The sequence below is a fragment of the Sphingobacterium sp. GW821-FHT03E03 genome (genome assembly GCF_059420745.1).
Window position 1 is genome coordinate 230,687 of record NZ_JBWKUH010000004.1, and the last position, 57,671, is coordinate 288,357.

General features: G+C 39.2%; 54 protein-coding genes and 1 tRNA gene (2 of these 55 running past the window's edge). 23 read left to right on the top strand and 32 right to left on the bottom strand.

What is annotated here, in order from left to right; genetic code table 11:
- On the top strand, positions 1 to 471 hold the 3' portion of the coding sequence (locus AC07UV_RS07420; RefSeq protein WP_495183206.1) for an SGNH/GDSL hydrolase family protein. The gene continues 624 nt to the left of window position 1, outside the view; the window shows 471 of its 1,095 coding nt (coding positions 625-1,095); the start codon falls outside the window, past its left edge; it ends in the stop codon at positions 469 to 471.
- 156 nt (positions 472 to 627) lie between these two features.
- Here the strand turns inward: AC07UV_RS07420 and AC07UV_RS07425 are convergent, their stop codons facing one another.
- Both AC07UV_RS07425 and AC07UV_RS07430 read right to left on the bottom strand, forming a co-directional pair.
- Positions 628 to 1,923, bottom strand: a complete 1,296-nt coding sequence (locus AC07UV_RS07425; protein WP_495183207.1) for a DEAD/DEAH box helicase — start codon at positions 1,921 to 1,923, stop codon at positions 628 to 630.
- Positions 1,924 to 1,976: 53 nt separating this feature from the next.
- Positions 1,977 to 2,309 carry a DMT family transporter gene (locus AC07UV_RS07430; protein WP_495183208.1) on the bottom strand — a complete coding sequence of 111 codons (333 nt, stop codon included), beginning with the start codon at positions 2,307 to 2,309 and terminating at the stop codon, positions 1,977 to 1,979.
- Positions 2,310 to 2,531: 222 nt separating this feature from the next.
- Between AC07UV_RS07430 and AC07UV_RS07435 the strand changes: the two genes are divergently transcribed.
- From AC07UV_RS07435 to AC07UV_RS07455, 5 genes are all read left to right on the top strand, one after another.
- The gene (locus tag AC07UV_RS07435) at positions 2,532 to 4,778 is read left to right on the top strand and encodes a tetratricopeptide repeat-containing sensor histidine kinase (RefSeq protein WP_495183209.1); all 2,247 of its coding nucleotides are present in this window, start codon (positions 2,532 to 2,534) and stop codon (positions 4,776 to 4,778) included.
- Positions 4,779 to 4,791: 13 nt separating this feature from the next.
- Positions 4,792 to 5,424 (top strand): response regulator, encoded by a 633-nt coding sequence (locus AC07UV_RS07440; protein WP_282254942.1) that lies wholly within the window; start codon positions 4,792 to 4,794, stop codon positions 5,422 to 5,424.
- Between the two features lie 98 nt (positions 5,425 to 5,522).
- Positions 5,523 to 7,577 (top strand): hypothetical protein, encoded by a 2,055-nt coding sequence (locus AC07UV_RS07445; protein WP_495183210.1) that lies wholly within the window; start codon positions 5,523 to 5,525, stop codon positions 7,575 to 7,577.
- On the top strand, positions 7,570 to 8,853 hold the full coding sequence (locus AC07UV_RS07450; RefSeq protein WP_495183211.1) for a hypothetical protein: 1,284 nt from the start codon (positions 7,570 to 7,572) through the stop codon (positions 8,851 to 8,853). Before AC07UV_RS07445 ends, AC07UV_RS07450 begins: the two co-directional genes overlap by 8 nt.
- Before the next feature lie 97 nt (positions 8,854 to 8,950).
- Positions 8,951 to 9,952, top strand: a complete 1,002-nt coding sequence (locus tag AC07UV_RS07455; protein ID WP_495183212.1) for a YihY/virulence factor BrkB family protein — start codon at positions 8,951 to 8,953, stop codon at positions 9,950 to 9,952.
- Here the strand turns inward: AC07UV_RS07455 and AC07UV_RS07460 are convergent.
- The 4 genes from AC07UV_RS07460 to AC07UV_RS07475 all read right to left on the bottom strand — a co-directional run bounded on the left by AC07UV_RS07460 (position 9,949) and on the right by AC07UV_RS07475 (position 14,726).
- Positions 9,949 to 10,662, bottom strand: coding sequence for a hypothetical protein (locus AC07UV_RS07460; RefSeq protein ID WP_495183213.1), 714 nt, complete (start codon positions 10,660 to 10,662; stop codon positions 9,949 to 9,951). The genes AC07UV_RS07455 and AC07UV_RS07460 overlap by 4 nt on opposite strands.
- A 125-nt stretch (positions 10,663 to 10,787) precedes the next feature.
- The gene (locus AC07UV_RS07465) at positions 10,788 to 11,726 is read right to left on the bottom strand and encodes a 1-phosphofructokinase family hexose kinase (protein ID WP_495183214.1); all 939 of its coding nucleotides are present in this window, start codon (positions 11,724 to 11,726) and stop codon (positions 10,788 to 10,790) included.
- Positions 11,727 to 12,148: 422 nt separating this feature from the next.
- Positions 12,149 to 12,781 (bottom strand): response regulator, encoded by a 633-nt coding sequence (locus AC07UV_RS07470; protein ID WP_282254935.1) that lies wholly within the window; start codon positions 12,779 to 12,781, stop codon positions 12,149 to 12,151.
- Complete coding sequence (locus tag AC07UV_RS07475) at positions 12,771 to 14,726, bottom strand: ATP-binding protein (protein ID WP_495183215.1); 1,956 nt, start codon at positions 14,724 to 14,726, stop codon at positions 12,771 to 12,773. Before AC07UV_RS07475 ends, AC07UV_RS07470 begins: the two co-directional genes overlap by 11 nt.
- 700 nt (positions 14,727 to 15,426) lie before the next feature.
- Between AC07UV_RS07475 and AC07UV_RS07480 the strand changes: the two genes are divergently transcribed.
- Complete coding sequence (locus AC07UV_RS07480) at positions 15,427 to 15,867, top strand: hypothetical protein (protein WP_495183216.1); 441 nt, start codon at positions 15,427 to 15,429, stop codon at positions 15,865 to 15,867.
- A 283-nt stretch (positions 15,868 to 16,150) separates the two neighbouring features.
- Positions 16,151 to 16,234 (top strand): DUF4287 domain-containing protein, encoded by an 84-nt coding sequence (locus AC07UV_RS07485; RefSeq protein WP_495183259.1) that lies wholly within the window; start codon positions 16,151 to 16,153, stop codon positions 16,232 to 16,234.
- A 322-nt stretch (positions 16,235 to 16,556) separates the two neighbouring features.
- Here AC07UV_RS07485 and AC07UV_RS07490 read toward each other — a convergent pair whose 3' ends face one another.
- The 6 genes from AC07UV_RS07490 to AC07UV_RS07515 form a co-directional block, all read right to left on the bottom strand.
- Positions 16,557 to 17,957 carry a TolC family protein gene (locus AC07UV_RS07490; RefSeq protein ID WP_495183217.1) on the bottom strand — a complete coding sequence of 467 codons (1,401 nt, stop codon included), beginning with the start codon at positions 17,955 to 17,957 and terminating at the stop codon, positions 16,557 to 16,559.
- A gap of 1 nt (position 17,958) precedes the next feature.
- Entirely contained in the window at positions 17,959 to 19,116 is a 1,158-nt protein-coding gene (locus AC07UV_RS07495; RefSeq protein WP_495183218.1) for an HlyD family secretion protein, read from the bottom strand.
- 39 nt (positions 19,117 to 19,155) lie between these two features.
- The gene (locus AC07UV_RS07500; protein WP_282254926.1) at positions 19,156 to 19,530 is read right to left on the bottom strand and encodes a DUF3302 domain-containing protein; all 375 of its coding nucleotides are present in this window, start codon (positions 19,528 to 19,530) and stop codon (positions 19,156 to 19,158) included.
- A gap of 73 nt (positions 19,531 to 19,603) precedes the next feature.
- Positions 19,604 to 20,254, bottom strand: coding sequence for a hypothetical protein (locus AC07UV_RS07505; RefSeq protein WP_495183219.1), 651 nt, complete (start codon positions 20,252 to 20,254; stop codon positions 19,604 to 19,606).
- 103 nt (positions 20,255 to 20,357) lie between these two features.
- Entirely contained in the window at positions 20,358 to 20,966 is a 609-nt protein-coding gene (locus AC07UV_RS07510) for a Crp/Fnr family transcriptional regulator (RefSeq protein ID WP_495183220.1), read from the bottom strand.
- A 144-nt stretch (positions 20,967 to 21,110) separates the two neighbouring features.
- Complete coding sequence (locus tag AC07UV_RS07515) at positions 21,111 to 21,473, bottom strand: VOC family protein (RefSeq protein WP_495183221.1); 363 nt, start codon at positions 21,471 to 21,473, stop codon at positions 21,111 to 21,113.
- A gap of 437 nt (positions 21,474 to 21,910) precedes the next feature.
- Between AC07UV_RS07515 and AC07UV_RS07520 the strand changes: the two genes are divergently transcribed.
- Positions 21,911 to 22,417 carry a hypothetical protein gene (locus AC07UV_RS07520; protein ID WP_495183222.1) on the top strand — a complete coding sequence of 169 codons (507 nt, stop codon included), beginning with the start codon at positions 21,911 to 21,913 and terminating at the stop codon, positions 22,415 to 22,417.
- Positions 22,418 to 22,579: 162 nt separating this feature from the next.
- Here AC07UV_RS07520 and AC07UV_RS07525 read toward each other — a convergent pair whose 3' ends face one another.
- A complete protein-coding gene (locus AC07UV_RS07525; protein ID WP_495183223.1) occupies positions 22,580 to 23,254 on the bottom strand; it encodes an NADPH-dependent F420 reductase in 675 nt (224 codons plus the stop codon).
- Positions 23,255 to 23,370: 116 nt separating this feature from the next.
- Positions 23,371 to 23,946, bottom strand: coding sequence for a Crp/Fnr family transcriptional regulator (locus AC07UV_RS07530; protein WP_495183224.1), 576 nt, complete (start codon positions 23,944 to 23,946; stop codon positions 23,371 to 23,373).
- 290 nt (positions 23,947 to 24,236) lie between these two features.
- Between AC07UV_RS07530 and AC07UV_RS07535 the strand changes: the two genes are divergently transcribed.
- The gene (locus AC07UV_RS07535; protein ID WP_495183225.1) at positions 24,237 to 25,265 is read left to right on the top strand and encodes an LLM class flavin-dependent oxidoreductase; all 1,029 of its coding nucleotides are present in this window, start codon (positions 24,237 to 24,239) and stop codon (positions 25,263 to 25,265) included.
- On the opposite strand, the gene AC07UV_RS07540 is transcribed toward AC07UV_RS07535, so the two are convergent.
- The 3 genes from AC07UV_RS07540 to AC07UV_RS07550 form a co-directional block, all read right to left on the bottom strand.
- Positions 25,266 to 25,847 carry a Crp/Fnr family transcriptional regulator gene (locus tag AC07UV_RS07540; RefSeq protein WP_495183226.1) on the bottom strand — a complete coding sequence of 194 codons (582 nt, stop codon included), beginning with the start codon at positions 25,845 to 25,847 and terminating at the stop codon, positions 25,266 to 25,268.
- A gap of 155 nt (positions 25,848 to 26,002) precedes the next feature.
- Positions 26,003 to 26,075 (bottom strand) — tRNA-Lys (locus AC07UV_RS07545).
- A 131-nt stretch (positions 26,076 to 26,206) separates the two neighbouring features.
- Positions 26,207 to 28,126 (bottom strand): ABC-F family ATP-binding cassette domain-containing protein, encoded by a 1,920-nt coding sequence (locus tag AC07UV_RS07550; protein ID WP_495183227.1) that lies wholly within the window; start codon positions 28,124 to 28,126, stop codon positions 26,207 to 26,209.
- A gap of 60 nt (positions 28,127 to 28,186) precedes the next feature.
- Here AC07UV_RS07550 and AC07UV_RS07555 point away from each other — a divergent pair, with 60 nt between their 5' ends.
- A complete protein-coding gene (locus AC07UV_RS07555; RefSeq protein WP_495183228.1) occupies positions 28,187 to 29,221 on the top strand; it encodes a quinone-dependent dihydroorotate dehydrogenase in 1,035 nt (344 codons plus the stop codon).
- Between the two features lie 6 nt (positions 29,222 to 29,227).
- A complete protein-coding gene (locus AC07UV_RS07560) occupies positions 29,228 to 30,010 on the top strand; it encodes a TIGR02757 family protein (RefSeq protein WP_495183229.1) in 783 nt (260 codons plus the stop codon).
- Between the two features lie 291 nt (positions 30,011 to 30,301).
- Here AC07UV_RS07560 and gap read toward each other — a convergent pair whose 3' ends face one another.
- The 6 genes from gap to AC07UV_RS07590 all read right to left on the bottom strand — a co-directional run bounded on the left by gap (position 30,302) and on the right by AC07UV_RS07590 (position 38,149).
- Positions 30,302 to 31,309, bottom strand: a complete 1,008-nt coding sequence (gap, locus tag AC07UV_RS07565) for a type I glyceraldehyde-3-phosphate dehydrogenase (RefSeq protein WP_282254914.1) — start codon at positions 31,307 to 31,309, stop codon at positions 30,302 to 30,304.
- A 6-nt stretch (positions 31,310 to 31,315) separates the two neighbouring features.
- Positions 31,316 to 31,936: a TlpA family protein disulfide reductase gene (locus AC07UV_RS07570; RefSeq protein WP_495183230.1), complete on the bottom strand. Its 621-nt coding sequence runs from the start codon at positions 31,934 to 31,936 to the stop codon at positions 31,316 to 31,318.
- Between the two features lie 237 nt (positions 31,937 to 32,173).
- On the bottom strand, positions 32,174 to 33,268 hold the full coding sequence (locus AC07UV_RS07575; RefSeq protein ID WP_282254911.1) for an AI-2E family transporter: 1,095 nt from the start codon (positions 33,266 to 33,268) through the stop codon (positions 32,174 to 32,176).
- Positions 33,269 to 33,616: 348 nt separating this feature from the next.
- Positions 33,617 to 33,817 (bottom strand): hypothetical protein, encoded by a 201-nt coding sequence (locus AC07UV_RS07580; protein ID WP_495183231.1) that lies wholly within the window; start codon positions 33,815 to 33,817, stop codon positions 33,617 to 33,619.
- A gap of 83 nt (positions 33,818 to 33,900) precedes the next feature.
- Positions 33,901 to 36,939: an AAA family ATPase gene (locus AC07UV_RS07585; RefSeq protein ID WP_495183232.1), complete on the bottom strand. Its 3,039-nt coding sequence runs from the start codon at positions 36,937 to 36,939 to the stop codon at positions 33,901 to 33,903.
- Positions 36,940 to 36,943: 4 nt separating this feature from the next.
- A complete protein-coding gene (locus AC07UV_RS07590; protein WP_495183233.1) occupies positions 36,944 to 38,149 on the bottom strand; it encodes a metallophosphoesterase family protein in 1,206 nt (401 codons plus the stop codon).
- 224 nt (positions 38,150 to 38,373) lie between these two features.
- Here AC07UV_RS07590 and AC07UV_RS07595 point away from each other — a divergent pair, with 224 nt between their 5' ends.
- Complete coding sequence (locus AC07UV_RS07595) at positions 38,374 to 39,072, top strand: carboxylesterase family protein (RefSeq protein WP_495183234.1); 699 nt, start codon at positions 38,374 to 38,376, stop codon at positions 39,070 to 39,072.
- 186 nt (positions 39,073 to 39,258) lie between these two features.
- On the opposite strand, the gene AC07UV_RS07600 is transcribed toward AC07UV_RS07595, so the two are convergent.
- A complete protein-coding gene (locus tag AC07UV_RS07600) occupies positions 39,259 to 40,020 on the bottom strand; it encodes a murein L,D-transpeptidase catalytic domain family protein (protein ID WP_346086367.1) in 762 nt (253 codons plus the stop codon).
- Between the two features lie 82 nt (positions 40,021 to 40,102).
- Positions 40,103 to 41,122, bottom strand: a complete 1,020-nt coding sequence (locus tag AC07UV_RS07605) for a L,D-transpeptidase (protein ID WP_495183235.1) — start codon at positions 41,120 to 41,122, stop codon at positions 40,103 to 40,105.
- A gap of 103 nt (positions 41,123 to 41,225) precedes the next feature.
- Between AC07UV_RS07605 and AC07UV_RS07610 the strand changes: the two genes are divergently transcribed.
- Entirely contained in the window at positions 41,226 to 41,633 is a 408-nt protein-coding gene (locus AC07UV_RS07610) for an NUDIX hydrolase (protein WP_282254905.1), read from the top strand.
- A gap of 78 nt (positions 41,634 to 41,711) precedes the next feature.
- Positions 41,712 to 43,094 (top strand): OmpA family protein, encoded by a 1,383-nt coding sequence (locus AC07UV_RS07615; protein WP_495183236.1) that lies wholly within the window; start codon positions 41,712 to 41,714, stop codon positions 43,092 to 43,094.
- Between the two features lie 173 nt (positions 43,095 to 43,267).
- On the opposite strand, the gene AC07UV_RS07620 is transcribed toward AC07UV_RS07615, so the two are convergent.
- Positions 43,268 to 44,320, bottom strand: a complete 1,053-nt coding sequence (locus AC07UV_RS07620; RefSeq protein WP_282254903.1) for an outer membrane beta-barrel protein — start codon at positions 44,318 to 44,320, stop codon at positions 43,268 to 43,270.
- Between the two features lie 260 nt (positions 44,321 to 44,580).
- Here AC07UV_RS07620 and AC07UV_RS07625 point away from each other — a divergent pair, with 260 nt between their 5' ends.
- Positions 44,581 to 45,885: an ammonium transporter gene (locus tag AC07UV_RS07625; RefSeq protein WP_495183237.1), complete on the top strand. Its 1,305-nt coding sequence runs from the start codon at positions 44,581 to 44,583 to the stop codon at positions 45,883 to 45,885.
- A 117-nt stretch (positions 45,886 to 46,002) separates the two neighbouring features.
- Complete coding sequence (locus tag AC07UV_RS07630) at positions 46,003 to 46,308, top strand: hypothetical protein (protein ID WP_282254900.1); 306 nt, start codon at positions 46,003 to 46,005, stop codon at positions 46,306 to 46,308.
- Here the strand turns inward: AC07UV_RS07630 and AC07UV_RS07635 are convergent.
- Positions 46,305 to 46,841 carry a lipocalin family protein gene (locus AC07UV_RS07635; RefSeq protein ID WP_495183238.1) on the bottom strand — a complete coding sequence of 179 codons (537 nt, stop codon included), beginning with the start codon at positions 46,839 to 46,841 and terminating at the stop codon, positions 46,305 to 46,307. The genes AC07UV_RS07630 and AC07UV_RS07635 overlap by 4 nt on opposite strands.
- A 99-nt stretch (positions 46,842 to 46,940) precedes the next feature.
- Between AC07UV_RS07635 and AC07UV_RS07640 the strand changes: the two genes are divergently transcribed.
- The 3 genes from AC07UV_RS07640 (at position 46,941) to AC07UV_RS07650 (ending at position 50,173) form a co-directional block, all read left to right on the top strand.
- Positions 46,941 to 47,402 (top strand): DUF4268 domain-containing protein, encoded by a 462-nt coding sequence (locus tag AC07UV_RS07640; RefSeq protein WP_282254898.1) that lies wholly within the window; start codon positions 46,941 to 46,943, stop codon positions 47,400 to 47,402.
- Positions 47,403 to 47,424: 22 nt separating this feature from the next.
- Positions 47,425 to 48,219 (top strand): S1/P1 nuclease, encoded by a 795-nt coding sequence (locus AC07UV_RS07645; RefSeq protein ID WP_208642440.1) that lies wholly within the window; start codon positions 47,425 to 47,427, stop codon positions 48,217 to 48,219.
- Between the two features lie 163 nt (positions 48,220 to 48,382).
- The gene (locus AC07UV_RS07650) at positions 48,383 to 50,173 is read left to right on the top strand and encodes an ABC transporter ATP-binding protein (protein ID WP_495183239.1); all 1,791 of its coding nucleotides are present in this window, start codon (positions 48,383 to 48,385) and stop codon (positions 50,171 to 50,173) included.
- 19 nt (positions 50,174 to 50,192) lie between these two features.
- Here the strand turns inward: AC07UV_RS07650 and AC07UV_RS07655 are convergent, their stop codons facing one another.
- Positions 50,193 to 51,131 carry a DMT family transporter gene (locus AC07UV_RS07655; RefSeq protein ID WP_495183240.1) on the bottom strand — a complete coding sequence of 313 codons (939 nt, stop codon included), beginning with the start codon at positions 51,129 to 51,131 and terminating at the stop codon, positions 50,193 to 50,195.
- A gap of 161 nt (positions 51,132 to 51,292) precedes the next feature.
- Between AC07UV_RS07655 and fabV the strand changes: the two genes are divergently transcribed.
- On the top strand, positions 51,293 to 52,495 hold the full coding sequence (gene fabV, locus AC07UV_RS07660) for an enoyl-ACP reductase FabV (RefSeq protein ID WP_223580007.1): 1,203 nt from the start codon (positions 51,293 to 51,295) through the stop codon (positions 52,493 to 52,495).
- 119 nt (positions 52,496 to 52,614) lie between these two features.
- Here the strand turns inward: fabV and AC07UV_RS07665 are convergent, their stop codons facing one another.
- Together AC07UV_RS07665 and AC07UV_RS07670 are read right to left on the bottom strand one after the other, a co-directional pair.
- Positions 52,615 to 53,799 (bottom strand): MFS transporter, encoded by a 1,185-nt coding sequence (locus AC07UV_RS07665; RefSeq protein WP_495183241.1) that lies wholly within the window; start codon positions 53,797 to 53,799, stop codon positions 52,615 to 52,617.
- A 53-nt stretch (positions 53,800 to 53,852) separates the two neighbouring features.
- Positions 53,853 to 54,101: a hypothetical protein gene (locus AC07UV_RS07670; RefSeq protein ID WP_495183242.1), complete on the bottom strand. Its 249-nt coding sequence runs from the start codon at positions 54,099 to 54,101 to the stop codon at positions 53,853 to 53,855.
- Positions 54,102 to 54,303: 202 nt separating this feature from the next.
- Here AC07UV_RS07670 and AC07UV_RS07675 point away from each other — a divergent pair, with 202 nt between their 5' ends.
- A complete protein-coding gene (locus AC07UV_RS07675) occupies positions 54,304 to 54,714 on the top strand; it encodes an OsmC family protein (RefSeq protein WP_495183243.1) in 411 nt (136 codons plus the stop codon).
- A gap of 228 nt (positions 54,715 to 54,942) precedes the next feature.
- Positions 54,943 to 55,377 (top strand): FKBP-type peptidyl-prolyl cis-trans isomerase, encoded by a 435-nt coding sequence (locus AC07UV_RS07680; protein ID WP_282254890.1) that lies wholly within the window; start codon positions 54,943 to 54,945, stop codon positions 55,375 to 55,377.
- Positions 55,378 to 55,503: 126 nt separating this feature from the next.
- Here AC07UV_RS07680 and AC07UV_RS07685 read toward each other — a convergent pair whose 3' ends face one another.
- Positions 55,504 to 56,676: a tetratricopeptide repeat protein gene (locus tag AC07UV_RS07685; RefSeq protein ID WP_282254889.1), complete on the bottom strand. Its 1,173-nt coding sequence runs from the start codon at positions 56,674 to 56,676 to the stop codon at positions 55,504 to 55,506.
- Positions 56,677 to 56,678: 2 nt separating this feature from the next.
- Positions 56,679 to 57,671: the 3' portion of a tetratricopeptide repeat protein gene (locus AC07UV_RS07690; protein ID WP_282254888.1), read on the bottom strand. The gene runs 108 nt beyond the window's last position; 993 of the gene's 1,101 nt are visible here — the last part of the coding sequence; the start codon falls outside the window, past its right edge — the gene reads right to left on this strand; the stop codon is at positions 56,679 to 56,681.

A 57,671-nucleotide genomic window follows, 5' to 3' on the forward strand; every position in this document is an offset into this window, starting at 1 on the left:
AATAACGAGATTCTGAATTTATGTTTTTCAGGTAACGGTCGTCTTGAACAGCCTATCCTAAATGTAATGAATCAGGTGGACGCAGCATGCTATATTTTGGATTGTATTCCGAATCTTGCGATTACTAAATCACTCAGCGAAAAACAATTGGATTCGCTATTGGTCAATGCGGTTACATTTTTAAGAAAAGAACACCCGACAACACCGATCATATTGACACAGCATAGTTCTGGAAATATCAATACCGTATTTAACGACGACAAAAATAAAGAATATCAGCAAAGTAGCCGGGTATTGAAAACAACCTACGAGAAATTACAGTCAAATGGGGTTCGGCAGATTTTTATGCTATCGAGTGGGGAACTGGGGCTGGACTTAAACTCAACAGTAGATTATGCACACCCAAATGATCAGGGGATGGAACATATCGCAAATGCGTATATCAAGTTGTTAAAAAAGGTGCTGAAATAGAGCTATTATACTTTCTCACAAGCGCCTAGCTTTGAAAATTGGCTGGAGTTTTTTTGCCAATAAACTGAGCGTAGTGAGATCACTGATATGTTACGGAATCAATACAAAGCAGATATTTTAATAAAAAAAGGGAAGTTTAAACTTCCCTTTTTTTATTTATTTCTTTTTCAATTTCATCGTCATTTTTGCTTTTTCACCACCTCCATAATTGAAAGTTTTGGCGTTACTTTCCTTCTTTTGGTGAAAAGCTCCACCACGGGAACTATCTTCTTGTTCCTCCTTGGTTGATTTTTTCTTTTTATCACCTGTAGGATTGTAAATCTGCAGATCCTCCGGAAGATCCAGTACATCCATTCGCTTACCCACAGCCTGTTCTATTTTTCTGACCATAGGGAGTTCCAGATCGGTCGTAAATGTCAATACCACGGAGTCCTCATTTTCGTCATTTTTGACTAAATGGTTTAAAAATTCCTCTTTTTCATTTGGCAATTCAAATTGAAAAATAAAAGGAATATTTGCGAGATCAACTGCATTGGTATTTTCGCGGGCAATAATCAAAACACGAGTTTGCTCACTTTCTATAAAGTCTGCTGTTGTTTCAAAGCCAAAATCATCATAAAATAGTGGATTTAGAATAGCGATTTCCTCTTTCCCTTGTTGAAATAGGCTAGTAGCAAGCTTTTGTGCTGTAAGCTTTGAATTTACAAAAACAATCACTTTTTGAAAAACCTCTTTATCTTGTAGAAGGTAATTCAGTAGATTGATTTTTGTGGTGAAATTGGGAAGATGGTACAATAAAAGATCTAAAGTGTCAATGGTTTTATTCTCCAATTCATCCACTTCGATCAAAGCATAATCCTCATTTAAATGCTTGTCAATCATGTCATACAGCTTCTGATGTTCAACAGTGCTGAAGACCAGGTGTTGTACTTTACCACAACTTTCTGCTAATTCTCTTACAGGATTTTGCATGCCCTGTTTGATGATTTCTTCTGCATCATCAATAATTAATGTTTGGATACGGTTTAGATTGAGGGCTAATTTGAGATAGATTGCCCGTGCACGGTTCGGTGTTGCAACTACAATGTCCTTTCCAGCAACTAATTCTTCTATTTCTTCTTCCATACTTCCCCCTGCACGTAATCCAATAATACGAAGATCTCTATTTTTGCTTAGTTGGTAAAATTTTTCAACGATCTCGTCGATGCGTTCTTCATTGGGAGCCAAGATTAAAAACTTAGGTGCCTCATCATCCGTGAATTTTAATTTCATCAAGGTAGATAATACATAAGTTGTGGTCTTGCCCGCTCCTTCAGGAGCAATCGCAATAACATCCTGTCCGCCAAGAATTCTGGAAATACACCTACTCTGAACTTCCTTTGGAGCCAAATAACCGAGCTCGGTCATCGTAGCAGTCAATCTTTTGCTTAGTTTTAGTTTCTCTAACGACACGTATCCTTTAGTTTATGTAAGTTGCAAAAATACACATTTAGTTTTTAGATCAGCTAATGTGCGCCCATTTTTGAAAAGACATTGATAATAATTACCCCAGCGACGATCAATATCATTCCGATCACTGTTGGAGTGTCAGGAATCTGTTTAAACAAAATCATGCCTATCAATGTAATGGCAACAATACCAACCCCCGACCAGATTGCATAGGATATTCCGACAGGAAGGTATTTCAATGTGATGCTCAGGAAATAAAAAGCGATGATGTAACCAATGATACAGATGGCGGTAGGTTTCCATAAGGTAAACCCCTCAGATTTCTTTAGGAAAGTCGTAGCGAAAATTTCTGCCGCAATAGCAAGAAACAAGTATAAATATTTTATCATTATCGAGTCTTTTCTGATCTAGTGAAGTACTGTATGCAAAGCTACACTTTTTGCTATTCACTTTGCCTCAATGGTATTGTATTTAGGAGATTGCAGCTATTGAGTTGGTACAAATACAGCGCTTGTACAGCGATCAGGGTAATTTTGACGGTAATTATAATTGTTTATAATGGTAAATTTATCTAAGTTTGACCAATCCACTAATGGGAATTAATAGACTTTATGAGGTATATTCGTTTTTTTTTAAAAACCTTTATTATATGCTTAGTTTTTCTATTCTCTTGCTGTCAGCTGTATGCCCAAGAACAGTTGCAGGAGCTACAGAAATCATACTACAATCTTCCATTGGGGAGTAAGGAGCGGTTTCTGTTGACCGGAAAATATGCGCAGGCGCTATATTTCGCCAATGAGAAAGCATTGGCAAGTCAGTTGCTCAATGATAATATTCAATTGGCCAAAAATTACCCCGACAAACAATACTATGCCTATTTAAATTGCATCGCGGCAATGAATAGTTATAACGATCGCCTCTTTGAGAAATCGCGTTTTTACCTGGAACATGCAAAGTCTGTTCTTCCCATAATCAATGATAACGGTATCAAGGGATATATTCATTATTGTGATGGCTGGATTATGACAAGACAGAATAAGGAGGATCAGGCTGTTTCCCAGTTTCATAAAGCAATTTCTTTTTTGGAAAAAGCCCCTCAGACAGATGCGAATATAGCCCGTAAATTGGCGATATATAAAGAATTGACGGCTATTTACGCCAATCAGCGGAATTACGAATTTCAGGAGAAGTACACGAACCTTTTATTGGAGACAGCGAAAGCAGGTCAGAATACGAATAGTTTATTTGATGCCTATATGCAAGCTGGTTACCTATTTGAGGAGGAATATCGGTCAAACCGAACAGATCAGCAACTTTTGAAGAAAGCCGAAGAACATTATCTGGAAGCTTACCGAATAGCAAAAACTAATCAGAAAAATCTTATTAATCCGACAGATATGGCCTATGTCTCGGTGAATCTAGCTAATCTGTATCATGAATTTTATCCGGAGAATGGTAGTAAAAAGGCGATTTCATTTGCCCAACAGGCCTTGGAAATTGCACAGGAAACAGGACAATATGCCATCTCTGTTCCAGCCTATGGTGTATTGGCTGACGAGGCATTTAAAAGCGGCTATCGGGATCAGGGCAAAAAGTATCTGCAACAAGCGCTTTACAACCTGCAGCGAGAGCCACATTATGATTATCAGATGGGATTAAGTCTTTTTAGTAGACTGGCTGAAGTGAGTGTCGAAGAGGGAAAATACGAAGAGGCATTTCAATATCAAAAAAGTTATATTAATGTTTTCGAGGAGGCATTCAACTCGGATAAATTGGATAAAACCAAACAACTTGAAATAAAATATGAACGGGAACTGCAAAACCAAAAATTAATGCGTCTTCGTTTAGAGGGGGAGAAAAAGGGACAGCAGATCAAATTGATGAAAGCGCTTAATGACCGACAGAATCAATTGGTTGAAAATTTAAAATTAAACGAACTAAACCGTACCCAACAGTTGAAAGTACTTCAGCTTGAGCGTGACAAAAAGGAACAGGACTTGCAATTAAGCCGCTTGGAGAATGAACAACGATTACAGGAACTTGATGTTTCCAAGCAGGAGATTGCCTTTAAATCACGCATGAATTCAATTTATATCTGGTTATTTATTAGCTGTTTAATCGCTGTCATCTTATTGTGTTATGCCTACTGGCAACGTTCCAAGACACTAAAGCAAAAGGAACACATGCATGGACTTGAAATCGAAAAAAATAATCAGCAACATGCCATCAAAAATCTGACGGCGATGTTGGCAGGGGAAGAGAAGGAGCGGACACGTCTGGCTAGAGACCTGCACGATGGCTTAGGAGGATTGCTGTCAAGTACGAAATTGGGTTTATCCTCAATTAGCGATGGGGACACCGAACAGCCTTCAGTTAAGAATAGTATTACGCGGAGTATCGAACTGCTGGATGATGCTGTGGATGAATTGCGTCGACTTGCACATAACCTGATGCCGGACCTAATTGTCAAATATGGTCTAGAGGAAGCCTTAAAGGATTATGCCGCACGGATGAGTCAACCAAATTGTCAGGTAGAAAGTGAATTTATCCAATTTGAATCAAAATTAAGTGTAGAACATCAGATTTCCTTATATAGAATAATCCAAGAACTGGTAAACAATGCATTGAAGCATGCCGCAGCAAGCAATATCTTCATACAACTTTCTGTATATAATGAACGTTTACATATTACTATTGAAGATGATGGCAAGGGATTTGATACCGAAAAGATAGATTTACAACATTCTGCAGGCATGCACAATATACAGTCAAGACTTTCTTTTCTACATGGCGACATGAAGGTTATATCCGCCATCGGCGAAGGAACTACCATAGAAATTGAAATGCCTGTTGTTTAATTAATAACTTAAGATGATAAAGATAGCGATTACAGACGATCACCCGCTGTTGTTGGAGGGATTAAAAAATATTATCAATTCCCACGAAGATTTTGAAGTTGTGGGTATGTATGCAAGTGCAGCAGAACTATTTAAAAACATTGTAGCAGATGCACCGCTTGTATTGTTATTGGATATCAATCTTCCCGATGCAAATGGAATAGATCTAGTCAAGGGGCTGAAAGAAGCCCATAAAGAGCTGAAAATAGTAGCCTTTAGTGTGCATAATGAATTGGCGGTTATCAATAGTATTTTGAATGAGGGGGCAGATGCTTATCTTCAAAAAAATGCCACCGGCAATGAAATCATTACCGCCATATCCGATGTTTTGGTGGGCAAGCGGTACATCTGTGAGAAAACCCAAGTTATACTCAATAAGAAAACAGATGCCGGACTGAAACAAGTTCCCAAGCTTACACGTCGTGAAAAGGAGATATTGACCTTTGTGGCCAAAGGACTGACGACCAATCAGATTGCCGAATCCCTGTTTATTAGTTCCCATACTGTGGAGAGCCATCGTAAAAACTTAATGGAAAAATTTCAGACGAAAAGTGTAACTGCGGCGGTCAAATCCGCTATAGAATATGGTTTGATACGTGAAGCTTAGTAGAAATCTGTGAATTACCTGAATTCAGGGATGAGAATAGCCTATTGCATTTGATACATTTGATGCTATAGATAAATAAGAGAAAGTATCAAATGTATATGGTTATATCAGCTAGTTTATTAGGTCGTCCGGGAAGAAAATTGCTTCCCTATTGTTTTGGCGTTATGTTGTCTTTGGGTTTTGGTTCGGTGCAAGCGCAGGGATTTGACACCAAAATACCTGATGGATCGAATACAGTAGTGGCTATTAATCTGGCTAAAGTCGTTGAATACGCAGAAGCTTCCACATTGAATAAGTTGCTGGATCGGATTGGTTTTTTTAAATATTTTGAAAAGAAGGGTATTGACCTGCAAAAGGATTTCCAGCAGACAGGAGTTGATTCGAAGGGAATGGCTATATACTACAGGAATGATAGGGATAGCTTGCTATACGGAGAGTTGATTGTCCCGATCAATGCTGTCAGCCGCTTTGAAAAGTTGTTGAATATGCAGGGGACTTCGCTTCCCGCCTTGAACGGCTATAGCCGATTTAGAACCGCGGATGGTCAATTGCTCGCTTGGAATGCAAAGGAGTTTAGAATTTTAAAAGGTGAGGTTGGTACGACCTATCTTGCCAACGATTCTACTGCCGCAATATATGGGATCGAAAATATAGATTATGCCGCCGCTGCAGTATCTGCCGCCACTGCGGCAGCAGATGAGGCCGAGGCAGCAGCTAATTGTGCTGATTCTGTACCAATGGATTCTACAACGATGGAATGGGATGCATTTGATTTTGATACATTAAAAGCTGAGGTAAAGCAAGAGGAGGGAGAACCTTTGGACGTCTATGCCAGTGTAACCGAGGCTGATACTAGTGCCTATGAAAATCATATCAACTATGATTCACTTGATACCGCTTTCGAGGAGGTGAATAGACGAAATGATTCTATTAAGAATATATTATTGGAAAAATGGTTACTGCGTGAGCAGGAGCAGTTATTGAACGGTAACTATCCAAATATAACTGCACAAGAGCAGGCGCATTTTCTGAAGAATGTGGATATTGCACGTGTATGGCTACCCAAAGTTGAAGGTCTCTATGACGGACTTCGTTCTGTACGTTCCATGGTAGATGCGTATTATCATACAAGCAGTTTCTCTTTGGAAAATGACTATAAGGACATGTTTTTTGACCTGACGCAACAGGGAAATAAAATTACGCTTAAAACCGGTGTAACCCTGGGCAAAGATTTAGTGAAACTGACTAAACAATTGTATGCAAGGAAGCCCAATCCGAAGTTTGCAAAGTATTTAACAGAGGAAACTTTAGGTTATTTTAATGTCAATGTGAATACCGAAGCTTACCTAAAGGAAATACCGGCATTTTTTACTAAAAACCTGAAAAAATATTTTGGAAAAGAGAATGAGGTACTTGAGCTGATGGCTCTTGGACTTGAAATTGCACTGGATGAAAAAGCTGTTGCCAAAATAATGCCCGGGGACAATTTGGTCGTTGTCAATGGAATTACTAATCTGAAGGTCGACTATGTTGATTACGACTATGATGATAATTATGACTTAAAGGAAGTTAATAAGACAAAGGAGGAGAAGGTAGTATCTTTTATCTGGATGTTTACATCCGAAGATCAAAGGATTATCAAAAAGGCATTGGATGTCGCGGTATCAAAGTCTGATGCAAGCTTTGCGGGAGGGATCTATAAAATCAAACAAGGCAATGGCAAAGATTTTCCTTTATACCTGCTGTTCAATGAAGATCTAGTGATGATCAGTAACGATAGCCTACAGTTAAATAAAATTTTGCACAAGGATAACTATCCGACCAAGCCCAATAAATCTTTTGCTAAACTTATGAAAGTAAGTAAATTTTCTGCGGCTTTCCAAACAAAGAAAATACCAGCGCTGACAAAAGATCTAAATCTCGTATTGGGCAATAGCTGGCGATCTACATTAGCAGAATTGAATAATTATGGTAATTTTACCTTGAGTTCTAAAGGAATTGTGGGCGATAAACTGGAAACTGATTTGCAACTTGAACTGCCAGCAAACGCAAACAATGGCTTACAGTTTATGATCAACCAACTGCTTGATGGCATTGTGCCGGATGAACAACCTGAACTGGACAACCCAATTGATATAACTGACAATGATTAAAAAAGGAATAATTTGGACTTTAGGTATTATCGTAGGATTAGTGATAATAGGCTGTGGCATTTACATCATTCGACAACAGCAGTCGTATAAGTCTGTAGTCCATAAAAAGAGTAAGGCTTTATTGACGATTTCTCTGGATGATATCCTATTGAATCAATTTTTCGATAAATGGCAAACTGCACCGAAGGGAGGGCAGGACTTTGCTAAAAAATTGACTAAGCTAAAAGACAATGGAATAGATATCAAGGCCAATGTATTCCTTTTTTCTCTGGAAGACACGACAAAGAACTTTTATGCTTTTTTTGATTTGAAAGATGAGAAGCAATTTCTGACATTCTTAAAAGAGGGGCTGGAAGTTGATTCCATTGAAAATAATGTCGCTCCGGGAGTAAATTATGCTTATCAGGATACAAATAAAATTGCATTTGTTTGGAAGGGTAACACCGTGTTGGTGGGACTGGGTTTTAATCTCGATAAAAAGAAGGATGAGATGATCCAGTTGATCCAGTCGGATACAGAGCGGGTATCTATTGAGAGTTTCATCAATCACCCGAGCGAACTAACCCGTAAATCATTGCGTTATAGTGCTATTTCTTCCAAAAATTTTATTGAATTTGACCTGAAAGGTAGCCGTATTGAGATCGCAGGTGAACTCCAATCTGATACTTGGAATTTTCCACAGGAATATCTCGTCCGGGAATTGGTAAACGAAAATTACATCAGCAAAGGCTGGATCAATTTTCCAAACGAACGATTAAAGACAGCTTTAAAAGACATGCTTGTTGATCTTCCGATTTCGGCAGACTCGATTATGGCCCATGCGAATGGGAATTACGTTGATATCGAAGTTTTAAAAAATCAGGTCGTACAGACAGATACCATTATTAATTATGCGGTGAATGACAATTTTGAAACAGTAGAGGAAAAAACAGCCTATGAAAGTAAAGTGCCAAATGTTCGGTTTGGAATTCGGGGGGATGAGAACTTACCTAAATTTCTCCCCAATAAGTTGTTTTACCAGTGGTTTCAGAAAAATGATGGTCAATTTAGTATATTATCGACGGCTTCAACGATAGACAAGATGCAGGCAAAATATACGAAAACCAATAGTCTTTCACATGTCGCAATTCATCTTGTGGATTGGCCGAATGCTTTAAAAGTCACTCCGATTTTAATGTTGAAGGCGATCGCTTCGGATATGGATCTTACCTTAAAAGTCGCGGGCGCCAATCAGCTTGTTTTTCAGGGGACTATTTGGGATTATTCGCATGAATAATAGGGTTGCGTCACACTAGTATTCCGCTGTTTCTTTGTAAATCCAAAAACATTCTTTACCGGAAGGTGGTTTATTCTTATTGACAAAGATGATCAATATGGATATAAGGACTAAAAGTAGAAGTAAGATAAAGACCTACTGGCGAATTTTGAAGAGTTCAGTTGCCGGATTTTTGAATGAAGATTCAATGAAATATAGTGCTTCTTTATCTTACTATACTGTTTTTTCGATCGGCCCAATACTGGTTTTAATAATTGCGCTGGCAGGTATATTTTATGGTGAAGATGCCATCGAGGGGAAGGTCTTTATGGAACTGCGTGGCTTAGTAGGTAACAGTGCCGCCAAACAGATTCAGGAAGTTATTCAAAATCTCGAACTCTCGGGCAAATCCAACATGGCACTGCTAATTAGCAGCATAACTTTGATATTAGGAGCAACCAGTGTATTTGGAGATATCCAAAATTCAATCAATAAAATCTGGCATGTACGGGCCAAGCCGAAGAAGGGCTGGTTGAAATTGATTCAGGATCGCTTGTTGTCTTCTTCCTTAGTCATTGGTCTGGGATTTTTATTGGTTGTCACCTTGATTATCAATGGTGTAATCTTGGCCCTTACAGGACAATTGCAATGTTATTTTCCCGACATGACAGTGGTGCTGCTTGACGGAATCAACTTTGCGTTATCATTTGGTATTATATTCTTACTCTTTAGTATTATTTTTAAAGTACTTCCCGACGTCAATATTCAATGGCGGACAGTTCGTGCAGGGGCCCTATTTACAGCAGTTTTGTTTATTTTGGGTCGTTATCTGATCGGAATATATCTGGAACATTCAGCGACCCAGGACACCTATGGTGCTGCGGGATCATTTGTCTTGATTTTGCTTTGGGTGTATTATACTGCTGCTATCTTATATTTTGGAGCCATCTATACAAGAGAATACGCAACGGTGATGGGGATTCCGATCGAACCAGCTCAATTTGCCGTACATGTGGAGACTCAGGAAATCGAACGTGCTGGTGGTGAGATTCCTCCAGCTCCGTTGACACAGGAGGAGAAGCGGGTAGAGGCCGACCCAGTAGATGATCCCAAGACCTAGAACGCCCCCGCCTTTTCGGTATCTGTGGTATTATGTTCACGGTATAATTTTTCACCTATAGCACCTTTGTCACCCAAAGCACGTCCCTTAATAAGCCATGAACTGCCAAATAAAAAAAGTGCAATGGCCTCAAATACAAGTGTTGCATACCCAAAGAGCTTAAACGGAATCAAAGCGATACAAACGATTATACCATAGCCACAAAAACGGTAAATATTATTTTCATTCATGACACTAATCGGAATCTCTTTGTTTGGTTCTTGGCCAATAGTAAATACATTGATGGAAAGGAATGCAAACGTCAGAAAAAGTACAGCTGCAAACCCATAATGTAGTTCCTTTAAACCAACTGCAACCAGTGTGCATTGCGTGCAGCTGCTACCAATTGGATCTGTGGGTATAAAGGCAACTCCAATCGCCATAAATCCAGCAAGATTTGTGAGGATATTATCATTTTTCCAAATGACTTTATTTCCATTTCCTTTATAGCAGATTAGAAATAATCCAACGGCAGACAAAGTTCCGGTAAAAATTTCTCTCAGATTTGAAAAATAGTAATGACTGATGGATGGTTGAATGCTGGTGCAGAAAAACTTAAATAAGGACAGCAAAACCAAGATAATAGGTAGAAAGATGCCCAGATAACCGATCGCCCGCCGTAATCTTCGATATGCAAAAAGATTGTGATTCTGAATGTTTTTGATATGCATAAATACAATAAAGATTAGGTTAAAAAGTTTCTTATAGCGTTGCTCGTCCCGAATGGCCGAAAACAGGTTTATTACAACTGAACAGCTATTCTAAAAATTAAACCGCGCGTATTTTATCTACGGGCTTATAACTTTCTGAGTTCGTCATATAGTCTGTCCACATCTTTCTTTTGAAAGAGGGCGGTTCCTTCGGCCATAGTGGTTACCGATCCGCAAGCTATTCCCATACGAAGCAGTTCTTCGGTTGTGCCTTCTCTGGTCAGAACGGATACCATACCTGCAACCATACTATCTCCAGCACCAACAGTACTACGTATTTTTACAAGTGGTGGAACCATCTGAATTTTTTCTGCTGCGGTATACAGCACGGCTCCCTGAGCTCCCAGAGATACGACAACAAGGACAGCTTGGCCCTGTGCAATTATTTGCTTGGCGGCATGATCCAGATCTGTGCTAGCCAGTTCTTCTTTTCCAACAAGAGCGGCCAATTCACCCGCATTTGGTTTCAGCAAATATACGCCTTCCTCCAAAGCAACTTTAAGCGCATCTCCGGAAGTATCTACGATCACTTTGCTTCCTTTTGCTTTATATTTATTGATAAGTAATCCAATAAAGTCCGCGGGAACATCATTTGGGAGGCTACCACTGATGACGACAAAATCAGGTATTGGATTTAATTGGTCAACAATAGCCAAAATGTTTTCCTTCTCTTCCGCTGTAAAGGCTTCACCCGGAAATCCAAATCGATATTGTTGATTGGTGGTCGTATCTATCACAATAAAGTTTTCCCTTGTTTCACTGCTGATATGGATTGGTGTAATATCGAGTTCTTCTTGTTTTAACAATCCCTCCAACATATTGCCCGTTTTTCCTCCAGAGGTAAAAAGTGCGTTTGAAGATATACCAAGTCGTTTGAGCGCACGGCTTACATTAATACCACCACCACCAGCTTCATACTTTGGGGGATTGCAGCGCAGTTTCTTTTCGGGAACAATGTTTTGAACACTTGTACTTTTGTCTACCGAAGGGTTTAATGTAATGGTTAATACAGTTTTTTTCATCATATTGCTTTCATTAAACTTAGGATTTTCCCTATGCTGAATATATGTTAACATGTAAAAGATAACTCCTAGTAATGTAGTGGAATATCTTTCAAACAAATACAGTCCAATTCCTTTCGTTAATGCCATGACTTCTGAAATGGATTAAAGTAAGGTATGCTATATGAAGATAACCGTTATTTGTTAATTTACATTCAATTTTTTATAAAATTATTAGGCTGCTTTCAGGAAGCTCTTTGTTTCCCTTTTGGTATTTTATGATTGATATATTCATCTTCGATCACGTGGATAATGGTTAGGCTGTATTTAATATGCAATAGCTTTGTCAATCTAGATTGAGCTAAAAAGATCACTATAATTTTTTATTTAAATGATAAGACAACGAATAGATAGGGAAGTAAAGTAATAATAATCAGTAAGACTTTTTACAATATATTTTCTCTGGAAACGAGGGTTAGCAAATCAGTCGTATTACTCACATTAAATTTTTGCAGAAGGTACTTGCAATAAGTGTCTATCGTTGAGTTGCTTAAAAGCAATAGGTCTGCAATTTCAGCTATTTTTTTCCCTTGAACTAGGTAGCGCAATAGTTCTCGTTCACGTCTGGTTAGGGTAGGTAGGGGACTTGGATTGTCTAAAGATCTATTTAATAGATTATCTGCTTCAGGACTTAAGACAATCTCGCCACGCATCACTTTTTCAATCGCTTCCAAGATCTCGGTAGCCTCGGTATTTTTGAGAATAAAACCGGATCCTCCTTGTTGCAGGAGTTCAACAATTGTACTTCTTTCAAGTGCGCTGCTCATTCCCAATACACGAACCACAGGGAACTTTTCTTTAACCTCCTTACAGACATCAATTCCACGTCCATCACTGAGAAACATATCCACCAAAAGCAGATCCACAGGCTTGGCCCTGATAAAATCGTTAAATAGCATAATACTCGGAAAACCGATGACTGTTGCATTGGTGATATTTCTCCTGATAATTTCTTGGATACCATCCAATACCATTGGATGATCATCTAATATGGCTATAACGAATTCTCTATCGTACATAAATCTCAATATTTACGGAGGTTCCATTTCCTGGGTCACTATCAATTGACAATGTCCCTTTAAGAAAGTCAACCCGATTCTGAATATTTTTGAGACCTATACCTGTTACGTTTGACATTTGTCCTGTGTCAAATCCCTTACCATTGTCATCTACGGTGATCAAGATAGCATCTTGTTCTTGGATAAGTTGCACCAGAATATTTTTTGCCTTACCGTGTTTGATTGCATTGGTCAATAATTCTTGTACAATGCGGTAGATATGAACAGTATTATTCATGGAATGATCTGACAACAAACCACTGGATTGAAATTCAATCTGTACCTCGGAGCTTATCAGATCTGTACATAGGTCATGTAGTGCTGTCTCAAGCCCATTTTTCAGTAGACTTTCTGGCATCATTCCTCTTGCGGTTCTTCTGAGCTCCCCAATGGCGGAGCGAAGTTGCTCATTTGCCTTTTGGACCATCAATTCTTTATCTGCAGTTGGATCTGAAAGCTTTAGTTTTATTCCGCTTAATGTTCCACCGATACCATCGTGTAAATCACGCGCGATCCGTATACGTTCGCGATCTTCGCCTACAAGTAGCGCCTGCGATATTTTAAGTTCTTGATCCCGGCCGATTTCCTCCAAACGTTTTCTATTATTCTTTTTATTTGTCCTTAGCACATAAAAAAGAAACAACATGACCAATAAGAAAGTAAGAGCGCCAATACCCAAAACTAAATTCAGCAAAACTTGATTTTTGCTTTTTAATACGACTTCACGTTGTTCATTTTCCAATAGGGCAATACGTTTTTCTTTTTCTGCGGTTTGATAGTTGATTTCTAGATTCTGTATCTCTACTTCCATGTTTTCGTATTTCGTGCTATCAGAAATAACTGAATATCGCTTTTGAAAGGTGTAAGCAGTTTTATAATCACCATTTCTGCTGGCCATAAGCGCGACATCCTGTGCATGACTGGCGGCGACCGATTTACGGTCATCCTCTTTTGCCATGTTATATAAAGTAAATGCAGCCTGCTGAGCTGTTTTATTGTCTCCAGCTAAATAGGCAACCTCATATTGTGAATTGTAGAAATCATAGTAATTGGTTCGGCTCTTCAAATTTTTCAGCGCTTTTTCCGCTTGTGCTAGCGCCGCCCTGGATTTTTTTAAATCCTTCTTTCTGACGTAATACCAGGTCAAATAAGCGTAATAACGACAGGAATATAGGGTGGAAGTCCCCACTTGATCTAAATACAACTTGACTTTATCAAGATAGGTTTTCATAAGCACCAGATCATTCTGCCCGTATGTAATTAAAGTGCCTATGAGATAAGTACCAATTTTATGCTCTGGATCAAAATTATTTTTATTTAGAAAATCGATCCCTTTTAGAATATAGAATGTGGCTTTTTCATAATCTTCCAATTCGTTAAAGGTGGCTGCAATGTTTTCCAAGGTTACATGATAAAGCCTATTATCCTTTATCTTTTCAAATATTGGTAGATTTTCAATTAAAAGTTCAACTGCTTTTTTGAGCTGACCAATCACATGGTAATTGGCTGCCAAATTATTTTTTGCATAGGCCACAACGCGCATTTCTTCAGCAGATGTTGCACTTTTTAGGATTTGGACAACCTGATTATTGTAATACTTTGCACTATCCATATGGATCAATATGGTGTGTAGATAACCCATGATCTGGTTGCCCTTTGCCCGATACAGTGGCACCTTTGTTTTTCGGGCAAGTGCAAGCGATATATACCCATACTTGAAGGCAGAAATGCTGTCGCCACGGATAAAATATTCTCGAGCGAGCTTGTTTGATAATGATAGCTTAGCGGTGTCAGATTTTGCTGCCGTAAATTCATTTCTTAAACTATCTATAGCACTGGTATCCTGACCATATGTTGGGGATAGCAGCAGTATAGTTAAGATAAATTGGAAAAGCAGTTTCTTCATCTGAAGTGTTTTAATAGTATGCTTTTCAGTGATTTAAAAAGACTTATTTAGCACATCAACAAACTTATTAAGTATTCTCAATTATTCCAATACATATAAATCGTGAAATTTATCCTCCTATTTATAGGAGGGTAAAGTAAACAGGCCATAAACGTATTCCCAGTTTTGATATTGTATTGTTTATTAAATTTAATATTAAAATTTCAACTAAAATATTTCTAAAAAATATCCTCCGTTTTATACCAGAAGTTATGTTTGGAATCTTGATTCCTGAGCCCTCGAAGATCTACGATTTTTTAACCATTTGTGAATGGGTTCATCATGCCATTTTAAACTTATATAGGCTAATAATATACTGGAAATTAAGATGATCAGTGCATACGGCCAGGCCTGAGCGAAGGTCATCCCTTGATGAATACTGATCCAGGCGACGTAAAAATAAACGATCGGGTAATGTAGGAGGTAAAGCGGGTAGGATATATAGGACAATGGCAAGCAAGAGACTGCAGCACAAAAAGGCATGCATCACTGACATCACCATTATTGCTTGTAATGGCCAGATGGACGAGGGCAAAGAGAGCGAAATGGGGAATTGTAACTGAATGCTGTCAGATATAAGATTGTGACTAGACAGGAAATAAAATGTCCTATCTTTATTTATAAACAATTTGACCTTGTATAAAAGTTTAAATTTTAAGGAATGTATAAATTAGTTATTTTATCCTTGTTTTTGATCAGCTGCACTGAAACAAAGAACAAGACCTCAAATGAGCCAAGAGTTATGAAAGATGTCGCAATAAAATCTATTGAAGTCATCAATACAGGAGGGCAACTAGGATTTCACTCCAGTATGTTTATCGATAAAGACTCCACGCATTATCGTCAAACAGTAGCGGCTAATCTGGCTAATAATTCAGAATATCATAAGAGGACAGTACCTCAGGATTGGGAAAACCTGACAGCTAAAATCAATTTAGCAGAATTTCGGTCTTCGAAGGAAGGTAGAAGCGTTCAGCCTGTAGATGGAATTGATACGAAAATTATTATCGTAAGCAATACCGATACCATCTCAAAAATGAACGCTTATAACAATAGGGTGTGGAATAGCATTGTTGAATATGTATATCACGACAAGAAATAGGATATTGTACTAAAACTGATGCGAATAAAGACAGCTTATTTTTTATATTTAACTGTTATACTATAAAAGTCTCTTTGAAGGTGAGATTGATAATCAACTCTGTAATAAATAGACCTAAAAAATAGTAGTAAACCAAAAAACAAAATATTATGTCATTTGAAACCTATCTTAAAAATATTGAAGAAAAAACTGGAAATTCCCGTTCTGATTTTGAAAGACTTGCCACTGAAAAAGGGTTTACTGAAGGAGGGATATTAAAAAAGGTGTAAAAGCGACTGAGATAATAAACTGGCTCAAAGAAGATTTTCAATTAGGACATGGCCATGCAACAGCAATGTATGCATATATCAATGGTAAACGTGAATAAGTGACGTTAGTACTGAACTATTCTCGTTTTTCTTTCCAAAGAATATCAAAAACAGCAGATAAATGCTGACTATAACAACTGTACATACCAGAATCTCGAATAGGGGCAGATCCAATAATAGTAAATTTTTCATGTGATCAATCTTTTTACCATAAAGTGTAGAAACTTGAGCTGCCAAATAAGGAGCAATATCTCGAAGATAACATGAAATAACAGATTTAAATGATGCAGATCATTAGATAAGTTATTAAATTCTTAAATCGGTGATTTATAAAAAAAGCTAATCAAAAGATTAGCTTTTTTTGCTCATGCCCTGTTGTATCTAAAAATTAGCAAGTCCATTTGCTCCTAGTGCCATGTAGAGGTTGATCCTTTCAATGCGCTGTTGGAGATGGAGATCGATATTATTCATTTCCCTTTTTACCAGATCTCTTTGCTTTTGAAGCAGGATGAAACTGTTGCTGCTGCCGACATTGATCTGTTTTCTTGTTAAATCTATATTTTTCTCCAACGAAGAAATTGCCTGTTGCTGGAAAACCTCTTGTTTTTCGATTGAACCTAAATTTGCTAAGGCAGATTCTACCTCGCTGAAAGCTAGTAGGACTGATTTTGCATACTCCTCAACAGCTTGTTTTTGTTGTGAGGTTTTTATTTCTACGTTCTTTTTTAATTTTCCGCCGTTAAAAATAGGGGTTGTTAAGCCACCACCGACTTTTATCAATGGATTGGAAAACAGATTGCTGATCCCCTCAACATTTGTTTCCGCAGCTCCAAATGCAGCACTGATGTTAATGGCAGGTAACCGCGCTGCTTTTGCTTCCTGAATTTCATAGAAACTGGATTCTATTTGAAATTGCTGGGCCATAATATCGGCTCTCTTTTCCAAAACATTTAGTGGAAAATTTGTTGGGATATCCTGTTGTAAAGCCGAAAATTTCGTATTTACTTTTATCAAACCCTCTGGATATTTTCCACACAACATTTCTAAACTTCTTCTTGATTGCGAATTGGCATTTTTAATTTTCTCAAGGTAAGAGCTCAGGAGAATAGACTCGCTTTCTATATTGGACAAATCGAGCGCGTTTGCCGTTCCAACTTTATTCTGAACAGTTAAAATCCTTTTTAAGTCTTCGGTTTTTGTAATATACTCCCTGATTTTTTGTTCTTGGTACTGACCTGCAATATTCAGGTAATATGCCTTAGCAATTATCCCGGCAACGGACTGTTCCAGCATTTTTTGCTGAAACGTTGCCGAAAAGTATTGGCTTACACTCGCCATTTCCGCAGATTTGTTTTTTCCCCAGAGATCAAGTTCCCAGTTGGCTTTTAATTGCAACTTTCCGATGTGGCTTCCACTGACAAGGTTGTTACCTGTATTTGCTAATGCATTAACACTTGGATAAAGGCTGCTTCCGGCGATATCCATAGCTAATTCAACTTGATTCAGTTTTTCTTTGGAGATGATAATATCCGCATTATGGGCAAGCCCTTCTTTGATTAACGCTTCCAACTCCGGTGTGAGGAGTTCGTTCATCCACCCATAAGAAAAAGCGGCTTGGTTCTTACCTTGTTCCTGAATCCATTTATCAGATATTTCAACATTCGCCTTTATCGCGCTCGTGTTTTTTAATTCATCAATTTTCTCAGTTGTTGCATTTTTGTAACCGATACAAGAAGTCAAGTTGAATAGTAGGAGAGCCCCTATACTGATTTTCTTTATCATGTTAATGTAGTTTTGGAATTAAGTAATTGATTTTGCTGCTCACACGCACCATTACTTTCCGGATAAGATGCAACGGTTTGATATGGTCGGAATAAATGACAGCCGTTCCTCTTGCACCGACAGTTAGCGGTTGCTCGTTTTCGTCCAATACAAATTTCGCAATGAGCTTTCCATCCGTTTCGGGCACTTGTCGCGCTGTTTCAGGAATTCCTGAAGTTGTGGCATTACCACCAAGCATTCCACCGGCATTGTTCATGATACCCTGACTGGTTGCATCAACCACGTATTCCAATTTTGCTTTGACTACTTTCCCTGGAGCTGTCTTTAAAGCAAGCTCGACTTCATTACCATTTTTCACCGTTTCCAACTCATTTTGGGAGAAGAAGGCGATAATAGATTGTTGTTTTTGAATCAGCACAAAAGCTGATTTAAAAGGTGCCATCATCGCCCCTTCATTCAGCTGTACATTTGGAATTAGACCATCGGTAGGCGCTAAAACTACTGTTTGGGAAAGATTCCATTTTGCCTGATCCAATTTAGCCCTTAGTTCCGCAATAGACGCATTTTCGCCGTTATGAGTCGAATGATATTTGGCTTCCAACGACAATTTTTGTGCCTGAGCAGCACTAATTCGCGATTGCAGATCCTGCGAAGTAGCGACAGCTTGTTCCAGGTCAAATCTATTGGCTGCACCGGCCGCTACGAGTTCCTGGTATTGCTTTATTCTTTTATTGCTCAAATCAAGCTGAGATTGTAAACTCAGTATATTTTTGCGGGAAGCATCAATATCCGAAGTGTAGGAGGAAACGGTAGACTTCATATTGCTGAGCTGGGCTTCCAACGATTTTATCTCTTGCTCGTATGGTACTGGATCTATCGTAAATAGTGTATCTCCTTTTTTCACCTCCTGATTTGTTTTGACATATACTTTTTTGACTTTCCCTAAGGTTTGGGTTGTAATATCCACACTGCGGTTACCGACTTTTACATCCGATGTAATGGGGCAAAAATAGTTGAGACTCAATATCAGGGCAATAGACCCAAAAATAGGTAATGAGTATACAACAACTTGCGTATTGAAATTCCAAGGGATTAGTTTTAGTTTTTTGATGATAAGCCAGCAAATACCGGCATATATTCCTATTAGTAATTCTAACATAATTTTTTGTTCTAGATGATTCTGTATTTCTTATAGAATTTATTTCTTTTCCTCAATATGTAAGCTTTCTTTACCTGAAGAAGAGTCCGATTCTCCTAAATTTGGAACAGGCACTTTATCTTTTTTATAGTCATAATTTGCCCATATCAAGGCAACTGGCCAGAGAAGACCGCCGAATATCAATGAAAGTAAACACATACTTTTTATGGCACTTAGCTGTGGATGATTTTTCTTCTCCGCTATTTTTTCAGGATAAATATGTACTTTCCAAAAAAGAAAAATTCCAGCGATAGGTAAGATAAATATGATAAGCCATGATGCTACATCCGCGATCGTGTCTTCGGCACCGCCAGTAGCGGCATGTGAAACGCTGCACAATAGCAATAAGCAAATTGTTGCTAATAATTTTTGCATGATAAAATAAATTTGGTGATAAAAATCTCGGCAATATCAATTAAGATAAAGCCGAGCATCATGAAAACATGATTTAAAACGAGTCTTTAGTTCCATATTCTTCGCGAAGTACATTTCGCAAAAGATAAACATTTTCATGGTAAATCGTAGTTTGCTGCGGGCTTAGGACTTTGTCAAATGCTTTGTCCGTTTTCTTTAGCGCTCTATTCAGTTTACGTTGTGCATTTTTTTTACCCCAGTTATTATCCGCAGAAAAGTATGTGTCTAGGTCTTTTCTTACATTTTTTACTACTGCTTGATTGATCTCAAAAATTGGATCGAGCTGATCTTGGGTTAAATCCAACATTTTGGCCATGACAATAGTCCTGAAAGTAGCTGCTCTTATTATTTTGTTTTCTTTAAAGAGTTGGAATTGTACCGGTGATAGAATTTCCTGTACAGCTAGGTTCCTTTGTTTTAGGATCTCTGTAAAACCTTCGATGTTCTCCGCAGTGCCTATTTGTTGAGCATTGCTATTTTGGCTTAAGTTTTCTACAGCATTGGCTGCCTGAAGGTTTATTTGATAAACCTGTTCGGCTTGCGTTGTTGTCATATTTAAAAATGACATTTCTTGGGTGATGTACAGGCCAACCTTTTCCGCTTCATGAGATTGGGCATGTACCACATTAATTTCCAAAAGTGCGAATAGGCTTAAGACACCTATTCTTACAATAAACTTGTTCATTTTGTTTTCGTTTTAAATCATACTATCTGTACAAATGGCTGTTTTACAGCTTTTTTGACGAAGCAAAATTAGAACGAATACAGGCTAAAAAAGTATTCTTAAGTTAGTTTTTTGGTGGCCGTTTTTTTTGTATACGGGCTGTTAATCTTGACAAAGAGTTTGGTGTAATGCCCAAGAAATTAGCGATATGCTTGCGGTTTGTATTTCTGGTGATGTACGAACGGTTTTCTAGGAAAACCTCATAGCGGGCACTTGGAGAATCACTGCATAGCTGCTCGGTACGGATGCGTAAGGTATCAATAATAATTTTTAAGGATTTGACATAGAACTGGAAAATCCCTTTATGTTGAAAGGCCAAATCTTCAAAGATTTCTTTCGGAAATAGCAGTAACTGTGTATCCACAACAGCTTCGATGGTGTATTTTGTTTCCCGTTGGTCAGCATAATACTCAGGGATACTGGCGATAAAGGCATGATCTGCTTCCGAGGAGAAGAAAACATTATTTTCGGTACCATCATCCGAATAGAAATACCAACGTAACAAGCCCGTTGTCAGTACAAAGACAGAATCAAATCGATCATCCGTTTCCACAAGTTTGGTCTTTTTGGACAAAAATAGTGGTTTGCATATTTTGGACAATTCAAGGCGTTCTTCATCATTCAGCTGTTGAAGGGATTCCAAATGTTTTAATATTTCCGACTGGCTTAACATGATGGTTAACGTATAAGTTCAAATGTAACAAAAATCGTTTTCATTTTATTAAAAAAATGGCTTATGCAATGCAAGGAAATTGTAACTCATATCTGTTTTATGCCCGATCCTTTTTACTTTTCCAGTCGATCTTTCTTCCTTATTTTAAATTTGCTCTTCAATAAAATGCCAACAAACTCCAGCAATGTCAATAATGTTGACCTCTATACCATATGGTTGTTTTATTGGTTGTCCAATTTCCGGGATGCCAAACTTGTCTGAAAGTTTTTTTGGGGTTACCTCGCTCCAAAAGGTATTCATATTTTCAATCTTAACCGCTAGCATTAAATTTTGAGCGAATGTTTCATTATCATATTGTTGTAATATGAATTTACAATTTCCATTTTGGAAACCGATAAGATTGTCCTCTTCCCATGTTATTGAAAAACCAAGCTCTTGGAACAATAGCTTTGATTTTTGAAAATCCTTGCCAGAAGGGATAAAGGGTTCAAGTGATAAAAAATCCATATGAAAATATTTATTCTGTTAAAAATGAGCCGTTTGGTGGTTTTTCTCAACTATTTCCGTGGTACTCTTATTGCTGGCTTCAAATAGATATAAACAGTGCAAATAAATATTCCATTAAAGCGAATCGTAAACTGGGACATTCGAATATTAAATTTTAATTATCTGTAATAAGAAATAACATACATTTAAGCTGAATTTGATTGTAGATGGGGGAGAAGGGAAGCCCCTATGGATATTTTTGGTTTAGAAACTCAGTTAAAAAAACAATGAATATTCAAATAGAGACTACTCTTAGGGCATAATGAAAACGTTGAAATACAAACAAAAAGGCAATGAATAATTTTTTCATAAACGAGCTACAACGTCGAAGTTTGATAATTATCGGCATAATGTTGTCGGTAAGTGTAATACTTCCTATCATTTTTTTTATTATAACTATGATGGAAACAGAATCTTACGGCAGAGCAGTTTTGGGTGAAGATCGTTATAATGCAAGGGTAATTGACAGTTATCTTTACGCCCTGGGATTTTTTTGCTGTTTGCTCTTGATGGTAATTCCAGCTATTCTTTTCATTAGAAGATATACCGATAATTATCGACAGTTTATCGAGACACTTTCTGAAAAAGACATGGAAAAGCTAATAAAGAACAACAACAAAGCTCCTTTTTACGAAAAATTTATGCCACCTTATGTTGTAAAACAAGGTATGGTTCGTTTTTTTACAAACCTGCAGCAAACGACCATTGCTTTTAAGGACATAACAAGTATTCATGTATCACAAACGCATTACAGAGGGTACAGTGCAACAGTAAAAATTCAAACAGCACAGGAAACATATCGTTTTCGTTTGAGCGGAAATGTTCTTAAAGTACTAAATTTAGTAGATGAAGCCCTGCAAAGCAATCCCCAGATAACAGTAAATAAAAATTGGAATGTAGTTTAAAATAATCCTGTATATAGATCTGTTGCAGTATCGCTCTACTACACAGTGTATTGCCTATTGACTAGATCGCGCAAAGAAAAGCTAATCGTAAGATTAGCTTTTCTTATTTTGCGGCTATTGATACCGGGAACGAAACGTTTTTAGGCGGATAAAGGAGCTGTTTTACCTATTTTGTGCGTTAAGGGCCTTCTTAGCTTCTTCAAGCGTTACGGTTTTGCCCAATGCACCAAATTCATGTAGATCGCCGAATACCTCGATACGGATAGATTGATTGATACCACCGATGTGTAGTGGTTCAAAACCACTATCGGTAATAAGTTCCTCTATTTGTTTATTGCTGTTTGTGCTGTCCGAGGCATAGAAAAGGACCTTTCTATTAGGTTCAGTAAACGCTACTTCTGACAAAGAATTAGCTCCCAATGTACCGAATGCTTTTACAAAATGTGTTTCTTTTGGGATCAGATCCAACAAAACTTGACCAGCAGAAACATCTTTGTCAATAATTTTTTTGAAGCCTCCATTACCGTCAGGAGCAATGGGATTGGAAACATCAATAATTATTTTTCCTTTTAATTCTGATGCATATTGGCTTAAAAAATCCTTGATTTTGTCAAAGTAGATGGCCGGAATGATTACATTGGCATCTTCTATTGCTTTAGCTATTTCTTCGGCTGTCGCTAAAATTCCCAATTCAGAAGCAAAACTTTGCGCTTTACTGATCTCGCGGGATGAAATAATAACTGGATGGTTACCTTTTACAAGATTGGATGCAATTGCTCTACCAATATTTCCTAAACCGATAATGGCGACTTTTGTTTTTTGACTTGTTGTGTTCATTACTGTATGTTTTAAATGTTGTTTGCCTTTATTGACAGTACAAAGTTGTGATAAACAATTTAGCCAAGCTTATAAGATAAGTTAAGAAATATCCTTAATATAGGTTAAGGGTAAAGCTATTTTTTAAATCTATCATTCTTTATTTTACTCAGAAATTCGGGGGTTACGCCTAGATAAGAGGCAATTTGGGTATTTGGTAATCTATTGGCTAAATGCGGATATTGGGTAATGAAACGATCATACCTATCGAGCGCGGTGGAGCTAAATGCCTGCAATAAGCGATTTTGAAGTTCGATATATTTATCTTCGATGATTACACGGAAGTTCCGGTCAAACTTTGGATGGTTGCTGTATAAGTACCACAGATCTCCTTTAGATATTTGTAATACCATAGACGGTTCAATTGCTTCTATGAACAATTTAGAAGGAAGTTCTTTGTGTAAGCTACCAATATCCGAGATCCAGTCATTTTCCGCTGCAAAAACAAGATTGTGTTCAATACCCTTATCATCAACACCATACATTTTAAAACAGCCACTTTGCACATAAGTAAAGTACTTACATACATCTCCTTCTTGCAACAAAAATTGCCTGCGTTTGATTTTCCTTTCCGTAACACGACTCATCAAAGCCTGTTTTTCCTCATCATTAAGAGGTAGATACTTGTCAAAATGGTTTATTATATTTTCCAAATGATGGTTGCTTCTTAAATTACTTCTAAATATACAAAAATGAAAATAATTGGATCGAGTTCCGTCAAACCTACTTTGCCTCCTGATACCCAATTTGACGACCATTCATGTACATTGAGGCAGCAAGGCTATATGGATTATGAGTCTGCGTCTCTTTGCCTGAGATAGAAGATGTTTTTTATGATTTGTCGGCATTCTTTTTGACATAGATCATCGTTATGAACCATCAAAAAATAGAAATTTGGTTAGCTTTTCAATAATGGAAAGTCTACAAAACTAAATTAATGATTATGGAAATAGGAATAGATAGTTTTATTGCCACTGGTGCATATGATGACGGGTTGCGTCCTGAGGAAAATATGGCGGCTATGGAAGCTTTGTTGTCAAAGATAGCGTTTGCGGATCAGGCCGGATTACATGTTTTTGGGCTGGGAGAGCATCATCGAAAAGAATTTTTGGATGAGTCTCCAGCAGTAATATTGGCGGCAGCGGCAGCAAGAACTCAGCATATTCGTCTAACGAGTGCGGTTACCGTACTAAGTGCGGCAGATCCTGTTAGGGTATTTCAGGAATATGCCACGTTGGATATTATTTCAAAAGGCCGGGCTGAGATTGTAGCTGGAAGAGGATCATTTATTGATTCATTTCCTTTATTTGGGTTCAATATCCAAGATTATGATGCACTTTTCGAAGAGAAGATTAAATTGCTTCTTGAAATCCGTGATAATGAAACTATAACCTGGAAGGGGAAATTCCGCCCAGAACTAAAACAACAGGCCATATATCCAAGGCCGGTGCAGGAACAGCTGCCCGTTTGGATAGGGGTAGGAGGAACTCCGCAATCTTTTATACGCGCTGGAGCACTGGGGCTTCCATTGATGGTGGCCGTTATTGGAGGTGAAACCCACCGTTTCCGTCCGCTGATAGACTTATATTATGAGGCCGGAGAAAAAGCTGGACATGCTAGGGCGAAGCTTAAAGTAGGACTACATTCACTAGGCTTTGTGGCGGATACAACAATTAAAGCAAAGAATATTTACTTTCCAGGGTACCAGGAAATGATGGGTAAGATAGGCAAGGAGAGAGGGTGGTCTACTCCTACACGGGAAATGTTTGAGGCCCAGGCCGACCCCACCGGTGCTTATGTCATTGGTAATCCCGAAGAAGTTGCCGAAAAGATTTTACGACATAGTGAGGCATTGGGTGGTATATCAAGATTTACGTTTCAGATGGACAATCCAGGACTTAGCAAAGAAGATATATTCAAAGCCATTGAACTAATTGGGACAAAGGTAATTCCTATTGTCAATCAATCCTGATTATTTTTTGACAGCTCTAGAACGGATCCTGCTAATGGTTTCTTGCGTGATACCTAAATACGAAGCAATCATGCGTTGCGGAAATCGCTGCACAAATTCAGGATAGTTATCAAGAAGCATATTATATCTTTCTTCAGCTGTCATACTTATGGCGGCATTGATCCTTTTTTGGCTGGCAAAAGAATAATTTTCATCCAACTGCCGTATGAGTTCACTCATTATAGGAAGGGAGAATACTTCTTCTGCGGCTCTCTTTGTTAAGATAAGTAAATCCGTACCTTCACAAGCCTCAATATTAAAGGAAGAAGGAGTGAGTTTTGCAAAACTCTCACGATCGACTACCCACCAGCCTTCAATATAGAGGCTCATTATATGTTCAGAACCTTTGGTATCTGTACTGTATTTTTTCATGGAGCCTTTGACAAGAAATCCAATATGGTTACTTATATCACCTTCCTGTAAAAAGATCTGTCGTTTTCTGAGTTTACGTGGTACAAAATTATTTTTGAGAATGTTAATTTCATTTGCTGCCAAAGGTCTGGAGACCCGCGAATTGATATATTCGATTAAAGTGTTATACATTAGTTATTATTTTACCGAACCCAATGGTAAATATACTGAAAATATAAATCCTTCATAAGTCCCCTATGATGAAATTAGCTTAGCTAAAAGACCTTCTTTCGAATCCTGATGTTGTTAAACAAAAAAAGCTAATCTTTCGATTAGCTTTTCTTTTGTGATCCCGCTGGGATTCGAACCCAGGACCCATACATTAAAAGTGTATTGCTCTACCAGCTGAGCTACGGAATCGTACTTCTTTTTTGAACTACCGTTCCTTGTTTGAAGTGATGCAAAAGTAGGGCTTTAATCCTATTCCTGCAAATTTTTTTGGCTTAAAATCGTAGCTGTTTGCTTAAAAAGCTGATTTTAAGCCAAAAAAATTAATCATTTTCCAATTCCATAATTTCCTCGGCCAATTGCTCCCATTGCTCTTGGTACTGGGTTAATTGGGCCTTAGCTGAATTGTACGCGCGCGTAGTTTCCTGTAACTTGGTCGCATCCGAATATACAGCTTCGTCAGCCAGTTTCAATTCTAAATCTTTGGCCAATATTTCCTGTTCTTCGACTTTTTTCTCCAATGCAGCAAGCTCTTTATTCTTTTTGCTCAGTAATCGTGTCCGGTCTTCAGATGGCGTTTGTTTCTCTTTTTTAACCTTCGGATCTTCTTTGACTTTTTTCTCCGGTTTTGCCTCTGTTTTTACAACACGCTTAGCTGCCCATTCTTCATATTCCTGATAGGTGCCCGGATATTCTTTGATCTCCTTGTCCTCGATATACCAAATTTTGTTGGCCACGTGATCCAAGAAATAACGGTCGTGGGATACAACAATACATGTTCCCTCGAATTGTTGTAGTGCCTGGATCAAAATATTGACCGATTGCATATCCAAGTGATTGGTAGGCTCATCGAGCGCTAGGAAGTTGGCGTCTGCAGTCAATGCCTTAGCAAGGGCTACACGGGATTTTTCACCCCCAGACAACACTTTGATTTTTTTGAAGGCATCGTCGCCCGTAAATAGGAAACAACCGAGTATCGAACGTAATTCAGTCTCTGTATGTTTTGGCGCAAACGCTTGTAGTTCAGCTAAGATCGAGTTCTCGAGATGGAGCGCCTCTAGCTGATGCTGTGCAAAGAACGTTTGCGACACATTGTGTCCATGTTCTGCTTTTCCCTCAAACTGATTATCTGTGCCAGCCACAATACGCAGTAGGGTAGACTTACCTTTTCCGTTTGCTCCGATCAAAGCAATCTTATCACCTTTTTCAATGATAGCAGAAGTGTTTTTTAATATCTCTAGGTTCGGATAGGATTTAGAAATATTGTCTAATGTCACCACATGACGGCCAGAAGGTTTTGAAAACTTAAAGCTAAAGTTGACCGTTGGATTATCGTCATCCACATCTTCAACTCTCTCCATTCGATCCAAAGCTTTAATCCGGGATTGTGCCATTTTCGCTTTGGATGCTTTAGCACGGAAACGCTCAATAAGTCGTTCTTCCTGTTTGATCTTAGCCTGCTGATTTTTGAACTGGTTGGCCTGTAGTTCGTTTCTCAATTCCTTTTCTTCCAGGTAGAAGCTGTAGTTACCTGCATAAAGTGTTAATTTTCCTTTACGCGACTCCACCGTCTTTTTGATGATGCGGTCCAGAAAGTACCTATCGTGTGATACAATGACGATTGCCCCATCAAATGCCTGTAGGTAATTCTCAAGCCACTTGATAGAAGGTAAGTCCATGTGGTTGGTCGGCTCATCCAATAATAGAATATCCGGTGTCTGCAACAAAATTTTTGCAAGCATTACACGCATACGCCAGCCCCCGGAGAATGTAGCCAGTGGCCTTTTTTGTTCTTCTTCCGAAAAACCTAGACCGGCAAGGATCTCGTGTGCTTTAAATTCAAGATTATAGCCATCCAGCGCTTCAAATTCAAGTTGTCTATCGCTTAGTCTATTGAGAATATCGTCCGAATAATCTGTTTCTAATTTCGCAAGTAAGTCTTCGATTTCGGCATGTAGTTGATTTTGACGTTCGAACGCTTCCATAGCGACGTATAGAATGCTCTTGTCCGAATGGTAAGATAATAAGTCCTGGTTTAGGTAACCGATCTTTAAATCTTTTGCCATGGAAATTGTTCCCGAAGTTGGGGCATATTGTCCAACGATCAAACGCAATAAGGTTGATTTTCCGGCCCCATTGGCGCCAATTAAACCTACTTTATCACCTGGTTTGATGTGCCAGTTTGCCTCATCATACAACGCACGGGATCCTATTTCAAATGTTAAATTATTTATTGATATCATTTCAAATGCAAAAGTACAAAAGTAATGAATATTTCTTCTTGTTTGACTAACTTTGCGATTATGTATAAATTAGTCAAACCTATATTCTTTACAATGAATCCGGAGATGGCTCACCACAAAGTGACCAGCGGATTGAATGTCTTCTCAAAAATTTGGGGTGCCAAGCAATTATTGAATGCTATTTTTACGGTAGAAGATCCTCGCTTGGAACGTGAGGTCTTTGGATTGAAATTTAAAAATCCAGTAGGCCTGGCAGCGGGCTTCGATAAAAATGCCGAATATATCTCCGACATGACTAATTTAGGTTTTGGTTTTATTGAAATCGGAACCGTTACACCAAAACCACAACCGGGGAATGATAAACCACGGATGTTTCGCCTTGTACCAGACGAAGCGCTGATCAACCGCATGGGGTTCAATAATCAGGGTGCGGATGTTGCTGCTACCCGATTGAAGAACCTAAAAGACCGAAAAGGGCTTCTGATCGGTGGTAACATTGGAAAAAATAAAGTGACACCAAACGAAGAAGCGGTAAACGACTATATTTATTGCTTCAATGTACTCTTTGATTATGTAGATTACTTTGTCGTCAATGTCAGTTCACCAAATACACCAGGCTTAAGGGACTTGCAGGAAAAGGAACCGTTAAAAAATATATTAAACACATTACAGGATCTGAATAAAGCAAAATCAGCTCCTAAGCCAATTCTGCTTAAGATTGCACCCGATTTAACTGATAGTCAGCTGGATGATATCGTTGAGATCGTCATGGAGACACAGATTGCGGGAGTTATCGCTACCAATACAACGATTTCAAGAGAAGGCTTAAAGAGTCAACAGGATTTGACACAAGAGGCTGGAGGGGTTAGTGGACGCCCCTTGACCAAGCGTTCAACTGAAGTAATCCGCTATCTCAGCGAAAAATCCAATAAAGCATTTCCGATCATTGGTGTTGGTGGTATTCATTCAGCCAAAGATGCTATTGAAAAACTTGATGCCGGTGCCAGTCTTATTCAGGTATATACCGGATTTATCTATGAAGGTCCGGGGTTGATCGCAAATATCTGTAAAGGTATATTACAGACAGGACGATAATCATAGATGATGGCTGTTGATTTTAATTTAAAAGATTTTTTGGATAAAAAGGTTGATGAATATAATCAACCTAATTTTATCCCCAATGATCCTATATCCATTCCACATCAATTTTCAAGCAAGAATGATATCGAGATTACGGGATTCCTAGCTGCTATAATGGCTTGGGGACAACGTAAAACCATCATCAATAAGTGTAATGAATTGATCGCAAGAATGGACGGCGTGCCTTATGATTATATCATGAACCATAGCGATCAGGACCTCAAAAGTCTGCTTGGTTTTAAACATCGTACATTCAATGATACGGATATTCTTTATTTTGTTGCTTTTTTTCGGTATCACTATAGCCACTTTGCGTCTTTAGAAGATGCTTTTTTGGTAGGGCAGGAAACGGTAAAAGAGGTGGATTTGGAGCAGGCGCTGAATGCATTTAAAACCTATTTCTTTTCGCTGCCAGACTATCCGCACCGAACGCGTAAACATATCAGTAGCCCGGCCCAAAAATCTACTGTCAAGCGTATCAATATGTTTTTACGCTGGATGGTCCGAAAGGATAATAAAGGAGTAGATTTTGGAATTTGGAGCCGCTTTTCACCAAAAGACCTCATCTGTCCCTGTGATGTCCATGTTGAACGTGTAGCGCGAAAATTTGGACTGATTACCTTGGAAAAGGTCAACTGGAAGACCGCACAAGAGCTAACGGGCAATCTTCGTCTATTGGATCCCAATGATCCGGTAAAATATGATTTTGCACTTTTCGGCTTGGGAGTAGAACGGGAATTGTAAAGATATTACACGTATATTGTACTAATATACTAGTATCATCCCAGAAACAGGGTATACGGCCAACGAGTACTCTAAGTGACAAACGGTACACTTAGGATACTGATTACTCGAAATAATCATGTGTGGGATAGTAACTATTGATTGATATTAAACAAAGCGAAAAGTGCTTTTCTCGTACTTTATCTGTGCGCGGGCTATAGTGCTGATACGTCGCAAATAGGCCTGTAAAAGTTTTAAACAAAAAGCCCGTATTTTTAGGATACGGGCTTTCTTTATTTTCAGCTGGTTGGATTAAACAAGCTGGTCAATCTTAATCAGGAGGTCCACCAAACGATTGGAATAGCCAAATTCATTGTCATACCAACCCACAACTTTCACTAATCCACCCACAACCGAAGTCAATTGCGCATCGAAAACACAAGAATAGGGATTGTTTATTATATCAACAGACACGATTGGGTCTTCTGTATAAAACAATACCTGCTTTAATTCGTTTTCCGCTGCAGCTTTAAAAGCTTTGTTGATTTCTTCAACCGTTGTTTCTTTTTCTAACGTACAGGTAAAATCTGTTAACGAACCATTCAGCACAGGAACACGTATACCTGCTCCACCCAACTTATTCTGTAGATGTGGAAAGACATTGGTAATCGCTTTGGCGGCACCTGTAGTTGTCGGTATGATAGCAGAAGAGGCTGCACGTGCCCGTCGCAAATCTTTGTGTGGTGCATCATGTAGGTTTTGATCTCCCGTCATGGAGTGCACCGTAGTGATATATCCGTCTTTTATCCCCCAATTATCGTCTAATATTTTAACCAGTGGGGCGACGTTGTTTGTTGTACATGAGGCATTGGACAGGATTGAAGCCGAGAGATCGACAGCATTATCGTTGATACCCAATACGACTGTTGCAATATCCTTGTCTGTTGGCGGAGCTGAGATAATAACTTTTTTTGCACCTGCTGTTAGATGAAGCGTTGCTTTTTCACGGTTCGTAAAATGCCCCGTAGATTCAACAACAACATCAATATGTAAGGATTTCCAAGGTAGTAGGGCGGGATCTCTTTCATTGGTGACCAAAATGGAATGGCCATTCACGATAATATGATGTTCGTCGTGTGTGACCGTGCCAGAGAATGGTCCATGTACCGAATCATACTTGAATAAATGGGCCAAAGTCTTGGTATCAGCCAAATCATTGATGGCGACCACCTGCAATTGATCAAAAGCATCGCGAAGAAAAATATTACGTAAAGTGTTTCTTCCGATGCGTCCAAATCCGTTTATCGCTATGTTGAGCATTTCAGCTTATTTATGAAATTGGCTTATCGCCTCATTGATATTTTTCTCACCTTCCCAATGTGCTTTCAGTTTTCCGTCAGCACCATAGACATAATTTGCTGGGAACTGTGAAGGGACATGTATGTTTTGGATAAAGGTTTGATCTTTGTCAATCAAGACTTCCACATTGGAAGATTTGGATAGCTTTGGTGCGAAGCTATCGAAGAATCCTAATACCAATGCTGGATCATTCATGGAAATATAGAAGATATTGACATCTTTTATGCGGTCAATATTTTTTTCGAGCTCAGTTGCTTCGTGCTGACAATGGCTACATCCCGGATCAAATAAGATGAAGACTGTATTCTTATCTTTAGCAAGATTCTCATTGCTGACACGTATGCCGGATCGAAGTTGGTAAAAAGTGAAATTAGGAAGAATTGCAGCCGGACCAGAAGATTGGGTAGGGGCAGTTTGCGCATGATCATGACCGGCGTGGTCGTGACCCGCATGGTCATGACTTTCAGCCGTATTTTCTGCGGTACTACTTTCCGTACCAGCTGTCTTTTGATTGCCCTTGTTGTTACATGAATAAAGCATGCCTGCCGTGAGCACAGCAGTTACTCCTAAGATTATTTTTTTGTTCATAGACTACCTTTGATTTTAAATCAGTTTTAGTGATTTCTTCTATTCTTTTTAGGCGCGCTAACAGAATGCATTTATACCGTTCAGCTTGAGCCGAAGATAGATCATTCCACAACGATGCCATTGAAGAATCAAAACTATAAAAAAAATGGGATTATGCAGTGTCCAAACTCAAGTTATGACAGTTTACTGGTTATCATCTTCGATGCTTCCCACTGCAATATGTCTCCTAATTTTATACTATTCCGTCGTATCGGTGGTGTTGCTGGGACTATTGGGTTCTATCAATGACGTAGATTGTATGATTTCCGGTGTACTTCGACCAAATTCGTTGCTATATACCTTGAGTAAGACTCCCACACAGGATAGAATAAGGGGACCAAATATCAATCCTAACATACCAAAGAGATTTAATCCCAATAATACCCCAAAAACGGTTATTAAGGGATGGACATCGCCAAGTTTTTTCAAAATTGTAAAGCGAAGAATATTATCAATACTTCCAATGATAATGATACCATAAAGTGCTAGCCCTATGGCGTTGCCGGATTGCCCATTTGCTAACAAAAATATGGCCGCAGGGAGATAGACTACCATCGTACCCAAGATAGGGATAATGGTAGAGACAGCAGTTAGAATGGCCAGAAAAATGGGACTTTCCAAACCGAAAAACCAATAACCTAGACCGGCAACGACACCTTGGCACATCGCGAGGATTGGAATACCAATGGCATTTGATTTGACCATCATATCAAACTCTTGCCATAACTCTGCTTTACTTCCCGGAGAAAACGGAATGGCATTGTATATTGTCCGTTCCAATTGCTTGCTGCTGACCAACATAAAGTAAAGTACAAATAATGCGACTAAAACATTGACACCTACTTCGGCTACTGAATTCAGTATATTGGGGATAAACTTGGCCGCCCGTTGGAGTGCCCCCATCAATGCGGTGTCAGATAAATCAATATTGTTGAGATAAGGGCTATCTTTGAAATAGGTTTTAATGGAATCAAATTTTTCCATAATCTCCTCTTTATTGTTAATTGCCTCAGTCACCTGTGGCACCATATAATTGATCAGTAAATAGAGCGGACCGACTAGGAATACAATTGTAAGTAGAATTAGTAAGAGACTCGCAAGAGATTTCTTCCATCTTCTCTCTTCTGTCAGTTTAAAGTTAATTTTCCGGAAGAGGACATATAGTGTTATAGCGCCCAAAAAGCCCGGAAGATAATAGAAAAGACTCGTAAATATCAAAATGCATATCAGCAAAATAATGATGATAAGCATAATCTGGTTAATGGAGTTGTTGTTTATCTGTTTGTATTTCATGTGTCTGGAATAAGTACCGCTTTAATTTCTATTTTACGTATGACAATATTTTTTTATAAATGTTTTATATTGTTAAATTAAACTTACTTTTTTAGAATTTCAATGATTTTTTTAATTTCTTTTTTAGAGCAGTAAAGCTAGAAAGTAGGTCCTTGACGATCACCAGAATGGATAGGAATGTCTATCTGGCCCGATGGTCTCTTTTTCTCTTGTATAAGGCTAGATTAATATTTTGGTTGCGAGAATAGTAATAGATTAAGCATAACAGCATAGACCGGATAGAGATCATGGCAGGGGTAGGGCTAGATATTTCCTCACTACCTGAGTCATACGGATTTTTACCAAAAACTAATTTTGGTTCTGCGGCATTAAAATATCCTTTAAGATACGCATGATATCATATTGCTTGACAAAGAGCATAGAGGAGGTTGTCCGATGTTCAGCGGATTGATTGTTGTTTTCTGCCGCTAAATGAATTGTCGATTTAGCTGTTTTATGAAAAAAAGGATGAGACCCTTTTCCTTTTCTGTTGTTTGAAAATAAGCCCATAATCTTTTGTTTTTTGGTTATAGCGACAGTTTTTTGGCTACTGTCGCTATAACTAATCTACAAAATTACTTTGGGATTTACAATTAATTAATGAAAATTTGACTGCCATGTTCTTCATCCTTTTCGATGGAAAGTGATATTGGTATCCGTTCTTTCAATTCTTCAACATGCGAGATAATACCGACGATTCGATTTTCTTTGTGCAGGTCAAGTAAGGTTTCGAAGACAATATTGACAGAAGCGATATCTTGGGTGCCAAAGCCTTCATCGATAAAAAAGAAATTTTTAGCGGCTTTGGTATTGGACTGTACACTTTCAGCTAGGGCCAGCGCAAGACTCAGGGATACCTGAAAAGCTTGACCACCAGAGAGTGTTTTTACACTCCGGCTTTTGCCTTCATTCAGATAATCAATGATTTCAAATTCATTGTTTTCATTAATCTGTAAACTTAACTGGTTTCGTGTCATTCGGTGAAAACGGATATTGGCATGATCACAGAGCTGCCGCAGATAGATTGATGAAACATACTGCACAAATCCCGCCCCCTTAAACAGGTTAAATAACTGTTTAAGATTGTCATTACGAAGGTTTAATTGTGCTTGTTGTTGCAGTAAAGTTTCCTTTTTTTCGTAGGCCGTCTCCAATTGATTCAACTCCTGCTCGCATTTAGCGACGTTCTCTGTCAGGATTTTAAGATGATGGGAGCTTTCTTCCAAAGCAGCTTCTTCCTGCATAAAGGCTGCCTCATCGTAGACTTTATCTGCTAACTTTTTGTCTAATTGCATGATCTGTGCTTTCAGTGTTTCAAATTGGATTTGAAACTGTTCCAGTTCCGCGCGTATTTTCTGTACAGGTAGATTCTCCGCTAATGTCTCTTTTACTTGATCTATCGTGTTGAATACAGAAGCCTGGAGGAGTTGTTCGATAGTCGTGTCAAGGTGTAGGATTTCAGACTTTATTTTGATAATCCGTTCTTGAATGGATTGAACTAGGCTATTTTGTGCAGCAAACTGACTGTTTAGCTTATTTAAGCGATCTGTCAAGGTATTATAATCCTGTTCTATACGAAGATTTTCCGCTTTTAGTGTATGAAATTCGTTTTCGACCGTAGCTTTCTCCCGGGATTGATAGTCTGTCCAGTTCAAGTGTTTTAAATGGTCTATATTTTGATTGATCTGGGTTTGCTTTTGCGCTTCCTCAATTTCAAGACCACTTAATTTTACATTTGCTCTTTCCAGCTTGCTCTCTATATCTGCCAATGTGGTCTGATGGGTCGTTGCGATCTGTTCTGTTGCTATGATCTGGGCTTCGATGTTGGAAAGCTCTTGTTTTTTCTGTGTATAAATTGACTCATCGGTGCTGCTGTACGCTGCCCAGGTAAATTGGAGTAGGTGAGTGGCCTTCTGAGATTTGTTTGCCTGGATCTTGCTTGTGAGATCATTTTGTTGCACCTGTAGGGATTGTAGGCGGAGTAGGAGCTTTTCAATCTCAAATTTTTGATCACCCTTGGATTTTATGCGCGCATTGATTTCTGCTGTCGCCCGTTGGTTTTCTGTCAGCTCTTGTGTGATATCTATTCCTTCCGCGATAGCAGGGTGTTCCAGGGCTCCACATAAGGGGCAGGGGGAACCCGCACTTAGGTTTTCCGCGAATTGTGTGAGCTTTTGTTGCAACAGAAGGTGTGCTTTCTCGTCGTTCAATATGCTGAGTCGGGTTTCAAGTTCCAGCAATTCGGCTGTATATGCTGAATCAAACCCGGCAGGGTCGAAGTTTTTACTTTGCAAATCACCTTGTAGATCGGTTATGGAAACTTTTAGCTCCAGGAGTTGATGGTTGAGTTCGCTCTCCTGTTGTTGGATGGCCTGCTGTTTGGTGTACCATTGTCCCAGCTCCATCAGCTCATTAGCCGACGGTTTCGATTGTTTTAGTCGAAGGAGTAGGGTTTCGGCTTCCAGGATGTTATTTTTACATTGCACGTGTTGCTCCTTAGCTTTTTGGACGAAATCCCGACCTTTCTGCGCGCTTTCTTTTAAACCTTTTATTTCAGTTGAAAAATTGATCAGCTGTAGAATGAGTTCCAAATCCAATTCGCTTACCCGTCGTTCTGCTAGTCGCTCATATTGTGGTTTAACCTGTTGCAGTTGCTGCGATATCTGTTGTGTAGTTTGTTGGATTTCGGCAGACTTCGCTCCCTCAAGCTGCAATCTGCTTTGTTCCTGGACATTTTCCTGATTCAATTTCTCCTGTGTCTGGAGGATGTGAAAAAAGCTTGTATGCGCTTCTTCAAAGCGTATCATACGTTGGCGCAAAGTTTCCTTTACGGCTTGCTGATCAGTCAGCTGTTGAAATAGAGACTTCATTTTGCTCAATTCCAGAAAATCTTCTTTCACATTTTTCAATGCCTGAAATTTCTCCTGAAGTAGCTTGTTTGTATGCTGCGCCTTGCTGAAAGATTCTCGCTCTTCATTCAGCTTGTCACGTGTCGCGATGATACGCTCACTGCTGATCTCTTCGAACCCCATCAACTGACCATTGAGCTGATCCAGTTCGGATTGATTTTTTTTATAAAGGGCAGCAACTTTGTCTTGCAAATCGAAACGATGGAGCTGAAAGATTTCTTTCATCATATCGGTTCGTTCCTTTGCACCCAGCTCAATGAACTCCTTAAATTGCCCCTGGGGAATGATGATTGTTCTTTTGAAATTCTCGTAACTTAATCCAATGATCGATTGTGTGTTACTGCTTTCCAATGGAACCCATTGTTCATTGATATTTTCATATAATACAACCGTAGGAGATTTGACATCCTCAAAATTTTTGGAATTGCGTTTAAATTCCCTTGTTACTTTGAATGTGCGGTTTTCGAAGTTGATGAAATCCAATTCGATATAGGAACGGTTTGATTTCAGATTCATCATATTGTAAGTGCGTTTATCGCGCGCATTTAACCGTTCCGTTTCACCATATAAGGCATAGGTGATTGCTTCCAAAATAGATGACTTACCAGATCCAACAGCACCAAATATCCCAAAAAGACCGGCATCTGTCAATGCTGTGAAATCTATTGTCTGACGTTCTTGATAGGAATATATACCTTCTACAGTTAACTTTAAAGGGATCATGGGCTTAAGAATTTAGTATTTCGCGAAAAAGGTTGAGGATATCGTCATTGGGTGCCTGGTTGGCATTTTTGGATTTGAAATAATCCTGAAAAAGTGCAGATATATCTTGGGTCAGATTAATTTCTTTTGCATCAAGTGGGTTTTGTTTGTCGTGCTGCACAACCGGAATTAAATAGACGATACCCGGATGTGTCTGATAAATCAGTTTACGGTCTTCGGCTTTTAGGAAGGTTTCGGATTTGAGCGTTAATTCCACTAATGTTTCTGGATGCTCGGAGAGCCAAGTAATACAATGGTCGATATCGTCAAAGGATTTTCGGACTAAAGGTTTTCCTTGTCGGAGTGCAATTCGTTCGAATGTTATATGTGCACCGGGCGTAGCATTGACAATGCTTACATATTTGGTCTGGCCAGCTTCGGCGAAGCTATAGCAAAGGGGAGATGAGGCGTATACAACAGGTTTTTCCGGAGAGCCGATATTTTTGAATCCATGAATATGGCCGAGTGCCGTGTATTGAATCTGAGCCGGGATGGATTCTGAATAGATCAGATCAGCATTTCCAATTTTAATTGGCTTTTCCCCATCAGGCTCGTCGATTAATGGGGATCCAATTTTATTCATATAAAGGTGTGCTGTCAGTATATTGACACCCTTTTCGTCACAGTAGGTATCTGCTAATTTTTGCCAATTTTCGGCCAATGCTTTATTTAATTGAACTTCTTTGTCTTCACCAAGATATTGTTTAAGCCGAATTTCATTGGCATAGGCGGTATGGAGTATCCGGATCGGATAGTTATAGCCTTCCAGGCTCAACTCGATAAAACCATTGTCTGAACGTAGGACGGAAAAACCTTCGGCTGTAAATGGCGTTACAAGCGCATTTGGGTGACCGATGAGAATAATGCCAGATGCCCGGGCTAAAGGGTCTGGTGCATCAATCAAATTGGGTGAATCGTGGTTTCCAGCGATAGCGATAACAGGTCGGGTACCATTTTTTACCAATCGTTTGATCGTTTTGTAAAATAACTCGATAGCCTCTACACCGGGATTGAACGTATCAAAAAGATCTCCTGCGATAAGAACCAGGTCGACCTCTTGCTGGTCTGCGAGCTGAATAATCTCCTCCATGACCAAAAGCTGTTCGTCCATCCGAGAGAAGCTATCCAGTCGTTTCCCTAAATGCCAATCGGCAGTATGCAGTATTTTCATGATGAGCCCTTGTTTTTTTACGTAATAGTACAAACTAAGATAAATTTGGTCTGATATGCAATTATAATTGCATATCAGACCAAATTTGTAGGAACACAGGTTTGAAGAGCATAGTTTGATGCATTGAAAATGTTAAAAGTTGTTAAATGCGGCAGGTAAAAATAGTTTAATTGTATTTTTAGTCCTCCAAAATTAAGCTAAGTAATCGTAGATAAAATAAATTTATGCGTAAAATTTACCTGTCTTTGTGTGTTTTCTTTCTGTTTTTGATGAAGATAAATGCGCAGGAAATAGAAGCGATCAAAGGGGAAACAGCTTATCCTTTTCTATTGAAAGAAGCTGATGCCGATGATGAAACCTCGGAAAAACAACCTGTCTTTGTGTTTTTGCATGGTAGAAGTCTATCAGGTACGAATTTGGATCGGGTAAAACGTTACGGAGTACTGTATGCGATTAATAAAGGGCAGGAGGTGCCCGGAATTATTGTTGCTCCCCAATCCCGCGGTGGTTGGGATCCGGATAAAGTGATGGAGATCGTTGATTATGTTATCGCGCATTACAATGCTGATCCTGACCGTATTTACGTCTGCGGTATGAGTATGGGCGGTTATGGGACCATGGATGTTGCCGGAAAATATCCAGAGCGGATAGCTGCAGCAGTGGCGATTTGTGGTGGCGGATCGAGCCAATATGCTTCCAACCTGACGCAGGTTCCAATTTGGCTACATCATGGAACAGCTGATCGTGCCGTACCTATTTCAGAATCCAGAAAAATTATGAAAGCCATAAAAAAGGTGGACCCTGAAGCTGATGTGAGCTTAAATGTGATAAAAGGAGGGACACATGGTAGTGTGGAACGCTTATTCCACGATGATGCGATCTATGACTGGATGTTAAAATTTAAGAAAAAGCATAAATCCTAGGCTGGATGGCATAGCTATTTTATGTGTGGCCTTTTGCTCCCTTAAAAATATAATGTTATAAAAAATGGGATGTTCAACAAGAATCTAGACATCCCATTTTTATGAATTTTGTTCCTAACCCTTTGAGATCTAGTTTTAAATAGCCAATTCTCGGGCTTCGTTTTTACATTTTAAATTTTCTTTATGTTAACCTTCATCTGCAATATCAAGTCGTTGTTTTCGATTGAATTGCGCCATCAATACATTTGGTTGATGGATCAGGTGCGTTTTGGCAAGGTAGTCCGGATTGTCCGCATAGATAAAGAGGAGTGTTCCATTCTTTATTGTGTTGATGATCGGTCCGGCATATTCCCGGGGAACCGCAGGACATCCGTAGCTTTTGCCTAACCTTCCCAAGCTTGAGATAGTGCCTGTGCTGCAGTAATCTGCGCCATGCATCACCACATATCGTGCTTTGGCATTGTCATTTATACCTTCTTCAAGGCCATCCAATACCAAGGAGTAGCCATTTTCACCATTATAGGTGTTTTCGGTAACAAAAAATCCCAATGAGCTTTTTAATGATTCCTGCTGATTCGAAAAATCTGTAGCATAATTTTCACCACTATTTTTTCCGTGTGATACCAAGGTGTTAAAAAGCACTTTTTTGTGTTCCAGATCAAGTACAACAAGTCTTTTTTCCGTGGATGCCATGGAAAAGTCGATGACTGTCATAATATCTTTGTTGTGGATGGAAAGCTCTTTTCTACCTTCCATTGCTTGTCGAAATGCCTCGTATTTTAATACTGGGCCTAGATTCATTTCATCATATAAAGAATCAACGGCTGTCCGTTGACGTTCTACATTTATATGATGGGTATTGGTTTGTTGATCTGTTGTTTTTAATTCTTCTTTTGATGACAATGCTGTATTAAGTGCCATTAAAAGAAACATAATCGTATTTCCCATTCTCCTCCCTTTTCTGTGTAGATGTTTACAAAAATAATTATTAAAGTTAATACATATTTGATTTACAGAATGTTAAATATTGTTAATCAATAACAATGACCAAGGAGGAAAGGTCTTTTGACCGTTTATAGACAAATTGAGCGTGAGATGACGCATTTCTGACACACATATGTGACTTAGGTGTTGTGCCCAAACTTTCACTGTATTCGATGATGCTACCGTTCGGATTATTGACCGGTACACCATGAATATATGCTCCAGCGGTAAACCGGGTCGCATAGGGAGCAAATCCGCCATAGGTTCGCGTACCATCTTCAAAATAGAACATTTTTGATTTGTGTTCCTGGACGACAAAAAGTCCGGTGGGTGTTTCTTGGGCATGCGGCGGTTTGTGTCGGCCACTGGTAACAGGGTTCATACTGCGCACGAGCCACTCTTTGCCCACTTTTTCCAATGTGCAGATGTTTTGGTTCTTGACATCAACAACATTAATAATGTTAAATTGTACACTATCGCTTATCAGTCGCAGATAGCGCTTGGGGACGGTATATTCCCCTTCAAATGATACACCGGCAATAGGTACCCGCGCTAAGGTGTCTGACCCCTTTAAACGGACCAACCATCCGTCGCGTCCGTAACGTACCGGTTTGTCTGTTGTTGGGTCATACAATGGTGCTGCCTGATAACGCTCGACATTGAAACTGTCCGACACACGTTTGTAAGAATCCCGTTTGAAATCTTTAATGGTAGGTGCCTCACCTTTTTCATTTTGATAGTTTTGAAGGACGGCGTACAATGAGGGCGTCTGCTGAAAATTTTCAACATAGGCTAGACGTTCCTTTATTTTGTCCCATTGAAAGCTACGCGTGGTATCCTTATAGGGGTAGGTATCTTCAAGTGTGTATTTTTTGTAAAGCAGATCCTTTTTGATCATAATATCTGCTGCTGTCACTACTTTAGGCTTTTCTTCCTGTTTTTTAGCAGTGACAGTGTTTTGATGTCTAATTGGTTGCTCTTTTTCTGCTGTATTCTTCTTTTCCTGCTGGCAGCCCAACGATAGAAATAATAGGCTAAATACGAGACATGTTAATCCTTGATGCATATATGGATTATGTAAATTATTGTTTTGTTCTTTAAATATAAGAATAAAACAAATTTTTTAAATGATTGACAAAAAGTTAGTTTTGTAATTTCAAGTAAAAAGTATGCATAGGATTGTAATTTGTTCGGCTATGATGCTGAACCCCGAAGGGGAGCTGTTGTTGGTTAGGAAAAAGGGATCAAAATATTTTCAATTGCCCGGCGGTAAGATTGCTGTGGGAGAAAGCGATTCGGAAGCCTTGGTTCGGGAACTCCGGGAAGAGTTGCAGTTTGATACAGAGCCTGCGACATTGCAGTTTATTGGTCGGCATGTGACGCAGGCGGTGAATGAGCGTGATACGCTGGTAGAAGGGTATATTTATTTGATCAAACTCGCTATGAAACTTGATTTTCAACCACAGGCCGAACTGGAGGAAGTAGAATGGATCAATAAGAGCAATTGGCAAGATTATCAGTTGGCACATCTGGCCGAAGAGTTCGTCATTCCAAAGTGGCTGTCAGGAGAGTTTTGATGTTGGATAGCATGATGTGAACAAATTAAGGCTTTGTTTGTTAATGTTTTATATGTAAACAATTAATAAACAAAGATTATGGAAAATCAGCTTTTAAAATCAGCGAAAGACTTTTTTGATGACGAGATTCTTACTCGAATCGGGCAAAGTTTAAACCAGGATAATGAACAGGTAAAACAGGGCTTAAATGTTGTTGTTTCCTCTTTGTTTTTGGGATTAAGCCAACAGACGGAAGGCGGTGGTGGGATTTCTACAATTCTAGAGCAGGCGAAACAGCGTTTTTCGAATTTTGACCTGAACCAACTTCTGGGCGGTCAGGAAGCTGGTGAAGGTGCCGAAGGGCAGCCAGGTGAATCTGGAAGTTCCGGAAACAGCAATATGCTGAATTCAATATTTGGTGGTGGTCTAGAGACCGTATTGGGTACAGTGGCAGGTTATCTGGGGTTCAGCGCTGAGTCGGTGCAGAAATTGATGGGTTTGTCCCTGCCAGCTATATTTTCAAGTTTGACTAATAGAGGTCAACAGTGGGATGCGAATACCATAAATAAAACTTTGCAGGATAATAAAACAGCTTTTGCTGCCGCTATTCCTGCAGGATTGGGTTTGGGTGCTTTTGGGAAATTATTTGATGGAGGTCATTTTTCTGCACCTGAAGAAGTCGTACCAGAACCTCCCGTGGAAGAACCCGTAAAACATATCGAAAACCATCCTGGAGCAACGGTTATAAATCCGGCCACGGAGCTGGAAGCACATAAGGAGCCGTTGGCATTGCCTAGAGCAGATGGAGCCAGAGCGGCGGCAGCATCGACCGTTTCATCTGGCGGAGGCTGGTGGAAGATTTTGGTTGCTTTGATCGTTATTGCATTGCTCTGGTTTTTGTTTGGAAAAGGCTGTAGTGGTAATAAAAATGTTGGTGTTACAGATAGCAGTGTCAATCAGGGGCAGGTGGACTCAGGAAATACAATGGGAAATGGTACGGCCAGTCAGATTGATCGTGAGCATTTGGATGTGATGTTGCCGAATGGAGGGAAGCTGGGGGCATTTAAAAGTGGTATAGAAGATCGGTTGGTACAATTTTTAAAATCCGACTATAAATCTTTGGGAGAAGATTCATTGAAAAATACTTGGTTTGATTTTGATAACCTGAATTTTGAAACCGGTACTGCGAAAGTATTACCTGAAAGCCAGGCTCAGCTCAGTAATCTGGCTGAGATTCTCAAAGCTTTCCCTGCTGCCAATGTGAAAATTGGTGGTTATACAGATAAAACCGGAAATGAAGAGTATAATAAAAAATTATCGTTGGATCGGGCAAATGCGGTGAAGGATTACCTGGACAAGGCGGGGCTGTCTAAACAGGTGACCGGAGCGGAGGGTTATGGCTCGCAATTTGCAAAATACCCTGCAGATGCACCAGAGACAGACCGGATTTTAGACCGACATGTTGCGGTTAGTGTAAGGTAATGGGGGGAGGTGAGATTCTAGATATGAGAGGAGAGATAAAAAAGCGGATCCAAAAGATCCGCTTTTTCTATTTGCAGAGATTGTATTTAATGGATATCTAATTGATTTCGCGAGGATATGAAATCATTCTTGCAAGCATTTATAGGTAAAAAAGAGTGTGGATAATACTTTATTTAGAAGCTATATACACATGCTAACAAAAATTGTCCGGCCGATTTTGTTGGGGATAGGTCATTCTTTATGAATTTTTCGGTATTGCTTTTGTCAAATCTAATTTCGGGAATGAATTTGAAGCCGTGGTAGTTGTATTCGGCTGTCAAGGTAGTTGCTAGCATATTTGAACTTGGGATGCCATTGCTTTCCTCTTTGTGCGTTTGGAAGAACTCCTCACGTAATCCTATTCCAAAATGCTCGGAGAGATGAACCCTTGGATAGAGTGCTATCCCAGTGTAACCACCTTCGGCTCTTCTCTTATAATGTGTGGCATTTACGCCGAGAAAGAATTTTGGTGTGAAATCATAATTTCCGACGAAATCTACGAGTGTGCCTGAGCTGTAGTTTTCTTTTCCACCCGCAGACGATCCTGTTAAGAAGTTGAGGTAAAAGCTTCCTTTATCGTTAGGTCTGTAAGTTAATTGTGAACCGACATGTGATACGCCGTTTATATCTTGGTATACATTCCAATCATTAAATATACCGACCATCAGCGCAAACTTGTCGGAGAAACTATAGGTTGCTTTCAGTCCGGCATCTTGAAAAGGGCCGGCACCAAATAAATAGGAGGTGGAGTAATGAAAATTGTAGGTGGGTGAAATGACTTCAAATCCGACAAATGTTCCCATAAATCCGGCGGTCAGATTGAGCTTGTCCGTTAGATTATAGCCTACGTACAGATTTTGAATGTGGAAGCTGTTTTTGTCGTCTCCGGGTTGGCCGTCTCCATTTACGATAGATCGATATTGTCCGCGGGGTCCAAAAGATAGTTCTCCTACAAAAGATGCTTTCTTAAAATTCTTCTTTAAGGCTAGATCAACCATGCCAATGGAAACTGAATTATTGTCTTCAGTAAAGTAAGTGTTGATATTTGGTTTGTTTTGGAAGTCATATTTCCAGTAGGTATCTACTGATCCTGATATTTCTACTGATTTTTCCTTGTTTTCTTCTTGTGATTTTGATGTTTTGATGAAAATTATTGAAAAAATAATAAATGTTAAGATTTTTTTCATGTCTAAAAGGTTTTAAGTTTGATTTGTTTTGGGTTTTTTGGTTGGTTTTTAAATGATTTTTTATAGGTTTTTGTTGTTTTTGTGTTTGTTGATGTGAAATTATGTAAAAAATATTACAAAAAATAATATTTGATAGTAATTTTTCAATAAAAACACTTTATATTTGTCAAAACAATAAGTAAAAATGGGGTTTTGTTTTGTTTTTGTATTTTAAATAACAATTTATTGATGTATTAATAAAAACTAATCAGTTTAAACAAATGAAAAAAATTATTCCACTTTTAGTTCTGGTACTTTTGGGCGTATTGGGACTTGTATTTCCATCTATAGATTTGTCTGCACTCGACAAAGCGGAATTCGATACAGGGGATACAGCCTGGTTATTGACTTCCTCAGCGCTGGTGTTGATTATGACGCCCGGTCTGGCATTTTTTTACGGTGGAATGGTCAGTAAAAAGAATGTGATCTCAACGATGATGCAGAGTTTTATCTGTATGTGTCTGATGACAATCCTCTGGGTGATCGTCGGATTTAGTTTGGCCTTTGGCGAAGATATCGGTGGGATTATAGGTGATCCACGCACATTCTTTATGATGAAGGGGACCTTAGGAAATATCGCTTGGGGTGCATTGCCAACTATCCCATTGGTTTTATTCGCGATGTTTCAACTGAAATTTGCGATTATTACGCCGGCACTTATTACGGGTGCATTTGCCGAGCGTATTCGATTCAACTCTTATATGTTGTTTATTATCCTATTTGGTATCTTTATTTATATGCCATTGGCGCATGGGACCTGGCATCCGGAAGGGATTTTGGCGAAATTCGGTGTCCTTGATTTTGCCGGCGGTACGGTCGTGCACATGTCAGCAGGTTGGGCTGCGTTGGCGGCAGCGATTTATTTAAAAGGCCGTAAATTACAGACACACAATCCAGCCCGTATAAGCTATGTGATCCTGGGAACAGCCTTACTGTGGTTCGGTTGGTTTGGATTTAATGCCGGTTCGGCTGGCGGGGCTAATACAATAGCGGCTTATGCGTTTGCAACAACAACGACGGCTTCGGCGATGGCAGCGATGGCATGGATATTTGTCGATATTATCCGAGGTAAAAAACCATCAGCGATGGGTGCATGTATTGGTGCTGTCGTGGGCTTGGTTGCGATTACACCAGCAGCAGGCTTTGTCAGTATTCCACACGCCATGGTCATCGGGTTAGTCGCTGCATTGATCAGCAATCTGGTTGTCTATCTGAGAAGTAAAACAAGTATTGATGACACCTTGGATGTATTTCCTTGTCATGGTGTAGGTGGTATGGTAGGGATGGTGCTGACTGGCGTATTTGCTCACCATAATGTCAATCCTTTGGTCGTTGATAATGGCTTATTCTTTGGTGAAACGAAGTTGTTTTTTGTGCATACCGTTGCCTTGTTCGCAGTATCTTTCTTCGCCTTTGTGGGCTCGCTGGTTCTATTAAAAGTAACGGATCTAATTTCTCCTTTACGTGTGGAGGAAACAGATGAAGAACTTGGCCTGGACGTTTCTCAACACGCTGAGGCGCTTTAGGCCCTCTGACCGGAATAATTAATCATCCCAAACAATGCTTTTCCTTACAGCATTGTTTGGGATTTTTTTTGCACCTTTGCCAAAGGTTGAATAGGCTGGAATATTTGAGTTTATGCTATGAAAGATACTACAAAAGATACTTTACGTTCGGATTTTGAGAAAATGATGCGCTATTCCTTACAGAAAAATGGCGATTTTAGTTTTAATATATTTGGCGATTATGCCACGTCTGTTCTCAATTTCTATGTTGGAAGTTCCATTTTAGCAATAGCTGAAAAGCGTGATGCCGCGCTATTTCTTGCGAATCTATACAATGCTGGGATTAAAAATGCCATCGACCAGCAGGATCTTCAGGAGATTGCTGATGTTTTAGCACAGGATCCCACCCTCAATTATCAGGTACTGGCGCCGATTTTCGACTAATGTTTTGTCCAAACCAGATTACCGGTTTCATATCCACATTGTAATGCATAGGTTAGAAACTCGTTTCGGATCTTTTCTGGAATCGCTGTATCCCTGCCCAAAATCCACATATAATCGAGATTGTCTCCAAATATGAGTGCATATTTATAATCTGGAGTTATTTTTACAATGTTATAGCCATTGTAGAAGGGGCCGAAGAAGGAGACTTTCAATGCGCCTTCATGTGGACCATTGACAAATTTGGCTCTTCCGATGGATTGTTTCCATTGTTCTTTTTCCTCCGAATAGCCTTGGTTGTTTACCCGGATCGTTCCATTTTTATTTTTGCTGTATTCTGCTGAAACCTGACTCAGTCCTTTTTCCCAACGGAAATCGAGTCGAGCGATTTCAAACCATTTTCCAAGGTATTTATCTAAGTCAAAAGGGTCCACTACATCGGGGCGCGATATCACCGGCTTTAATGCATTGTATGCGACAGTTCCCAAAGCCACAGCGGCCAGCAGTAAGAGCGATTTTTTCTTGTCTATATTCATCTTTTGAATTTGTTTGTTGATAAAACAACAATTTTAATACCAATAAGGTTTAGGCATACTGAGCTATTTTCTTAATTTTGTGACTTAAAAATAGTATTTGTGTATTCTAGAGAAGAGGTAAAACAATTAAAACAGCTGTTCTGGACCAAGTTTGGGCAATTCATGTCCCTGCATGCATCTGCTGACGGTGAAAAAGTAAATTGGGTTAACTATAAAACAGGGGTCAAACAGCTGTATTTTAAAATGGATGCCGACAAGAAAGCTGCCAAAATTGCGATAACCTGGTCACATACTGATGCTGGAATCCGTGCGTTGATGGCAGAGCAATTTCTGCAGTACAAAAATCTGCTTCATGATATTTTGGGAGAAGAATGGGAATGGGATATGGATGGCTATGACGAATATGGCAAGCCGATTTGTCAGATCTACAAGACACTGGAAGGCCATAGTATTTTTAAGGAAATAGAGTGGGGGGAGCTGATCACGTTCTTTAAACCACGGATGATTGCACTTGACGAGTTTTGGTCTTCCGCAAAATATGCGTTCGATATTTTTAAATAATTACAATTAAATAGATACAACAATGAAAAAAATGATTAAGGGTTTGCTGGCTGTGGCTTTGTGTTTTCAACTTTCATCGGTATTTGCCTGGGGAACCATTGGGCATCGTGTCGTCGCTGAGATCGCTGAGCGTCATTTGAACAAGAAAGCAAAAAAGAATATTGGAAAAATCATTGGACAGCAAAAGTTGGCATATTGGGCAAATTGGGGCGACTTTATCAAGTCGGATCCTAACCCAGAATTTAAGAAATTAGGTAATTCTCATTTTATAAATTTAAATTCAAATTTACCTTGGGCAGAGTTTCAACTGGGACTTGAAAATTCGGCTGATGAAAATTTATACAAAACAGCAATCCGTATCGAGCAATCTTTTGCAGATAAAAATATTTCGCTGGATCAACAGCAACAGAATCTTTATTTCTTGATCCATATCTTGGGGGATGCGCATCAACCTATGCATGTCAGCCGAGCAGAAGATCAGGGTGGAAATAAGATCGAAGTGAGCTGGTTTGGAAAAAAATCGAACATTCACCGCGTTTGGGACAGCGATTTGGTGGATAATGAGAAATATAGTTATACAGAGTACGCAACAGTATTGGATATCAATGGTAAAAAGGAAAACGAACAATTGGCCGCTGGTGAATTGTCCAATTGGTTGTATGAGTCAAATCAGCTTGCAGAAAAGATTTATGCTGATGTAGCCAACAATGCCAACCTGTCTTATTCCTACGTTTATCAAAATAAAGACACCATGGAGCAATGTTTACTCAAAGGTGGTCTGCGTCTGGCTAAGGTGCTGAACCGGATTTTTGGATAAGCACATTTAAAGCACAGTATATTGAAGTCGTATCATTGTTTATGGTACGACTTTTTTTTGCTCTGGTATTTCAGTTTTGCTGTATAGGATTTATATGATTTTCTATTTACTTTTAAACAAAGCATGCTGCTTACTTGTTCCATACTTATCATAATCTTTCTCCATGACTATTCCACAGCTGTTTAAAAAAATTGTTCCCTTTGCCCGCCCTTATCGCAAGCTGATTGTTTATACTTTACTTTTGACCGTGGTAGGGTCATTTGCTGCTCAAATTAACGCATTTATTTTACGGTATACAGTAGATACCATTAATGCAATGATGGTGGCCAAGGAACCATTGTCTAAGGGGCTGTATATTGTCGGGATCATCAGTGCGGTATTGTTGCTGAAGGAAATTATCTATGCGCTGGTGCAGTTTGGTCAAAAATTCTATGGGGAAAAACTTCGGATTTATATTGCACGTGATTTTTCACAGGCTATTGTGAGCCGCATTTTGACTTATAAACTTGCCTTTTATACTTCTGCAGATAATGAAAGTGGAAAGTTAGCCACACGTATAGATGCTGGAATCAGCTCACTTACACGTTTGGTGCAAAACTTCTTTATTGATATTTTGCCTTTATTTGCCAATGCAATCATCGCATTGGCTTGTATGTTCTATGCCAATGTATACGTAGGCCTGGTGGGTGTCGCAGTCATTCCATTATACCTTTACATTAGTCAGACCCAAGCCTCAAAACTGACAGGATTTAGGCGACAGATGCGTAATTACCGTGAATCTAAAAATAATCGAATTATCAGTCTTATTGAATCAATACTCGTGATCAAATCTTTTGTTCGGGAGCCTGAAGAAGCAAAACGACATGAGAAGATTCAATTTGAGATGACCGAAAATCAAATGGAAACCCGAAAGACGAGTTTCTTTTACGATAGCATAAAGAATTTTGTGGAACAGATTGCAGTCGTTATCATTATTGTATTGACGGCCTATTTGGTGCTATCTGGACAAATTACAATTGGAGCCATTATGTTCCATATCATGCTGTTCAACAACGTCTCGGCACCGATTCGCCAATTGCATCGCATTTATGATGAGGTCAACGATGCCCTGATCTATTCGGAGTCTTTTTTTGAGATCCTGGAATCGGATGATCAGATTGAATCAAAAGGAACGTATCGGCCGGAGAAAATCCACGGTCATTTGGAATTGTGTCAGGTTTTCTTTGAGTATCCCAATGGTACACAGGCACTAAAAGATGTCAGCTTTGCTATTAAACCCAATGAAATTACAGCTTTAGTCGGACTAAGTGGTGCGGGGAAAAGTACAATTATCAACTTGTTGGATAAATTCTATGAACCGACAGGTGGGCAGATCTTATTGGATGGTGTAGATTTGGCAGATTATGATACTGCATTCCTCCGGCAGCATATCGGTATGGTGTTGCAGCGTAATCATATTTTTAAAGGGACAATATTTGAAAATATTGAATATGGCAAGATGGGGAGTTCACGGGAAGAAATCGTGGAAGCAGCTAAAAAAGCCTATATCCATCAACAGATTATGGAGTTGCCAAAAGGCTACGATTCTGATGCGCAATTGCTTTCTGGTGGACAGCAACAGCGTATTGCGATTGCACGGTTGTTTCTGAAAAATCCGCCTATTATTTTTCTGGATGAGCCCACAGCGAATCTGGATGCCATTGCTACGGAGCAGATTAAAAATAGCCTTGATGCGATCAAGAAAGATCGTACGGTAATTATTGTATCGCACAGCATCTCCCAGATTATTGATTCAAATGCAATTGTCGTGATGGAGAAAGGCCATGTTGTTGAGCAGGGACAACATGAGGAACTTTATATACAGAAAGGAACCTACTACGAAATTTTTTCAGCTATGGCCAATAGCCTTAATTTAAGCAAGATCAGCAAGACCTTACAGGCTGATGAAAATTGATATCTTACGCTTTCGGACCTTAATTTGCACGACTATGGAGTATCATTCCAATGACAACGAGGGCAATTCCCACACAGGAATAACTATTTGGAAAGGCCGCTTGTAATAGTATTATTTCGCCCAATAGTGTAAAGATTACTTCCATGGCTTGCGTTGCTTCAATCGCCGCGAGGGCTTTGTGGTCGGTGCGGACCAGATCTGTTGCTGTAAAGAATAGGAGGGTGGCGATTATTCCAGAAAAAATGGCAACCATGAAGGTCTGCAGCAACTGACTCTCGGTTGGGAGCCCACTGTTCATATAGCCAAAGATGCTGAGCAGAATCCAAAAGGGCATGCTGCATAATGTCATGCCCAGTGTTCGTTGGAAGGCATCCAATTTATTTTCCGCTATTTGCATCATCTTGCGGTTTCCCAAAGGGTAGGCAATGGCCCCGATCAATACAGGGATGGTTCCCAATAACATGGACTTTATGGAGCTTGCACGTGCTTCTGAGATTTGCATGAGGACAATTCCCAAAAAAATAGTGATCGAGAACAGGAGTGAGGCTTTGGAAATTCCGCTTCGATTCTCTTTCTTTTCCAGTAAGGGCCCGATAAACATACCTGCGATAATGGTGAATTCAAAGGTACTGGCGACCAACCATGAGGGGCCAAAACTAGCACCAAAGGTAAGGGTGGCATAAAATACACCAAAACCTATTGTACTCCATAGCAACCACTGCGGTATGTTGGATTTGATGGCCTCAAAGAGAGGCGCTAAATTACCTCTAATGAATACGATAACAAACAAGATGGGAAGCATCCAGATGAAACGTAAGGATGCTGTCCATTGCCAGCTTCCACCCGAAACTGCCATAACGCGGTTTAAGACGAAGGTGCTGGCGAAAAATAATGCGGCAACTATTCCTAAAAAAAGTGCCGTATTTTTATTGTTTTTTATTGTAAATTGGAATGGCATAAATAAAAAGAATGTACTGTCAATTTAATACAGTGAAAGTAAGCAAATGCGCGTTTAATTGGAAATGAAACAAAAAGTAATTGATTTTTATGGCGATTTTCTCATTTAAAATTCCTTATTTTGCCTAATCAATAAAACAAGTAGTAAGAAAATTCATCAAGATGATTATACAACCAAGAACTAGAGGTTTTATTTGTTTAACCTCGCATCCACAAGGGGCTGCGCAAAACATTAAAAATCAAATTGAATACGTGAAATCGAAGGGTGAGATCGCGAATGGTCCAAAGAAAGTGTTGGTGATCGGTGCTTCAACAGGATTTGGTATTGCATCCCGGATTTCTGCAGCGTTTGGTTCTGGAGCTGCTACAATCGGTGTATTTTTTGAAAAACCTGCGGCAGAAGGTAAGCCAGGTACCGCTGGTTGGTACAATTCTGCGGCTTTCGAAAAAGAAGCCCACGAAGCTGGATTATATGCCAAAAGTATCAATGGTGATGCTTTTTCGGACGATATCAAAAAACAGACCATTGAATTAATCAAAAAGGATCTGGGTCAAGTAGATTTAGTGGTTTACAGTTTGGCATCTCCGCGTCGTACGCACCCGAAAACAGGTGTTGCACACGCTTCTGTTTTAAAACCTATACAGGAACCTTTTACCGATAAAACGGTCGACTTCCATACGGGTGTTGTTTCGGATATTACGATTCAACCCGTAGAAAATAGTGAAGATATTGCCAATACAGTTGCCGTAATGGGTGGGGAAGACTGGAAATTTTGGATCGAAGATCTTAAAGCTGCAGGCCTTTTAGCTGAAGGTGCAAAGACAGTTGCTTATTCGTATATCGGTCCAGAATTGACTTATCCGATCTACCGCAATGGAACGATTGGTCGTGCGAAAGATGATTTGGAAGGTACTGTACCTGCAATCAATGCGATCTTAAGTGATCTTCATGGGGTAGCTTATGTTTCTGTAAACAAAGCTTTAGTAACACAGTCTAGTTCAGCGATCCCAGTGGTACCTTTGTACATTTCCTTATTATACAAGGTGATGAAAGAAAAAGGAATCCACGAAGGTACGATTGAACAAATGCAACGTTTATTTGCAGAGCGTCTTTATACTGCTGATGGCAAAGTATTGCTTGACGATAAAGGCAGAATCCGTGTTGACGACCTTGAGATGCGTGCAGATGTTCAGGCTGAAGTAGCAGCATTATGGGAGAAAGCGAATACAGAAAATTTGACTGAGATCTCCGATATCGAAGGTTACCGCAATGAGTTTTTCAACTTATTTGGTTTTAACTTTGATGGTATAGATTACAACGCTGATACCAATGAGGTTGTTGCTGTACCGAGCATTGAAAACTAATATAAGCTAGCGATACAAGTAATATAAAAAAGGCTAACCATTGGGTTAGCCTTTTTTCGTTTCTTCTATTTGTATATCCCCTGTAGCTTTTTAAAAATCTACCATGCGCAGACCGGGTATCAGGCAAGCTTCGGTCTCTGATTATATAATAAATTGCCCACGACTGCAAAACCAATAGACACGATAATGGCGCTGAAGGGGTAGATCCCAGTCATACCAACATTGTTGGCGACAAAACCGATCAATGGGCCTGTAATCCCCAGAGAAATATCAATAAATAATCCGTAGGCAGCCAATGCCGAACCCTGTTGGCTTTGATCGACCTTTTTGATCGCCTCCACACCAAGGGCAGGAAAAACAAGTGAAAAGCCGAGCCCTGTCAATGCTGCTCCAACAAGTGTCCAAAGGGGATGGAGGGCGAGGGCAATAACCATTAAGCCTAATGATTCTATAAAAAGACTGACCAAAGCGACTTTCAAACCTCCATATTGATCAATGACCTTATTGAACACAAGCCTTGTCAGGATAAAGAAAATACCAAAAACGGTCAAGCAGGCGGCACCATTCTGCCAGTTAAAATGCTCATAATACAGCGTCATGAAGGTCGATATACTCCCAAAACCGAGACCACCCAGCGCCAGACAGGTTCCAAATGGAGCGACAGTCAAAAGTACACGCTTGAAACTGACAGTGCTAGTCTTCTTGGCGATCACCCGAAAGGGAGTTTTTGATTTGCTATAAAGATAGCCCAAGATACCAATGGCACAGGTCAGCAGTCCCAATGATTCATAACTGATATGGTCAACCATCAATACTCCCAATGGTGCTCCGAGGGCAAGTGCGCCATAACTCGCAATACCATTAAAGGAGATGGCTTTGGCAGCATGTTCATCGCCTAGCTCCAATAGCGCCCAATTGATCGGACTGGCGCCGACCAGTCCCTCGCCAATGCCTGTGAATAACCTTGTGATCAGCAATAAACCAAGGCTTATGAAAGGCTGCGATTTGAATAAAAAGACGAATAGGAGTAAGATCCCCGAAAGCGCAAAAAAGAGCACACTGCGCAGGACCGATACCTTGGGGCCTTTGGTATCCACTATTTTTCCGGCATAACCCCGTAATAAAAAGGTCGCAATATATTGGACACTGATGACCAATCCGGCGATAATTGTATTAAACCCTAAAATTTGATGAATAAAAATGGGTAAGGTCGCAAGTGATAAGCCAATTGTGAAATAACCGAGAAAAGTTAAAGAAACATAGCCTAAAATCTTTTTATTGACCTCCCGAAGAGAAACTGTCATTTTAAAAAATTTTAGGCAAAAGTACGTGTTTAGGCTTGTTTTTAGAAATAAAATTAGTAGACGACTGTCTCCTTAATCTCACAATTTTTTTCAAGCCATTCCTGATCGAATTGTTTAGGTGATACTTTTTTGCCTTGATAGATATAGTAGATTTTTTCAGATTCTCCTTTTACTGGCGGTCCGGGGATCTTATTGACAATTTTTTCTTCGGGACAATCTTGAATTAAGGCCTGTTGCGTGTTATGACGAGTTTTACAAGAAGTGAATGCTACTAAGATGAGGAGATACGTTAATTTATTCATGAGTTTAGTTTTATTGTAGTGAATAACGAGACATTCTTCAGAAGTGCGACATGATTTTATACAATAAAATACAACTTTTTATAGGCAGGTTTGTTGTATATATAGATCGTTCTTAAATGGATCTGGAGTGTTATTTCCAGCAAATCTTTGAAAATAAAGGTAGTATCGAAGGATAATAATATATAACAATAAAGAAATAATCATGAGAAGAAAAGCAACAGCCCAATGGAATGGGAGTCTAAAAGAAGGTAAGGGAAATCTGACCACAGATAGTACGGTATTGGATCAGGCACAATATTCGTTTTCAACACGGTTTGAGAATGGTATTGGCACCAACCCGGAAGAGCTATTGGCCGCAGCCCATGCCGGATGTTTTACGATGCAGCTGAGCGCATTTTTAACAGAAGCTGGTTTTGTACCCGATGAACTCAAAACGGTATCAACCATTGTATTTGAAAATGGTGCAATCGTGCGTTCTGAGTTGGAACTGACCGCAAAAGTACCTTCCATTGACGATGCGGAATTTCAGGCGCTTGCTCAGAAAGCAAAGGATAATTGCCCAGTCAGCAAAGCATTTAGCTTTGAAAAAACGTTACATGCTGCCTTGGTATAGCAGTTTGGAATATAAAAATAGGTGTAGATCGGTGTAGATCTACGATATGAATGCAGAGACGTTTTAGGCTTCCCTAAAAATCGCTGCATTTTTTCTTTAAAAAGATAAAAAGCCGTTACTTTGACCCTTGGTCAGTATGTTGCGTTCCGCAATCGAGCAAATCTATCGCAAATACTGTGGCTGTATGTGCAGCGCTGATCACCACTTTAGCATTTAAACGATATTACTTTGGTACAGAGAAAGAAAAATAAGCTAAACGCGACAGCGTTATTGGAAAAGAATAGGGAGGAAGGAATCACATTTCTAAAAGAGAATGCTACGCAGGAAGGTGTAACAGTCTGTCCATCGGGTTTACAATATAAAATATTGACGGAAGGTGCCGGTAAAATTCCGGTGAAGACCTCAAAAGTAATCTGTCATTATAAGGGTGAGCTATTGGACGGAACGGTATTTGACAGCTCCTATAGGCATAAACGGCCAGAAACATTTTATATCAATGAACTTATCCGTGGTTGGCAGGAGGCCATGTGTATGATGCCTGTTGGATCAATCTGGCAAGTTTACCTTCCACCGCATTTAGCTTATGGAAAGGAAGAACTAATGCCCCGAAAAGGAGGGGAGTGCACTTTGGTATTTCAGATTGAACTGATCGCAATTTTATAATAGACTGATTGGAAATACTAATTTCCAAATAAAGGAGGCTAAGCTCAAACGAAAATAATAATTACTGTTCAAGCATAAAAAAATCCCCAACAAACGCTGGGGATTTTCTATTTATTTTGGAAAAATTTATTCTAATTCCTTGATTTTGGCATTGACTTCAGTAGTTTTAGCTTCATCTTGCATAAAAACATAGTAGTTCTTTAGATTTGTTAAAGCATCTACATTCTTTGGTTGCAAAGAAACAGCCTTCTCCAAGTAAGGTAATACAGGTTTCAATTCTGCTTTAATCTTGTCCACTTCTGTGTTATATTGCGCCTGTGTCAATTTTCTGTTGTTGTTAACAACATTTAGTTTTTCACGAATTTTATTCATCAACGTGATCGCTAAATTTGTATTGGCTTCAAAGAAGTTAGGATCGATTTCCAACGCTTTTTTGTATGCTGCAACTGCTGCCTCATCATTTTTTGCTGATGCTTGTGCGATACCTAAATAATAGTTTAAGCTTTTATTCGATGGATCTTTAGCCAATTGTGTCGTGATAGCATCAATTGTCTCTTTCTCGTGTCCTGTGATCAAATTCAATTCGATATTTTGCGTCATCGCTGCATTGTCATCCGGGTAAGCTTCAGCAGCTTTCTTCGCATACTCAAGAGCAGAAGTTGTGTCTTGCAATGATAAATACAATTTCGGTAAATCAACCATAATTGTTTTATGTGAAGAGAAATCTTTTCTAGGGATCAATTCTTTGTAACGTTCGATCGCATTTTTATAATCCTTGTTGGACAATGCCGCTACACCACTGTAGTAAGTCACTAGCGTATCTCCAGGAAGGTACGTCAATGCTTTGGTGAACGAACTATAAGAATCGGCGTATTTTTGTGCCTGGTATTCTTCAGCACCAATATTGAAGTTGTATTGTCCAAGGATTTGCTCAGCTACGGTGATGTTTGCTTTGTTTGCTCCATCTGTATCCAATTGTTTTGCTTTGGCAATACCATCTTCTGCTAATTTTGCCAACTCAGTGGATTTATCGATAGTCGATAAGTTTGCGTTAACCAAAGCGTATACTGTCCAAGCTTCTGCATTATCTTTTGTTTTCTCGTTGATGACGGCAGCGTCAATAGCTTCTTTTGCTGATTTAAGATTTGGTAAGCCTAATTGTGCAGTACCAGCATCTTTTAATTCCTGAAATTTAGCAAGACCAGTTTTTGCCTTTTTTACGTTACCCGTTTGAGCGAAAGAAACTGATGTAGATACAGTACCTATTGCCGCTAATAATAATAGAGATTTTAAATTCATATCTATTTAACTGTTAATTGATTCAATAATAAATTCACCCTGTCTAATTGTAACGCATCATCGATAAGCGTATAATATTTTGCTAAGGCTTTTAAGGCATTAACATCGTAGGGTTTGATTTCGTTTGCTTTTAATAGATATTCGACCGTTAAATCCTGGATATCCTGGTTTGTCGGATCTTTTAATAGCGTTTCGAGATTAATTAAGCCCAATGCCAAATTAGATTCATAATTGTTTGGATCTAATCGTAACACATTATTATAGTATTCTTTTGCTTTTTTTAGATCATTCGCATTTTCGTAAGAATAACCGGCAATGTAATTTAATTCAACATTTTCAGGTTCCAAACGAATTGCATCAGCGATAACATTCAATATTGCATCGTACGAATTATTGGCCGAATACACATCTATTAATCTAAAAAGGATTTGCTTATTCTCTGGGAATATAGCATGTCCTTTCTCTAGAACGTTTAAGACATCCTGTTTAGTACCTCCTAAGCTATAAATTTGTGCCAATTCCAAAAAGTAGTTAGGCTTGGGATTTTCAGCTTTAATAAGCTCGTTATAGTAATTAATAGCATTCATATAATCTTTGTTTTTTCCGGCAAGTACGGCAAGATTATATTTGAGGTCGGTATTTTTAAAACCAAGGGAGTCTATTCGAAGGTAAGCCTTATATGCTTTATCAAATTTATCATCTTTTAGTGCGATACCGCCCTGATAGGAGATTGCGCCTGCAAGATTTTGACGAACATAGTCCATCTCTGCAGGAAAATTACGACGCGCCTTTTTTGCATCCAACAATTTTAGCGATTTGATGGATATATCTATCGGGTCTAGTTTATACTGCTGTTTTCTAGTTGAATCTGCAACCGCCAATGAGCTATATACCAAAGCCCTTAAAAGGTTATTATTGACAGCAGACGTATCTTTTTTTGTTAGAAATGCGGCGTCAGCAAACTTTCTGGCATTTTCGAGATGTTTGAAGTCACC

Excerpts from the sequence above, each read along its gene's own strand:
- AC07UV_RS07430 (WP_495183208.1), bottom strand. The coding sequence starts at position 2,309 with ATGATAAAATATTTATACTTGTTTCTTGCTATTGCGGCAGAAATTTTC.
- AC07UV_RS07435 (WP_495183209.1), top strand. The coding sequence starts at position 2,532 with ATGAGGTATATTCGTTTTTTTTTAAAAACCTTTATTATATGCTTAGTT.
- AC07UV_RS07440 (WP_282254942.1), top strand. The coding sequence starts at position 4,792 with ATGATAAAGATAGCGATTACAGACGATCACCCGCTGTTGTTGGAGGGA.
- AC07UV_RS07445 (WP_495183210.1), top strand. The coding sequence starts at position 5,523 with ATGGTTATATCAGCTAGTTTATTAGGTCGTCCGGGAAGAAAATTGCTT.
- AC07UV_RS07450 (WP_495183211.1), top strand. The coding sequence starts at position 7,570 with ATGATTAAAAAAGGAATAATTTGGACTTTAGGTATTATCGTAGGATTA.
- AC07UV_RS07455 (WP_495183212.1), top strand. The coding sequence starts at position 8,951 with ATGGATATAAGGACTAAAAGTAGAAGTAAGATAAAGACCTACTGGCGA.
- AC07UV_RS07460 (WP_495183213.1), bottom strand. The coding sequence starts at position 10,662 with ATGCATATCAAAAACATTCAGAATCACAATCTTTTTGCATATCGAAGA.
- AC07UV_RS07465 (WP_495183214.1), bottom strand. The coding sequence starts at position 11,726 with ATGATGAAAAAAACTGTATTAACCATTACATTAAACCCTTCGGTAGAC.
- AC07UV_RS07470 (WP_282254935.1), bottom strand. The coding sequence starts at position 12,781 with ATGTACGATAGAGAATTCGTTATAGCCATATTAGATGATCATCCAATG.
- AC07UV_RS07475 (WP_495183215.1), bottom strand. The coding sequence starts at position 14,726 with ATGAAGAAACTGCTTTTCCAATTTATCTTAACTATACTGCTGCTATCC.
- AC07UV_RS07480 (WP_495183216.1), top strand. The coding sequence starts at position 15,427 with ATGTATAAATTAGTTATTTTATCCTTGTTTTTGATCAGCTGCACTGAA.
- AC07UV_RS07490 (WP_495183217.1), bottom strand. The coding sequence starts at position 17,957 with ATGATAAAGAAAATCAGTATAGGGGCTCTCCTACTATTCAACTTGACT.
- AC07UV_RS07495 (WP_495183218.1), bottom strand. The coding sequence starts at position 19,116 with ATGTTAGAATTACTAATAGGAATATATGCCGGTATTTGCTGGCTTATC.
- AC07UV_RS07500 (WP_282254926.1), bottom strand. The coding sequence starts at position 19,530 with ATGCAAAAATTATTAGCAACAATTTGCTTATTGCTATTGTGCAGCGTT.
- AC07UV_RS07505 (WP_495183219.1), bottom strand. The coding sequence starts at position 20,254 with ATGAACAAGTTTATTGTAAGAATAGGTGTCTTAAGCCTATTCGCACTT.
- AC07UV_RS07510 (WP_495183220.1), bottom strand. The coding sequence starts at position 20,966 with ATGTTAAGCCAGTCGGAAATATTAAAACATTTGGAATCCCTTCAACAG.
- AC07UV_RS07515 (WP_495183221.1), bottom strand. The coding sequence starts at position 21,473 with ATGGATTTTTTATCACTTGAACCCTTTATCCCTTCTGGCAAGGATTTT.
- AC07UV_RS07520 (WP_495183222.1), top strand. The coding sequence starts at position 21,911 with ATGATGGAAACAGAATCTTACGGCAGAGCAGTTTTGGGTGAAGATCGT.
- AC07UV_RS07525 (WP_495183223.1), bottom strand. The coding sequence starts at position 23,254 with ATGAACACAACAAGTCAAAAAACAAAAGTCGCCATTATCGGTTTAGGA.
- AC07UV_RS07535 (WP_495183225.1), top strand. The coding sequence starts at position 24,237 with ATGGAAATAGGAATAGATAGTTTTATTGCCACTGGTGCATATGATGAC.
- AC07UV_RS07540 (WP_495183226.1), bottom strand. The coding sequence starts at position 25,847 with ATGTATAACACTTTAATCGAATATATCAATTCGCGGGTCTCCAGACCT.
- AC07UV_RS07550 (WP_495183227.1), bottom strand. The coding sequence starts at position 28,126 with ATGATATCAATAAATAATTTAACATTTGAAATAGGATCCCGTGCGTTG.
- AC07UV_RS07555 (WP_495183228.1), top strand. The coding sequence starts at position 28,187 with ATGTATAAATTAGTCAAACCTATATTCTTTACAATGAATCCGGAGATG.
- AC07UV_RS07560 (WP_495183229.1), top strand. The coding sequence starts at position 29,228 with ATGATGGCTGTTGATTTTAATTTAAAAGATTTTTTGGATAAAAAGGTT.
- gap (WP_282254914.1), bottom strand. The coding sequence starts at position 31,309 with ATGCTCAACATAGCGATAAACGGATTTGGACGCATCGGAAGAAACACT.
- AC07UV_RS07570 (WP_495183230.1), bottom strand. The coding sequence starts at position 31,936 with ATGAACAAAAAAATAATCTTAGGAGTAACTGCTGTGCTCACGGCAGGC.
- AC07UV_RS07575 (WP_282254911.1), bottom strand. The coding sequence starts at position 33,268 with ATGAAATACAAACAGATAAACAACAACTCCATTAACCAGATTATGCTT.
- AC07UV_RS07580 (WP_495183231.1), bottom strand. The coding sequence starts at position 33,817 with ATGGGCTTATTTTCAAACAACAGAAAAGGAAAAGGGTCTCATCCTTTT.
- AC07UV_RS07585 (WP_495183232.1), bottom strand. The coding sequence starts at position 36,939 with ATGATCCCTTTAAAGTTAACTGTAGAAGGTATATATTCCTATCAAGAA.
- AC07UV_RS07590 (WP_495183233.1), bottom strand. The coding sequence starts at position 38,149 with ATGAAAATACTGCATACTGCCGATTGGCATTTAGGGAAACGACTGGAT.
- AC07UV_RS07595 (WP_495183234.1), top strand. The coding sequence starts at position 38,374 with ATGCGTAAAATTTACCTGTCTTTGTGTGTTTTCTTTCTGTTTTTGATG.
- AC07UV_RS07600 (WP_346086367.1), bottom strand. The coding sequence starts at position 40,020 with ATGGGAAATACGATTATGTTTCTTTTAATGGCACTTAATACAGCATTG.
- AC07UV_RS07605 (WP_495183235.1), bottom strand. The coding sequence starts at position 41,122 with ATGCATCAAGGATTAACATGTCTCGTATTTAGCCTATTATTTCTATCG.
- AC07UV_RS07610 (WP_282254905.1), top strand. The coding sequence starts at position 41,226 with ATGCATAGGATTGTAATTTGTTCGGCTATGATGCTGAACCCCGAAGGG.
- AC07UV_RS07615 (WP_495183236.1), top strand. The coding sequence starts at position 41,712 with ATGGAAAATCAGCTTTTAAAATCAGCGAAAGACTTTTTTGATGACGAG.
- AC07UV_RS07620 (WP_282254903.1), bottom strand. The coding sequence starts at position 44,320 with ATGAAAAAAATCTTAACATTTATTATTTTTTCAATAATTTTCATCAAA.
- AC07UV_RS07625 (WP_495183237.1), top strand. The coding sequence starts at position 44,581 with ATGAAAAAAATTATTCCACTTTTAGTTCTGGTACTTTTGGGCGTATTG.
- AC07UV_RS07630 (WP_282254900.1), top strand. The coding sequence starts at position 46,003 with ATGAAAGATACTACAAAAGATACTTTACGTTCGGATTTTGAGAAAATG.
- AC07UV_RS07635 (WP_495183238.1), bottom strand. The coding sequence starts at position 46,841 with ATGAATATAGACAAGAAAAAATCGCTCTTACTGCTGGCCGCTGTGGCT.
- AC07UV_RS07645 (WP_208642440.1), top strand. The coding sequence starts at position 47,425 with ATGAAAAAAATGATTAAGGGTTTGCTGGCTGTGGCTTTGTGTTTTCAA.
- AC07UV_RS07650 (WP_495183239.1), top strand. The coding sequence starts at position 48,383 with ATGACTATTCCACAGCTGTTTAAAAAAATTGTTCCCTTTGCCCGCCCT.
- AC07UV_RS07655 (WP_495183240.1), bottom strand. The coding sequence starts at position 51,131 with ATGCCATTCCAATTTACAATAAAAAACAATAAAAATACGGCACTTTTT.
- fabV (WP_223580007.1), top strand. The coding sequence starts at position 51,293 with ATGATTATACAACCAAGAACTAGAGGTTTTATTTGTTTAACCTCGCAT.
- AC07UV_RS07665 (WP_495183241.1), bottom strand. The coding sequence starts at position 53,799 with ATGACAGTTTCTCTTCGGGAGGTCAATAAAAAGATTTTAGGCTATGTT.
- AC07UV_RS07670 (WP_495183242.1), bottom strand. The coding sequence starts at position 54,101 with ATGAATAAATTAACGTATCTCCTCATCTTAGTAGCATTCACTTCTTGT.
- AC07UV_RS07675 (WP_495183243.1), top strand. The coding sequence starts at position 54,304 with ATGAGAAGAAAAGCAACAGCCCAATGGAATGGGAGTCTAAAAGAAGGT.
- AC07UV_RS07685 (WP_282254889.1), bottom strand. The coding sequence starts at position 56,676 with ATGAATTTAAAATCTCTATTATTATTAGCGGCAATAGGTACTGTATCT.